The 55,848-nt window shown below is 60.0% G+C and carries 54 protein-coding genes and 1 tRNA gene (1 of these 55 only partly in view); 32 read left to right on the plus strand and 23 right to left on the minus strand.

The features are described 5' to 3' along the window. Positions 1 to 103: 103 nt before the first annotated feature. The 5 genes from HW554_RS08250 to HW554_RS08270 form a co-directional block, all read right to left on the minus strand. Positions 104 to 307 carry a hypothetical protein gene (locus HW554_RS08250; RefSeq protein ID WP_176908110.1) on the minus strand — a complete coding sequence of 68 codons (204 nt, stop codon included), beginning with the start codon at positions 305 to 307 and terminating at the stop codon, positions 104 to 106. A 147-nt stretch (positions 308 to 454) separates the two neighbouring features. After that, the gene (locus HW554_RS20635; RefSeq protein WP_246285158.1) at positions 455 to 1,309 is read right to left on the minus strand and encodes a DUF7666 domain-containing protein; all 855 of its coding nucleotides are present in this window, start codon (positions 1,307 to 1,309) and stop codon (positions 455 to 457) included. 214 nt (positions 1,310 to 1,523) lie between these two features. Next, positions 1,524 to 2,309 carry a phage antirepressor KilAC domain-containing protein gene (locus HW554_RS08260; RefSeq protein WP_176908111.1) on the minus strand — a complete coding sequence of 262 codons (786 nt, stop codon included), beginning with the start codon at positions 2,307 to 2,309 and terminating at the stop codon, positions 1,524 to 1,526. Beyond that, on the minus strand, positions 2,309 to 2,683 hold the full coding sequence (locus HW554_RS08265; RefSeq protein ID WP_176908112.1) for a hypothetical protein: 375 nt from the start codon (positions 2,681 to 2,683) through the stop codon (positions 2,309 to 2,311). Before HW554_RS08265 ends, HW554_RS08260 begins: the two co-directional genes overlap by 1 nt. 3 nt (positions 2,684 to 2,686) lie before the next feature. Next, the gene (locus HW554_RS08270) at positions 2,687 to 2,938 is read right to left on the minus strand and encodes a hypothetical protein (protein WP_176908113.1); all 252 of its coding nucleotides are present in this window, start codon (positions 2,936 to 2,938) and stop codon (positions 2,687 to 2,689) included. Positions 2,939 to 3,073: 135 nt separating this feature from the next. On the opposite strand from HW554_RS08270, the gene HW554_RS08275 reads away from it, so the two are divergent. The 4 genes from HW554_RS08275 (at position 3,074) to HW554_RS08290 (ending at position 6,688) form a co-directional block, all read left to right on the plus strand. Next, on the plus strand, positions 3,074 to 3,775 hold the full coding sequence (locus tag HW554_RS08275; protein WP_176908114.1) for a helix-turn-helix transcriptional regulator: 702 nt from the start codon (positions 3,074 to 3,076) through the stop codon (positions 3,773 to 3,775). Positions 3,776 to 3,906: 131 nt separating this feature from the next. Beyond that, positions 3,907 to 4,440, plus strand: coding sequence for a DUF4199 domain-containing protein (locus HW554_RS08280; RefSeq protein WP_176908115.1), 534 nt, complete (start codon positions 3,907 to 3,909; stop codon positions 4,438 to 4,440). Further along, the gene (locus tag HW554_RS08285) at positions 4,433 to 5,419 is read left to right on the plus strand and encodes a glycosyltransferase family 2 protein (RefSeq protein WP_176908116.1); all 987 of its coding nucleotides are present in this window, start codon (positions 4,433 to 4,435) and stop codon (positions 5,417 to 5,419) included. The genes HW554_RS08280 and HW554_RS08285 overlap by 8 nt, the downstream gene beginning before the upstream one ends. Positions 5,420 to 5,560: 141 nt before the next feature. After that, a complete protein-coding gene (locus HW554_RS08290; protein ID WP_176908117.1) occupies positions 5,561 to 6,688 on the plus strand; it encodes a glycosyltransferase in 1,128 nt (375 codons plus the stop codon). A gap of 29 nt (positions 6,689 to 6,717) precedes the next feature. Here the strand turns inward: HW554_RS08290 and HW554_RS08295 are convergent, their stop codons facing one another. Then, positions 6,718 to 7,893 carry a glycosyltransferase family 9 protein gene (locus HW554_RS08295; protein WP_176908118.1) on the minus strand — a complete coding sequence of 392 codons (1,176 nt, stop codon included), beginning with the start codon at positions 7,891 to 7,893 and terminating at the stop codon, positions 6,718 to 6,720. A gap of 105 nt (positions 7,894 to 7,998) precedes the next feature. Beyond that, positions 7,999 to 9,354 (minus strand): adenylosuccinate lyase, encoded by a 1,356-nt coding sequence (gene purB / locus HW554_RS08300; RefSeq protein ID WP_176908119.1) that lies wholly within the window; start codon positions 9,352 to 9,354, stop codon positions 7,999 to 8,001. Between the two features lie 281 nt (positions 9,355 to 9,635). Here purB and HW554_RS20960 point away from each other — a divergent pair, with 281 nt between their 5' ends. Next, the gene (locus tag HW554_RS20960) at positions 9,636 to 11,780 is read left to right on the plus strand and encodes a transglycosylase domain-containing protein (protein WP_176908120.1); all 2,145 of its coding nucleotides are present in this window, start codon (positions 9,636 to 9,638) and stop codon (positions 11,778 to 11,780) included. 582 nt (positions 11,781 to 12,362) lie between these two features. Here the strand turns inward: HW554_RS20960 and HW554_RS08310 are convergent. From HW554_RS08310 to hemG, 3 genes are all read right to left on the minus strand, one after another. After that, a complete protein-coding gene (locus HW554_RS08310) occupies positions 12,363 to 13,310 on the minus strand; it encodes a TerC family protein (RefSeq protein WP_176908121.1) in 948 nt (315 codons plus the stop codon). A 63-nt stretch (positions 13,311 to 13,373) separates the two neighbouring features. Then, complete coding sequence (locus tag HW554_RS08315; RefSeq protein ID WP_176908122.1) at positions 13,374 to 14,192, minus strand: polyprenol monophosphomannose synthase; 819 nt, start codon at positions 14,190 to 14,192, stop codon at positions 13,374 to 13,376. 290 nt (positions 14,193 to 14,482) lie between these two features. Next, positions 14,483 to 15,817 (minus strand): protoporphyrinogen oxidase, encoded by a 1,335-nt coding sequence (gene hemG, locus HW554_RS08320; protein WP_176908123.1) that lies wholly within the window; start codon positions 15,815 to 15,817, stop codon positions 14,483 to 14,485. 198 nt (positions 15,818 to 16,015) lie between these two features. Here hemG and HW554_RS08325 point away from each other — a divergent pair, with 198 nt between their 5' ends. Continuing rightward, on the plus strand, positions 16,016 to 16,546 hold the full coding sequence (locus tag HW554_RS08325) for a D-glycero-alpha-D-manno-heptose-1,7-bisphosphate 7-phosphatase (protein ID WP_176908124.1): 531 nt from the start codon (positions 16,016 to 16,018) through the stop codon (positions 16,544 to 16,546). A 413-nt stretch (positions 16,547 to 16,959) separates the two neighbouring features. Here the strand turns inward: HW554_RS08325 and HW554_RS08330 are convergent, their stop codons facing one another. Together HW554_RS08330 and HW554_RS08335 are read right to left on the minus strand one after the other, a co-directional pair. Next, positions 16,960 to 17,118 (minus strand): hypothetical protein, encoded by a 159-nt coding sequence (locus HW554_RS08330; RefSeq protein WP_176908125.1) that lies wholly within the window; start codon positions 17,116 to 17,118, stop codon positions 16,960 to 16,962. 189 nt (positions 17,119 to 17,307) lie between these two features. Continuing rightward, the gene (locus HW554_RS08335) at positions 17,308 to 18,711 is read right to left on the minus strand and encodes a type III PLP-dependent enzyme domain-containing protein (RefSeq protein WP_176908206.1); all 1,404 of its coding nucleotides are present in this window, start codon (positions 18,709 to 18,711) and stop codon (positions 17,308 to 17,310) included. 361 nt (positions 18,712 to 19,072) lie between these two features. Here HW554_RS08335 and HW554_RS08340 point away from each other — a divergent pair, with 361 nt between their 5' ends. From HW554_RS08340 to HW554_RS08370, 7 genes are all read left to right on the plus strand, one after another. Next, positions 19,073 to 20,047 carry an arginase gene (locus tag HW554_RS08340; protein ID WP_176908126.1) on the plus strand — a complete coding sequence of 325 codons (975 nt, stop codon included), beginning with the start codon at positions 19,073 to 19,075 and terminating at the stop codon, positions 20,045 to 20,047. A gap of 169 nt (positions 20,048 to 20,216) precedes the next feature. Continuing rightward, entirely contained in the window at positions 20,217 to 21,956 is a 1,740-nt protein-coding gene (gene kaiC / locus HW554_RS08345; RefSeq protein ID WP_176908127.1) for a circadian clock protein KaiC, read from the plus strand. Positions 21,957 to 22,037: 81 nt separating this feature from the next. Further along, positions 22,038 to 22,328, plus strand: coding sequence for a circadian clock KaiB family protein (locus tag HW554_RS08350; RefSeq protein ID WP_176908128.1), 291 nt, complete (start codon positions 22,038 to 22,040; stop codon positions 22,326 to 22,328). Between the two features lie 10 nt (positions 22,329 to 22,338). Next, on the plus strand, positions 22,339 to 22,695 hold the full coding sequence (locus HW554_RS08355; protein ID WP_176908129.1) for a circadian clock KaiB family protein: 357 nt from the start codon (positions 22,339 to 22,341) through the stop codon (positions 22,693 to 22,695). Between the two features lie 11 nt (positions 22,696 to 22,706). Continuing rightward, on the plus strand, positions 22,707 to 24,410 hold the full coding sequence (locus HW554_RS08360; protein WP_176908130.1) for a sensor histidine kinase: 1,704 nt from the start codon (positions 22,707 to 22,709) through the stop codon (positions 24,408 to 24,410). 190 nt (positions 24,411 to 24,600) lie between these two features. Then, positions 24,601 to 26,394 carry an arginine--tRNA ligase gene (gene argS / locus HW554_RS08365; RefSeq protein ID WP_176908131.1) on the plus strand — a complete coding sequence of 598 codons (1,794 nt, stop codon included), beginning with the start codon at positions 24,601 to 24,603 and terminating at the stop codon, positions 26,392 to 26,394. A 183-nt stretch (positions 26,395 to 26,577) separates the two neighbouring features. Next, positions 26,578 to 27,159 carry an LOG family protein gene (locus HW554_RS08370; RefSeq protein ID WP_176908132.1) on the plus strand — a complete coding sequence of 194 codons (582 nt, stop codon included), beginning with the start codon at positions 26,578 to 26,580 and terminating at the stop codon, positions 27,157 to 27,159. Between the two features lie 148 nt (positions 27,160 to 27,307). Here HW554_RS08370 and HW554_RS08375 read toward each other — a convergent pair whose 3' ends face one another. Next, positions 27,308 to 28,411 (minus strand): 3-oxoacyl-ACP synthase III family protein, encoded by a 1,104-nt coding sequence (locus HW554_RS08375; protein ID WP_176908133.1) that lies wholly within the window; start codon positions 28,409 to 28,411, stop codon positions 27,308 to 27,310. A gap of 178 nt (positions 28,412 to 28,589) precedes the next feature. Between HW554_RS08375 and HW554_RS08380 the strand changes: the two genes are divergently transcribed. The 5 genes from HW554_RS08380 (at position 28,590) to HW554_RS08400 (ending at position 32,704) form a co-directional block, all read left to right on the plus strand. Continuing rightward, positions 28,590 to 29,204, plus strand: coding sequence for a glutathione peroxidase (locus HW554_RS08380; RefSeq protein ID WP_176908134.1), 615 nt, complete (start codon positions 28,590 to 28,592; stop codon positions 29,202 to 29,204). A gap of 199 nt (positions 29,205 to 29,403) precedes the next feature. Then, positions 29,404 to 30,060 (plus strand): HAD family hydrolase, encoded by a 657-nt coding sequence (locus HW554_RS08385; RefSeq protein ID WP_176908135.1) that lies wholly within the window; start codon positions 29,404 to 29,406, stop codon positions 30,058 to 30,060. Between the two features lie 233 nt (positions 30,061 to 30,293). Beyond that, a complete protein-coding gene (locus HW554_RS08390) occupies positions 30,294 to 31,223 on the plus strand; it encodes a 1,4-dihydroxy-2-naphthoate polyprenyltransferase (protein ID WP_176908136.1) in 930 nt (309 codons plus the stop codon). Positions 31,224 to 31,262: 39 nt separating this feature from the next. Continuing rightward, entirely contained in the window at positions 31,263 to 31,622 is a 360-nt protein-coding gene (locus HW554_RS08395) for a single-stranded DNA-binding protein (RefSeq protein WP_176908137.1), read from the plus strand. Next, on the plus strand, positions 31,619 to 32,704 hold the full coding sequence (locus HW554_RS08400; RefSeq protein ID WP_176908138.1) for a tyrosine-type recombinase/integrase: 1,086 nt from the start codon (positions 31,619 to 31,621) through the stop codon (positions 32,702 to 32,704). The genes HW554_RS08395 and HW554_RS08400 overlap by 4 nt, the downstream gene beginning before the upstream one ends. Positions 32,705 to 32,799: 95 nt before the next feature. Here HW554_RS08400 and HW554_RS08405 read toward each other — a convergent pair whose 3' ends face one another. The 3 genes from HW554_RS08405 to pta form a co-directional block, all read right to left on the minus strand. Then, the gene (locus tag HW554_RS08405) at positions 32,800 to 33,522 is read right to left on the minus strand and encodes a hypothetical protein (RefSeq protein WP_218134651.1); all 723 of its coding nucleotides are present in this window, start codon (positions 33,520 to 33,522) and stop codon (positions 32,800 to 32,802) included. A gap of 124 nt (positions 33,523 to 33,646) precedes the next feature. After that, positions 33,647 to 34,570, minus strand: a complete 924-nt coding sequence (locus tag HW554_RS08410; RefSeq protein WP_176908139.1) for a DUF808 domain-containing protein — start codon at positions 34,568 to 34,570, stop codon at positions 33,647 to 33,649. Between the two features lie 229 nt (positions 34,571 to 34,799). Continuing rightward, positions 34,800 to 36,899, minus strand: a complete 2,100-nt coding sequence (pta, locus tag HW554_RS08415) for a phosphate acetyltransferase (protein WP_176908140.1) — start codon at positions 36,897 to 36,899, stop codon at positions 34,800 to 34,802. A 188-nt stretch (positions 36,900 to 37,087) separates the two neighbouring features. Between pta and crcB the strand changes: the two genes are divergently transcribed. Continuing rightward, positions 37,088 to 37,465, plus strand: coding sequence for a fluoride efflux transporter CrcB (gene crcB / locus HW554_RS08420; RefSeq protein WP_176908141.1), 378 nt, complete (start codon positions 37,088 to 37,090; stop codon positions 37,463 to 37,465). Between the two features lie 105 nt (positions 37,466 to 37,570). Here crcB and HW554_RS08425 read toward each other — a convergent pair. The 4 genes from HW554_RS08425 to HW554_RS08440 form a co-directional block, all read right to left on the minus strand. After that, positions 37,571 to 37,652 (minus strand) — tRNA-Leu (locus HW554_RS08425). 24 nt (positions 37,653 to 37,676) lie between these two features. Next, on the minus strand, positions 37,677 to 38,219 hold the full coding sequence (locus HW554_RS08430) for an iron-sulfur cluster co-chaperone HscB C-terminal domain-containing protein (protein ID WP_176908142.1): 543 nt from the start codon (positions 38,217 to 38,219) through the stop codon (positions 37,677 to 37,679). Positions 38,220 to 38,335: 116 nt separating this feature from the next. Then, positions 38,336 to 38,644 (minus strand): putative quinol monooxygenase, encoded by a 309-nt coding sequence (locus tag HW554_RS08435; RefSeq protein WP_176908143.1) that lies wholly within the window; start codon positions 38,642 to 38,644, stop codon positions 38,336 to 38,338. A gap of 124 nt (positions 38,645 to 38,768) precedes the next feature. Further along, positions 38,769 to 39,539 (minus strand): SAM hydrolase/SAM-dependent halogenase family protein, encoded by a 771-nt coding sequence (locus tag HW554_RS08440; RefSeq protein ID WP_176908144.1) that lies wholly within the window; start codon positions 39,537 to 39,539, stop codon positions 38,769 to 38,771. A gap of 186 nt (positions 39,540 to 39,725) precedes the next feature. Between HW554_RS08440 and HW554_RS08445 the strand changes: the two genes are divergently transcribed. The 13 genes from HW554_RS08445 (at position 39,726) to HW554_RS08505 (ending at position 53,523) form a co-directional block, all read left to right on the plus strand. Next, complete coding sequence (locus HW554_RS08445) at positions 39,726 to 40,742, plus strand: PhoH family protein (RefSeq protein WP_176908145.1); 1,017 nt, start codon at positions 39,726 to 39,728, stop codon at positions 40,740 to 40,742. 197 nt (positions 40,743 to 40,939) lie between these two features. Then, positions 40,940 to 41,371: a GNAT family N-acetyltransferase gene (locus HW554_RS08450; protein WP_176908146.1), complete on the plus strand. Its 432-nt coding sequence runs from the start codon at positions 40,940 to 40,942 to the stop codon at positions 41,369 to 41,371. A gap of 161 nt (positions 41,372 to 41,532) precedes the next feature. Beyond that, the gene (locus HW554_RS08455; protein ID WP_176908147.1) at positions 41,533 to 43,770 is read left to right on the plus strand and encodes a ComEC/Rec2 family competence protein; all 2,238 of its coding nucleotides are present in this window, start codon (positions 41,533 to 41,535) and stop codon (positions 43,768 to 43,770) included. 174 nt (positions 43,771 to 43,944) lie between these two features. Beyond that, the gene (locus HW554_RS08460) at positions 43,945 to 44,757 is read left to right on the plus strand and encodes an enoyl-CoA hydratase/isomerase family protein (RefSeq protein ID WP_176908148.1); all 813 of its coding nucleotides are present in this window, start codon (positions 43,945 to 43,947) and stop codon (positions 44,755 to 44,757) included. A 119-nt stretch (positions 44,758 to 44,876) separates the two neighbouring features. Continuing rightward, positions 44,877 to 45,365 (plus strand): sterol desaturase family protein, encoded by a 489-nt coding sequence (locus HW554_RS08465; RefSeq protein WP_176908149.1) that lies wholly within the window; start codon positions 44,877 to 44,879, stop codon positions 45,363 to 45,365. Positions 45,366 to 45,518: 153 nt separating this feature from the next. Next, positions 45,519 to 46,415: a MerR family transcriptional regulator gene (locus tag HW554_RS08470; RefSeq protein ID WP_176908150.1), complete on the plus strand. Its 897-nt coding sequence runs from the start codon at positions 45,519 to 45,521 to the stop codon at positions 46,413 to 46,415. A 261-nt stretch (positions 46,416 to 46,676) separates the two neighbouring features. After that, complete coding sequence (locus tag HW554_RS08475) at positions 46,677 to 47,192, plus strand: sigma-70 family RNA polymerase sigma factor (protein ID WP_019947844.1); 516 nt, start codon at positions 46,677 to 46,679, stop codon at positions 47,190 to 47,192. Positions 47,193 to 47,372: 180 nt separating this feature from the next. Next, the gene (locus tag HW554_RS08480; RefSeq protein WP_176908151.1) at positions 47,373 to 48,854 is read left to right on the plus strand and encodes a phytoene desaturase family protein; all 1,482 of its coding nucleotides are present in this window, start codon (positions 47,373 to 47,375) and stop codon (positions 48,852 to 48,854) included. A 116-nt stretch (positions 48,855 to 48,970) separates the two neighbouring features. Further along, positions 48,971 to 49,813, plus strand: coding sequence for a phytoene/squalene synthase family protein (locus HW554_RS08485; RefSeq protein WP_176908152.1), 843 nt, complete (start codon positions 48,971 to 48,973; stop codon positions 49,811 to 49,813). Between the two features lie 163 nt (positions 49,814 to 49,976). Further along, entirely contained in the window at positions 49,977 to 50,450 is a 474-nt protein-coding gene (locus HW554_RS08490) for a hypothetical protein (RefSeq protein ID WP_176908153.1), read from the plus strand. A gap of 126 nt (positions 50,451 to 50,576) precedes the next feature. Next, positions 50,577 to 51,785, plus strand: a complete 1,209-nt coding sequence (locus tag HW554_RS08495; protein ID WP_176908154.1) for a carboxypeptidase-like regulatory domain-containing protein — start codon at positions 50,577 to 50,579, stop codon at positions 51,783 to 51,785. A 100-nt stretch (positions 51,786 to 51,885) separates the two neighbouring features. After that, positions 51,886 to 52,734, plus strand: coding sequence for a 4-hydroxy-3-methylbut-2-enyl diphosphate reductase (locus HW554_RS08500; RefSeq protein ID WP_176908155.1), 849 nt, complete (start codon positions 51,886 to 51,888; stop codon positions 52,732 to 52,734). 93 nt (positions 52,735 to 52,827) lie between these two features. Further along, the gene (locus HW554_RS08505; RefSeq protein WP_176908208.1) at positions 52,828 to 53,523 is read left to right on the plus strand and encodes a fatty acid desaturase; all 696 of its coding nucleotides are present in this window, start codon (positions 52,828 to 52,830) and stop codon (positions 53,521 to 53,523) included. Positions 53,524 to 53,533: 10 nt separating this feature from the next. Here the strand turns inward: HW554_RS08505 and HW554_RS08510 are convergent, their stop codons facing one another. From HW554_RS08510 to HW554_RS08520, 3 genes are all read right to left on the minus strand, one after another. Then, positions 53,534 to 54,268 (minus strand): LytR/AlgR family response regulator transcription factor, encoded by a 735-nt coding sequence (locus HW554_RS08510; protein WP_176908156.1) that lies wholly within the window; start codon positions 54,266 to 54,268, stop codon positions 53,534 to 53,536. A gap of 346 nt (positions 54,269 to 54,614) precedes the next feature. Beyond that, on the minus strand, positions 54,615 to 54,983 hold the full coding sequence (locus tag HW554_RS08515) for a heavy-metal-associated domain-containing protein (protein WP_176908157.1): 369 nt from the start codon (positions 54,981 to 54,983) through the stop codon (positions 54,615 to 54,617). 70 nt (positions 54,984 to 55,053) lie between these two features. Further along, positions 55,054 to 55,848, minus strand: partial view of a TonB-dependent receptor gene (locus HW554_RS08520; RefSeq protein WP_176908158.1) — the end only. The gene runs 1,458 nt beyond the window's last position; 795 of the gene's 2,253 nt are visible here — the last part of the coding sequence; its start codon lies off the right edge, out of view; the stop codon is at positions 55,054 to 55,056.

Here is a 55,848-nt window from a genome sequence, read left to right on the forward strand (position 1 = left end):
CTGGAGAATCTTCGTATCTTCGTGTCTCATCTGTTGTTTCGTTAGTGCCGGCAGCCTCGTTCGAGCGGGGCTGCCGGCTTTTTTTGTGGGGGTGTGTGGGTTGTTAGGGGCGGGCGACATAGAGCTTGATTGCCTGCCGCCACTTTTTTATATCAGCTTCTAGGCTGTCCACTAGGTCATTAGTGATGATGTTGAAAGTGCGGGCCGTGGAAACCTCATCCAGCCATTCTTCGCATTTCATTACCTCATCTTTTATCCGGCGGTAGTGAGCCCGTTTGCAGTCAGCGTTTTCGAGCGGGTCAAGCATCAGACAGCAGAAGTAGTCTGTCAGGCAGCGGCCGGGGTTGAGCCCTTCGATTTCAGGCGGTGTCATCACTTCCGTTTCATTAGCCCCCGCAGCAGCGGCCGGGGCGGTGGGGGTAGCCCCGGCAGGCGTTGCCGGGGCGGGGGCGGATTAGGCTTCGATGAAGTTTCCGGCTTCATCGAGTTTGTAAGCGACGTTGGGCTTGATGCCGTTTTCGCTCACGTTGGCCATGTGAAACCTGTAGCGTTTACCGTTCCAGCGTTTGATGAAAATTGATCCATCCTCCCCGGCCGTTGCGGTGCCACGGTTCCCGGCCGTTGCGGTGCCAGCGTCCCCGGCCGTGGCGGTGCCAGCGTCCCCGGCCGTTGCGGTGCCATCCTCCCCGGCCGTTGCGGTGCCACGGTTCCCGGCCGTGGCGGTGCCAGCGTACCCGGCCGTGGCGGTGCCATCCTCCCCGGCCGTGGCGGTGCCACGGTACCCGGCCGTTGCGGTGCCAGCGTCCCCGGCCGTGGCGGTGCCAGCGTCCCCGGCCGTGGCGGTGCCAGCGTACCCGGCCGTGGCGGTGCCAGCGTACCCGGCCGTTGCGGTGCCACGGTACCCGGCCGTTGCGGTGCCACGGTCCCCGGCCGTGGCGGTGCCACCAATAATGGCGCGGCCCTGCCCTCCGTTAGCAGCCAAATAGGCCGTAGCCTCTAGCCGGTCACCACAGCAGACCACCTCGCCCTGGGGGTACTTCACCTTACCCTGTAGTTCCACGTAGGCGGCAACTTTCACCACGAGCCATTTGGAATCTTCGCGGATAGTGGCCACCGAGTGGTCGCCTTCGCCCCACAGCCAGCCATGCAGGCCGTTGCCGCATTCGGCGCTGTCTAGCCAATCGGGGGCGGCAACGGGCCCGGATACCGGCCAGATGAAACCATTATAGGCGCTCATGTCGGCGGCGCAGACGCGCAGCACCAGCACGGGCTTTTCGGGGGTGATGAGGTGGGTTTTCTTGGCTTTCATCGTATCTTGGTGGTAAGTGGTTTGTGATAGCCCGGTGTCCGTTCTGAGCGGAGCCGGGCTTTTTCGTTGCCCCCGCTACCGATGCGCCGCACTAGGCGGCCCCAGGGGCGGGGGTGGTGGGGGTGTTGTGTTAGTAGTGTTATAAAGGTAGTGTATTTGTTATCAAATGCAAGTGAATAAGATAACAAACACAACAAAAGAGGGCAAAAAAATATCAGGCCGCCTGTTTATATCTCTTTGTGAGCCACTGGAGCCCTTTTCCTGTTACGCGGGTAGTACCTACAATACGCTGCCCTTTCTCGCCGGCCTTGTAGTGCTGGGTCTGTACTTCGAATAGCCCGGCATCTACATGATGCTGATACGGCTCATTGTTGGCCTGCAACACCTTATCAGCGCGTAACATTCGAAACAGCTTGTTGCGGCCAATGCCGGGCAGTTTCAGGTGTTTGGCGGCGGCACCCATCGGCACCGAGTTGGCGGCAATAGCTACGGCGTCGGCAAATTCAATCTTCGGGCGGGCCCGCTCCAGCTGGGCAACGGCCTGGCTGGCTTGCGCGAGAGCCAGCTGCTTGCTTTCCTCGGCATCAGCCCAGGCGCGGGCCGAAGCAACAGGGTCGGAGAAGTCCGGCAGGCTGCCGCGTAGTAGATTCTTGACGGCCTTGCGGCAGTTGCGGTACACGTCGAACACTTCCCGGTTGGCCCGTACCACAAAGTATTCAAGGCAGGAGGTGGTGAGCGAGTAAACTTCTTCGGGCCGGCCGCCGGTAGGGTTTTCAGGAAGTTGCCGTAAAACCTCAAAGTCAACGCCTTCAACGAAGCTCTTTCGAAGCGCAGCCACGGCATCCGCCTTGCGGCCGTAGCCGATGCGCCACACGCTACTAAGGCGCACGGCAAATTCTTCCCCGCTATCCTCGGCAGCGAACACGGCTTCGAAGTAGTGGCGCAATTTCTCGGGGGCGGTTACGTCGCCGTTGGCTAGGGTAATCTGCAGAGCTTCCATTAAAATACGGGGTTTTCAGGGTGCTGAGAGAAATCAAAATGCTCCGGCTCGTACATGGAGCATTCAGTAGGCATTCGAACAAGGCCCGGCTCCAGTTTGCCGAGCATCCGGCGGCGCTCGACTACGTAGGTGTACATATCCTGCCCCGTCTTAGCGCACGTAAAATGCTGGTGGCCTGATTCGACAAGCGCCCCAGTGCGGCCCACACCCACAGCGTAGCGTTCCACGGCCAGAAACTGGCAGCCAAAGCAGCGGTGCTGATTACGCGGGTTATGGCGACAGAATAGTTCGTGGCGCTCGGCCGCGGCTTTTGTCAGGCGATACTTACTGCAGTGGTCACATCGGTAAATAGTGCGGTTGGGTATCGTTTTCATAGCCTACGCGCTGGCAGGTTGCAAATACGCGGCCCCGGCCCGACGCCCGCGCTCCTCGTTGCTGAGCCGCTCCAGCGCCTGCAGCACTTCCATATCCTGCACAATGCCCTTGCGGGCATTGCGGATGCGGGTAACAGCTTTGCCTGGCAGCGCCTGCAGCACCTGGTCCACGTAGCGGGCTGGCAGCACCAGGGCGGCGAGCCGGCCGTGGTAGGCCAGCTTCTCTTGCGGGGTGATTTTGGTTTTTCGTTCCATACTTTGTTAGTTTATTTGGTTTATTTGTTAACAAATGTACCTTTGTGCCCAACCCGGCATATGCTTTGTAGGGCCGGGAACACACCAAAGGTAACAAAGCAGGATAACAAACACAACTAATAAGATAACAAAAAGATGGCAAACACCGAATCAATAGGTGACCGATTGCGCCGGTTGCGGGATGCGGCCGGGCTTACGCAAGCGGAGCTGGCCGATGCGGCAGGAATTTCCCGCCCCTCCCTAAACGAAATAGAAACTGGCATCACGGCCCGGCCCCGCCGCGGCACGCTACTCAAGATTGCCGCGGCGTTGGGCGTGGCGGTGGAGACGCTGCAGGGCCGCCAGCTCGCAGCCGCGCCCAAGGGCCCCTTCCTGCCCGGCGGCGACGTCGGGCCGATGGGGGCCACGGTCGTTCCCCGCGGCGGGCTTGCCGCGGCGCTCGGGGCGGACTTTGGCGAGGATGACGGTACCCGCCGCGGCGCCCCGGCGCCCACTACGGCCCGCGAATTTATCGACGGGTTGATAAAAGAAGCAGACGGCTTGCGGGCGCAGTTGGCCCACTGCCAGAACGAGAGCAAGAAACTATCAGTCATCATTGCCGAGTTGCAGGAGTCGCAGCGCACCAGCTTGCAGCACATCAGCCTACTACTGGGAAAGCCGGTGGGTAGCCAATACGACTCCCTGGTACTTGAGCCGCTTCCCGAGCCCGCCCGGCCCGTTGTACGGGGCCTGTGGCGGGACAGCAACGCGCCCATTCCCGAGGCAATCAGCCGGCCCGCCTGCGTGGTACGCCAGCTGATTGCCGCGGATTTGGACGACCTTGCCGTGGCAGCGTAGTTACCAGATTGGTTACCCGGTCCTGACACTCCGTTGGGATGGACTCTTTATCAGGAGCTTACACTGAATATGTAAGCTTGCGGAAATAATATACCTTCCCGCATTCATTCACTCTCTTCCCCCTTTTGCTCATGGAAAACACCACTACTCCTGCTGTTACCCCCGTTTCTGTTGGTATTCGGTACGGCCTGCTGACGGGCATCGTAACCGTTATCTATTCCCTGATCCTGAAGGCGGCCGACCTAGAGCAAATGCCTGTCATGGGCCTGCTGACGTTTGCCATTTTGATTGCCGGAATTGTGTTAGCGCATAAATTCTACAAGAAGGCTTCCGGTGGCTTTATGAGCTACGGGCAAGGCTTGGGCATTGCAACTGTTACCGGTGCCGTTATAGGTGTACTGAGTGGCATCTTCAACTATATATATGTCAATTTTATTGACACAGAGTATGCGCAGCGGACAGTGGCTGCAGCCCGGGCGAAAATGGAAGCTGACGGTAAGCTCAGTGAAGAGCAGATTGACCAGGCGATGGAGTGGACGTCGAAAATGATGCCTACCGGACCTTTGAGCATCTTCTGGGCTATTCTGGCAACTGCTTTTTTTGCCTTCCTACTGGCCCTTGTTATTTCCGCCTTCACCAAAAACAAACGCCCTGAGTTTGAGTAAGCGCCTGCCGCAGCACTTTCCGGTGGAGCTGTCCATCGTTATTCCGCTGCTCAACGAAGCCGAGTCCCTGCCTGAGCTAACGCGCTGGATTCACCGCGTGTTGGCTCAGCACGGGCTTACCTACGAGGTCATTCTTATTGATGATGGCTCGACTGACGACTCCTGGGACGTGATTGAGGAACTGGCCACGGCCAACACGCACCTGCGGGGTATCCGTTTCAACCGCAACTACGGCAAGTCGGCGGCCCTCAACGTGGGCTTCAAGGAAACGACTGGCCGGGTGGTGTGCACCATGGATGCCGACCTGCAGGATTCGCCCGAGGAACTGCCCGAACTCTACCGCATGATTACCGAGGACGGCCTCGACCTGGTGAGCGGCTGGAAGAAAAAACGATTCGACCCTCTCAGCAAAACCATTCCTACCAAGCTGTTCAACGGCGTTACGCGCTGGATTTCGGGCATCAGTCTGCACGATTTCAACTGCGGGCTTAAAGCCTATGACAGCCGGGTGGTGAAAAGCATCGAGGTGTACGGTGAAATGCACCGCTACATTCCCGTTATTGCCAAATGGGCCGGTTTTCGGCGCATCGGCGAGAAGGTGGTGCAGCACCAGGAGCGCAAGTATGGTACCACCAAGTTCGGGCTGGAGCGGTTTGTCTACGGCTTCCTCGACCTGATGAGCATCACGTTTGTAAGCCGGTTCCGGCGGCGGCCGATGCACTTTTTCGGGGCAATGGGTTCGGTTTCCTTCCTGCTCGGTATGCTGATTGCGCTCGGGCTGATGATAGACAAAGTCTGGCACTCCTGGCAGAACGTGGCTACCCGCTCCGTGACCGATCAGCCCCTGTTCTTCCTGGCCTTGGTAGCCGTGATAGTAGGTGTGCAGCTCTTTCTGGCCGGTTTCCTAGCTGAAATGGTACAGCTCAACGGCGACAACCGGAACGACTATCTGGTAAAGGAGCGGCTGAATCTAAAGTAAAGACTACGAAGCATTGTCATCCTGAGCGAAGCGAAGGACCCGCGTAGAAGCTACTCTCTTTTGAAGTCAGCTTCTGCGCAGGTCCTTCGCTTCGCTCAGGATGACAACTGCTGTTATTCCATCACCTAGTTATCCAGCACCATGCGCGTCGTAATTATTGGGCCGGCGTATCCGTTGCGGGGAGGATTGGCGACGTATAACGAGCGGCTGGCCCACGCCTTCCGGGAGGCCGGCGACGAGGTGCGGCTCGTGACGTTTTCGCTGCAATACCCTGAGTTCCTGTTTCCAGGCCAGACCCAGTTCAGTACCGGCCCTGCGCCCGAGGGCCTGGATATTGAGGTCAGTCTGAACTCGGTGAACCCGCTTTCGTGGTGGAAAGTAGGGGAGAAGCTGCGCCGTGAAAAGCCCGATTTGGTGATTTTTCGGTTCTGGCTACCGTTTATGGGGCCGGCGCTGGGCACCGTGGCCCGCCTGGTGCGCCGCAATGGCCACACCCGCGTGGTAGCCATCACCGACAACGTGATTCCACACGAAAAGCGCCCCGGCGACCGGCCGCTGACGCGCTACTTCCTGAGTGCCTGCCACGGCTTCGTGACGATGAGCCGCGCCGTGCTGGCCGATTTGCGCCGCCTGCACTTCCGCCAGCCGGCCCTCTACCGCCCGCACCCGCTCTACGATAATTTCGGCCCCACCAAACCCAAAACCAACGCCTTAGCTGCCCTCCACCTCGACCCGGTGTTTGGCTACCTGCTGTTCTTTGGCTTTATCCGCGCCTACAAGGGCCTCGACATTTTGCTCGAAGCCTTCGCCGACGAGCGGCTGGCCAAATTGCCAGTGAAGCTGATAATTGCCGGCGAGTACTATGAGGAAGCCGCACCTTACGAGGCCCTCATCAAGCAGCATAACCTAGAAAACCGCCTCATCCGGGCCACCGACTTCATCCCCAACGAGCAGGTAGCCGACTACTTCTGCGCCGCCGATATGGTAGTGCAGCCCTACAAAAACGCCACCCAAAGCGGCGTTTCACAGATTGCCTACCACTTCGGCCGCCCCATGCTGGTAACCGATGTCGGCGGCCTGGCCGAGCTGATTCCGGACGGGGAAGTGGGCTACGTGGTGCCGCCCACGCCCCGCGCCATTGCCGACGCGCTGGTTGATTTCTACGCCCAGCAGCGGGAGGTAGAGTTTATGGCTGGGGTGGAGGCGAAGCGCAAGGATTTTTCGTGGGAGGTGATGGTGGAGGCGCTAAAGGAAGTAGCCTTGAATTAACTGTAAACTCTCAACTAGAAGCTGACAGTTTACATCGGCACACTCTCCAGCACGGCCTCGAACACCTTTTCGGCTGGTAAATCCTCCATGCAGCCCGGGCCTCCCAGCTTGCAGGTACCGCGGTAAAAGCAGACGCACTGCTTATCCGGCTGCACGATTTGGCCGCGGCCGTAGAGGTCGAATTCGTAGGGGTTGAAGATGTTGTTCATCAAAATGGTAGGCTTGCCGAGGGCGATGCTGATGTGCATGCCCATCGTTACCTGCGTCACGATACCGTGCATCTGGTGCATGAGGTTGATGAACTGGGGCAGCGGAAACGTACCGAGGTAGGCTGCGCCGGTAGCTTGGTTCAACTCACAGTTGCGGGCGTCTTCAGCCTCGCCGCCCAGCAGCACGGGCGCATAGCCGGCCGCTTGCAGCTTCGTGATTAGTGCGGTCCACTTTGCGGTGCTCCACAAGCGCGTCGTCCATCGGTCGCCGCAGCCGGTGTTCAGGCCGATGCGGGGGGAAGGGCCGGCGGGTAGCTGGCTCCAGTCGTAGCCTTTGTCATCGTGGGTGTCGAATACGTACTCCTCGCCCCGGAAATCGAAGCCGCAGAGCTCGAAAATCTCCTGTACGTAAGGCTTGGTGTTGGCCAGGCTGAGCTGGTCGAACACGCCGGTGAGATACTTGTGGCTGGCCAGCTCGTTCACCGGCCACGGCACGCCATCGGCGGGGCGTAGCGCGTAGCCGAACTTCTCGTGGGCGACAATGGTGTTCAATAGTGCGCAGGCTTCCTTTTCCTTGTCGAGGTTGATAACGACATCGAACTCGCGGGCCTGTAGCTGCAGGGCGCTGGCAAAATCGAACTTCAGGATTTCCTCAATCTCGTGCTGGGGCAGGATGGCGGGCGTGAGCGTGAGCCAAGTGATGAAGCAGCCGGGGCGCTCCTGCCGCAGCCGCCGCAGCAGCGGTGTCGTCCGGATTACGTCGCCGATGGCCCCGAGCTTGATGATCAGAATCCGGCTCGTAACGGGCGCGTACACCGGGCAATCGGCGCAGGTGTAGCCGTCGGTTTTGTTGGGCCGGCAAGGCAGGTCGCCCCGGAAATGGTGGCAGTCGGGATGTACGGTGATGCCGTTGAGTTGAGCCATTATCGTCTGGTGTTCCTGGGCGTAAATAGTGGTTTTCTGCAATTGCTGGCTGGCTTTATTGCAGCGGTACATAGCGGTAGGTGCGGCGGAGGTTGAAAGAATATCCGGCCGTTAGGTTAGGAAAACTAGTCAGCACACTGCGAACTTGCGCACTTGCGCGGGAAATGACACCCGGCGTTACATGCCCACGTAGTTCTGTGGCGTGATGGCGCGCAGCTCCTGCTTCACGGCGTCGCTCACATCCAAACCGTCCACGAACTCGCGGATGGTTTCCTGCGAAATAGCTTCGCCGGTGCGGGTGAGGGCTTTGAGGGCGTTGTAGGGGTCGGGGTAGGCTTCGCGGCGCAATATTGTTTGCAGCGCCTCGGCCACCACGGCCCAGTTGGCCTCCAGGTCGCGGTGCAGGGCGGCTTCGTCGAGGGCCAGTTTGCCCAGGCCGCGCTGCAAAGCCGCGAGGGCGATGAGCGTGTGGCCCAGCGGCACGCCCAGGTTGCGCAGCACCGTCGAGTCGGTGAGGTCGCGCTGGAGCCGCGAAATCGGGAGCTTGGCTGAGAGGTGTTCGAGCACGGCGTTGGCCAGGCCCAGGTTGCCCTCGGCGTTTTCAAAATCGATGGGGTTCACCTTGTGCGGCATGGCCGAGGAGCCCACCTCGCCGGCCTTCACCGTCTGGCGGAAGTAGCCCATGGCAATGTACTGCCACACGTCGCGGGCCAGGTCGATGAGAATGGTGTTGAGCCGTTTGAGGCCGTCGCAGAGGGCCGCCAGGTGGTCGTAGTGCTCAATCTGGGTGGTGGGGTGGCTGCGCTTGAGGCCCAGCCGGCCCTCCACAAACTGTTGGGCAAACTGGTGCCAGTCGAGGTTGGGGTAGGCTACGTGGTGGGCGTTGAAGTTGCCAGTAGCGCCGCCGAACTTGGCCCCAAACGGCACTTGGCCCAGCAGCTCCACCTGGGCATCGAGCCGGGCCACGAACACCTCGATTTCCTTACCCAGGCGGGTGGGCGAGGCCGGCTGGCCGTGGGTGCGCGCTAGCATGGGTACAGCGGCCCACTCCTGGGCGCGGGCGGCCAGCTGGTTGCGCACGGCGGCGTAGCCGGGCAGCAGCGTGTGCAGCAGCGCATGCTGCAGGCTCAGCGGAATAGCAGTGTTGTTAATATCCTGCGAGGTGAGGCCGAAATGGATAAACTCCACAAACTCGCCCAGCCCCAACGCCGAGAACCTGTCGCGCAAAAAGTACTCCACGGCCTTCACATCGTGGTTGGTTACGCGCTCATGGGCCTTCACGGCCTCGGCATCGGTGGCGGTGAAATCGGTGTAAATAGCCCGCAATGGCCCAAATGAAGCCGCATCTACGCCCGCCAGCTGCGGCAGCGGCAGCTCGGCCAGGGCAATAAAATACTCCACTTCCACCAGCACGCGGTACCGAATCAGGGCCAGCTCCGAAAAATAGGCTGTCAGCGGGGCCGTCTGGCGGTGGTAGCGGCCATCGAGGGGAGAAACGGCGGTAAGCGGCGTGAGGGTGGCGGTGTCAGGCATCAGCAAGGAGGGAAGGAGTGAGTTCGCAGGCAAATATACTGTCATCCGTAATCCGGCGTCCGCAACGCCAACAACTTGCATGGGGATGCCACCCGGTAAGCGTTTCCGGCGGGCCCTTCCCATAGCGGACGCCGGATTACTGATAACGGGAGTTTTCGTTCATTTACGCACTCAGGGCGCAGGGCTTTTTGCTACCTTTGCCGCATAAGCTACTTGGCCGGTGGCGGGTTCGGCCCGATGCTGGCTCGCCCGGCTCTGGCCTTTCGCTTTCTCCCCGATTCGTGCACATCACTCCCGTCATTAAGAAAAGAATTGGCATCGGCCTGGGCATCCTGGCGGTGCTGCTGCTGGCTGGTTTGGGCCTGTTTCTGGTTAAGCGCCAGCAGCTGCTCGAAGCAGCCCTGGTACGGGTGAAGGCCAAGGTCGAAGCTAAATTCCCGGTAACGCTCACGCTGGGTCCGGCCCGATTTACAGACCTGAATACGGTAGAGCTGCGCGGTATCAGTGTAGTGCCCACAGCTCCGCTCACCGATACGCTGCTACGCGCCCGCACCGTGCGCGCCTCGCTCAGCGTACGCAGCCTGTTTGCCGGCCGGCCCGTATTCAGCAACCTCGAAATTGATACGGTGCGCCTCACGGCCCGCCAGACCGCCAACGGAACAGATAACTACTCTTTCCTCTACAAGAAGAAAAAGGGCGCGCCCACTGTGGTCCGCGACACAACCAAGGGCACTAATTACGGCCTGTTGGCCAATCAACTCCTCGAAGCTACCTTCGATAACGTGCCCGACGAGGCCGATTTTCGCGAGTTTTTCATCACCTACGACGGCCCGCGCCACCGCGCCCGCCTCGTAATGCCGCGGCTGGCCATCAAGAGCGGTGAAATTTCGGGCGAGATGACAGCCCTGATTGACTCGGTGGAAAACCGGGTAGGCGTTACTGGTTCTATCGACGCCGGCAGCTACGAGGTGGATGCCCAGGTATTCGGCCTCGATAAGCGGCCGGTGGTGCTGCCTTTTGTGCAGCGTCGCTACGGCGCCCGGGTGCAGTTCGATACCATTCGCGTGAGCCTCTCCGACAAGACCTTCCGGCGCGATGAGCTGACGCTTACCGGCACGGCTTCGGCCGTCAATTTCATCGTTAATCACCCCAAACTGTCCGATCAGGATGTGCGCTTCCCACGCGGGGGCATCGATTTCGTGACCCGGCTGGGACAGGCGTCGTTTGCACTCGAGAAAGGCACGCGGGTGCTGCTCAACCGCATGGAGTTCTTTCCGGAGCTGAGCGTACGCCGCCGGCCGGTGCCCGAGCGGGTTATCGGCAAGAACATCAACGGCCTGACCAGCCGCAGCCAGGCACTGGCCGGCATGGTGGTGAACCTGGATGTAGAGTCATCTGAAACCAAGGCCAACGACTTTTTCGAGGCCCTGCCCGAGGGCATGTTTGAAACCCTGGAAGGCACCCGTGCCGAGGGCACGCTGCAGTACAAGCTGCACGCCGCCCTCGACATGAACCAGGTAGATAGCCTGGAGTTCGATTCGAGCCTGCGGGCTACTAAGTTTCGCATCACTCGCTTCGGCCGCGAAAACCTCAACAAGCTCAACGAATCGTTCCTCTACACGGCCTACAACGACAAGGGTGACTCGGTGAAAGTGTTTAAGGTAGGTCCCGAAAACCCCGAATTCACCCCTTACAACCAGGTTTCTGACTACCTGAAGTACGCCATCATGACGGCCGAAGACCCACGCTTCATGACTCACCGCGGGTTCATGGAGAAGGCCTTTGTGAAGTCGGCCATCCAGAACCTGAAGGAGCGGCGATTCGCCCGTGGCGGCAGCACCCTCTCGATGCAGCTGGTGAAAAACGTATTCCTGACCCGCAAGAAAACCATTGTGCGCAAGGTCGAGGAGGCGCTCATCGTCTGGATTATTGAGAACACCCGGCTGGCCAGCAAGCAACGGATGCTGGAAGTGTACCTGAACATCATCGAGTGGGGCCCGCGGATTTACGGCGTGCATGAAGCAGCCGATTTTTACTTCGACAAGTCGCCGGCCAACCTCAATCTGTCAGAAAGCCTGTATCTGGCCAGCATTATCCCGAGTCCGAAGCGCTTCCGGGCTGGCTTCAACCAGTACGGCGACCTGCGCGGTTCATCGCGCTATTTCCGCCGCCTGATTGCCCAACTCATGGCCCGGCGCGGCTACATTTCGGAAAGCGAGTCTGAAAGCGTCGGTGGCGTAAGCTTTAGCGGCAGTGGCCTGCGGGCCATGAACTTCAGCGCCCGCCCCGACACCACCCGCCTGTTTCTGGCCCCCGACTCGACCCGATTCGACGAACCCATCGACCTGCTTGACTTGCTCGGCACCGATGTGCCACCCAGCCAGGAGGTGCCAATCGCGCCTGCTGTTCCGCCGAAGCCGGAGTAGCAAGCAGGCGTTAATGTGCGTTTAATCCGGTGTGTAGTCCTGCCGCGGTTGAGCCCCAGCGGCACGCGCAGAAGTAGCCGTCTTTCAGCTAATTCAAGCCGGGGAGGTCGATGTAGGGGCGGGGCTTGTCCTCGCCCGCCGTCTGGCGATAATCGTTTAACGGCGGGCGGGGAAAAGCCCCGCCCCTACATCGACCACTGTTGAAAAGCATGTAAGCTGCGCTAAAAGCCCCAGTGGGTCGACACCAATCGTTGAACGATTGGTGTCGACCCACTGGGGCTTTTGATGTTCTTGTGTACGATGCTGCTACCGATATGTCGCGCCTTTAGGGCTGAAGCTGTTTAGGAAGTCAACTAGAACGTCATGCTGAGCTTGTCGAAGCATCTCTACTGCTTTGTAGTGGGGCGTTCAACGAGGCAGTAGAGATGCTTCGACAAGCTCAGCATGACGTTCATTTAAATAGCAGACACTTCCTAAACAGGTTCGCTGTATTCGGTTAAACCAATGGTCTCCAACCCGGGCTAATTGAATCGTTGATTGGCTACGGACACGCCTCCCCATTAGGGCTAAACCGGGGTACAGTTACTCGCCTGCCACCTCGCTTTTCTCTATGACAGGTTTCGGGAAAAGCAATGACAGAATTACCGACATGACTAGAATAAGCCCAACCGTGCCCAGCGACCAGCCCATCGAGATATGCAGGTCGAATCCTTCTGCGAGCAGCTTACCACCGATGAACACCAGGATAAGCGCCAGGCCATAGTGCAGGTAATGAAACAGGCGCATGAGGCCTTCGAGGGCGAAGTACAGCGCCCGTAGGCCAAGTAGCGCAAACACGTTGCTGGTGTACACAATGAACGTGTCGCGCGAGACGGCCAGAATAGCCGGGATGGAGTCGGCGGCGAAAATGACATCGGTGGTTTCCACCATCACTAAAACCACCAGCAGGGGCGTGGCGAACAGTACGCCGTCTTTGCGCACGAAAAAATTACCGCCGTGTAGCTGGCTGGTGATGGGCAAATGGCGACTCAGGAACTTGACTATCGGGTTGTTGTCGGGGTCTATTTCGGGCTCGGAGCCACTGGTAGCCATTTTGATGCCCGTGTACACGAGGAAGGCCCCGAGCACATACATAAGAAAATGGAACTTGGCCAGCAGCGCCGCACCCACCAGAATAAACATGCCGCGCAGCACCAGTGCCCCAATAATTCCCCAGAACAGGATTTTGTGCTGGTACTGCGCCGGTACCTTGAAATAGGTGAAAATCAGCAGGAATACGAACAGGTTGTCTACGCTCAGCGACTTTTCGATGAGGTAGCCCGTGAGAAACTCCAGGGCCGCAGCTTTACCCAACCACTGATAGACCAAGTAGTTGAAGCTCAGCGAAAGCGCAATCCAGAAAGCGCTCCAGCTCAGCGCCTCGCGCATGCTCACAACGTGGTCTTTGCGGTTGAAAACCAGCAGGTCGAGCAACAGCAGGGCCAGCACAACTACGTTGAAGCCGATCCAGAACAGAGGGGAAATTTCCATTAGCGGCAAGATACGCGGCCGCCGCCAAAAGGAAGGGCCGGGGTATAACGGTTAGGCCGTTTTCTAGTGCGTTTCCGAATCGGTAGGGCCGGCCGTGGCGGCTGTAAGCGGGCCGGTGCGGTGGGTAGTGTCGGTAGGCGAAGCCTCGGCAGTGCGGTCGAAGCGGCGAAACAGACTGCTGATTTTCATCTGCACCACGCCAAAAAAGGCTTCTTTGAAGATACCTTTACTCATTTTAGAAGTGCCCCGGGTGCGGTCGGTGAATACAATCGGCACCTCCTTGAGACGAAAGCCATACTTGTGGGCCAGCCACTTCATCTCAATCTGGAAAGCGTAGCCTACAAACCGGATTCGCTCGCGCATAATTACCCGTAGTACCGGGGCCGTGTAGCACTTAAAGCCGGCCGTAGCGTCCATAATGGGCATGCGCGTAATCAACCGCACATAGGCCGAGGCGAAGTACGACATCAATACCCGGTTCATGGGCCAGTTGACCACATTAACCCCCTCAATGTAGCGCGAGCCGATGGCCAGGTCGTAGCCCTGAGTGGCGCAGGCGTCGTAGAGGCGCATCAGGTCCTCGGGGTTGTGCGAGAAATCGGCGTCCATTTCGAACACGTACTGGTAGCCACGGGCCAGCGCCCAGCGGAAGCCGTGCAGGTAGGCCGTGCCCAGCCCCATTTTACCGCTGCGCTCTTCCAAAAACAGCCGATCCGGAAACTCCGCCATCATCTCGCGCACAATGGTAGCCGTACCGTCGGGCGAGCCATCGTCAATGATGAGCACGTCGAACGGCTGGGGCAGCGAGAAAACTTTACGGATAATCAATTCCGCGTTTTCCCGCTCGTTGTAAGTTGGTATCAGAACGAGGCCGTCAGTCATTGCCGTAAAGGTAAAATTTTGCGCGAGGAGCGGGGCCGCCAAATAGAAATACGGATTCCGACGGCGCAACTGCTGGGGCAAAAGCCGGTAGGCTGTCCGAAAGATGCGCCCGGTCAGCAGCGGGTTGCGTGTCGCAGGCCAAATAACCGCGCTGTGGCCTTCGGGTCCAGCGAATATAGAGTTTATGCGCTTATTGTCTTTTAGTCGATTTGGGGCCGAAAAATCCCGGTACTACGCCGCCGCGCCATCATTTCTGACCTTGTGCCGGGCTGCCGGGCTGCCCTGCCGGCCTACCGGGCCGCGGCCAGCGTGGCGGCCAGTTGGCGGGCGTGGCGCACGCAGTCGGGCACGCCGGCGCCCGCACGCCAGTTGGCCGTAGCGTACAGGCCCTGGGCCTGCAGGGCATCGGCGGCGGTGTGGGCGGGCACAATGCGGGCATCGAACTGCGGAATGGCGCGGGGCCAGAAGTAGCGGTGCTGCCAGACCGGCGCGGCGCCCGCTTTCAGGCCATAAAAGCGGCTGAGCTCGGTGTGCACGGCCGCCAACTGCTCGGCGGCCGGCTCCAGGGCCTGCGGCTCGTACTGGGTGCCGCCCACAAACGTGGTGAACAGCACCTGTCCGGCCGGGGCTCGGTTGGCAAACAATGAGCTGGTCCAGATGCTGCCGGCGGCGTAGGGCTGCTCGGCCTTGGGGTGCAGGGCCCCGAAACCATTGAGCGGGTGGCCCACATCGGCGCGCTGGTAGGCGGTATACACGGCGGCCATGGGCGGGTAGTACACGGCGGCCAGCGCGGCGGCCTGCTCCGGAAATTGCTCGGCTAGCAGCGGCGCGGCCGCGTAGGTGGGCAGGGCCAGCACCACGTGCTTGTACAGGCGCGGCGCGGGGCCTGCGGTGGTTTCCAGCTCCCAGCGGCCATCGTCGTCGTGGCGGTGCAGGCGGGTGGCGGCCTGCCCGAAATGGGCGCGGCGCAGCTTGGCTGCCAGCATGGCGGGCAGCGTCTGCAGGCCCCCGGCCAGCGACACCACGCGGCGGCGGCCCGCCTTGCTCTTGCCCTGCATCAGCCCGCGCAGCACCGAGCCGTGCTGCTGCTCCAGGGTGGCCAGCTGCGGGAAGGTTTTATGTAGCAGCAGCTGCGAAGGGTCGCCGGCATAGATGCCCGAAATGAAGGGGTTGAGCGCGTACTCGACTACTTCAGGGCCGAAACGGCGGGTGAAAAACGCGCTCAGCGTTTCGAGCTCATCGATGGGGGCCGGCTTCCGAAATAGCTCCCGCACAATGTTGTAGCGGCCTTTCAGGCTGAAAAACTTGCTGGTGAGCAGGCCTGGGGGCGTACCGGGCAGGGGCTGGTAGGCCCCGCCGCGCAGCACATAGCGGTTCTGGCTCACGGCGGCCGCATCCTCTATTTTATCGTTCAGTCCCAACTCGCTGAATAGGTCCGCCAACTCGTCGGAGAGCTGTAACGAGTTGGGCCCCACTTCGAGCAGGTAGCCACCGTGCTGTTCCGAGCAGATGGTGCCGCCCGGCCGCGCACTGGCCTCAAACAGGTCATAGTCAATACCCGCCCGCTGCAGCCCCCAGGCCAGTGTAAGGCCCGAAATACCCCCGCCGATAATTGCAATAGCCATTTTTGATGTGCTGATTTTTTGGTGTGCCGCTATACCGATACCCGGGCAAAGATACGGCCCTACTTGGCGGGGTGAACAACGAGCCCCCGCCAGCGTGGCCGCAGGAGCGGCTCGTTCGACCAGCACCAGCGCCTGTGGTGCGCCGCCGTTCGAGAAAACACGCCCCTATCTTTGCCCACGCATCAGCATAACAACCTCATGAACAAAGCCATTTTTCTTGACCGCGACGGAGTGCTTAATCGCGAAATCGGGACGTATGTGTGGGAGCCGAGCCGTTTTGAGGTGTTGCCGGGCGTGGCCGAGAGTCTGGCCCGGCTAAAGGCTGCGGGTTACCACCTGATTGTGGTAACCAACCAGGCCGGCATTGCCCGCGGCCTCTACACCGCGGCCGATGTGCAGGCCTGCCATGCCAAGCTGCAGCAGGCCGTGGGTGGCCTTATTGATGCCCTGTACTTCGCGCCCGGCCACCCCAGCGTGTCGGAGAGCCTGCGCCGCAAGCCCGATTCGCTGATGCTGGAGCAGGCGTTGGCGCGTTTCGGGCTCGATGCGGCCCGCTGCTGGCTGGTGGGCGACCGGCTCCGTGACATAGCGGCTGCCGAAAAAGTGGGCGTGCGCGGCCTGCTGGTGGGCTCCGACGAGCCGGCCGGCTACACCCCGCGCACCGCCGACCTGCCCACTGCCACCGATTTCATCCTGGCCGCCGACACAGCGCTGACAAACGGCCGGTAAGCCACTGTAACGCAACTGGCCGCCGGCTTTCTGCAGCCCCAGAATCCAGCGGCCGGGCGGGTAGTTGAGGCATTGGGAATTACGGCTGGCTGGTGCTGATGGATGTGCTGGCCAACATGGATGCTGCCGGAGTAGCCTGGTGCAAAGTGGGTGTGGTAGAGCTATAGGCAGGACACTGCGTGCGGCAGGAAACGGCTCCGAGGGACAGCAAAATCCCGAAAAACAGCAGCTTTTTCATGAGAAACAATCGGTGGGTGGTGAAGGGTGGGGTAGCATGCATAACGCCTGCTGCCTCCCAACGATTCGGCTGCCCCCAGATTGCCCTGCCTGCCGAAAGAACCGGCCCCGCCGCAATGCAAAACGCCCTCCCGGAACGGGAAGGCGTTTTGCATTGCGGCGGGGTGCAGTGGCGACTACTGACGGTCGGCGGCGGCAGCCGGACCCTGGGCCATTACGGGCGACGAGAGCCGGTTGGCATCCTTGATGCCGCTGTAAGCCGGGCAGTTGGCCTTTTTGTTGCAGGAACCGAGGCCGAGGCCGGCTACACAGGCAAGGAGTAGGATTTTTTTCATGCGTGAAAACAGAGGTAGGGGCACCGCCCAAAGAAGATATCGGCCATAAAGATAACCGTCTGAAACCCGCCTTGCAACTACCCGGCCAACGCTGTGGCCGTAGGCCTTGCGGAGGCCCAAAAAAAGCGGGAGCCCCGGCCTGGGACTCCCGCTTTTGGGCTGGGTAGGGGAGGGACAAGCCCCGCGCCGCTATACCTGATAGCCCAGAATCCGGAGCATCGACTCGCCGGTCTGCTCCTCGGCAAACACCCGGTCGGTGAGGTTGCCGTCAGCGTCGCGGTCAAGAATCACGATTTTGGGGGCCGGAATCAGGCAGTGCTTTACGCCGCCGTAGCCCGAGAGGCTTTCCTGGTAGGCGCCTGTGTGGAAGAAGCCCACATACAGCGGCTCAGCGTCGATGGCGGGCTTGCGCTCGGGCAGAAACACTTGGTAGATGTGCTTCTCGGAGTTGTAGTAGTCCTGCGAGTCGCAGGTGAGGCCGCCGAGCTGGATTTTCTTGTATTTCTTGTCCCAGCCGTTGATGGCCAGCATGATGAAACGCTGGTTCAGGGCCCAGGTGTCGGGCAGGTTGGTGATGAACGAGCCGTCAATCATGTACCAAAGCTCCTTGTCGTTCTGCAGCTTTTCGTCCAGAATCGAGTAGATGGTAGCGCCGGATTCGCCCACCGTGAAGATGCCGAACTCGGTGAACACGTCGGGCTCCGGCACGCCTTCGTCGGTGCAGATGCGCTTGATGGTGCGCAGTACCTCCTCAATCATGTACGGGTAGTCGTACTCCTTTTGAATGGACGTCTGAATGGGCAGGCCGCCGCCGATGTCGATGGTGGTGAGCGTGGGGCACACCTTGCGCATCTCGCAGTACTGGTGCACAAACCGGCTCAGCTCCGACCAGTAGTAGGAGGTGTCCTTGATGCCGGTGTTGATGAAGTAATGCAGCATCTTCAGCTCGAAGCGCGGATCGTCCTTGATTTTGCTTTCGTAGAGCGGCAGCGCATCGGCGTAGCGGATGCCCAGGCGCGAGGTGTAGAACTGGAAGCGCGGCTCCTCATCCGAAGCCAGGCGCATGCCCAGGCAGCACGATTCGCGCACGTTGTCGTGGTAGTAGTCCACCTCATTAGGCGAGTCGAGGATGGGCATGCAGTTGCCGAAGCCGTCGTTGATGAGGCGGGTAACTTCGCGCTTGTACTCCTCGGTTTTGAAGCCGTTGCAGATGATGTAGGTGTCCTTGGTTACCCGGCCCTTGGCGTACATGGCCCGGATGATGTTGGTATCAAACCACGACGAGGTTTCGATGTGGACGTTGTTTTTGAGAGCTTCCTCCACTACAAAGCTGAAGTGCGAGGCCTTGGTGCAGTAAGCGTAGGAGTACTTGCCGCGGTAGCCCGTTTGCTCGATGCCGCGCCGAAACCACTCCTGGGCCCGCTGAATCTGGGAGCTGATTTTGGGCAGGTAGGCCAGCCGCAGCGGCGTACCGTGCTTTTTTACCAGGGCCATCAAATCGATGCCTTCGAAGCGCAACTCATTATTCTCAACCTTGAACTCGTCGGTCGGGAAGTCGAACGTCTGGGAAATCAGGTCGTGGTACGTGTCCATGTAGGGCATTGGAGGTTTTTGGAGCTTAGGGCCTGGAGCTTAATGCTTAGGCAGGAAACAGACTATAGCAGAACAAAAGACGCGAAGCAAAGGGGAGCGGCAGCTGGAGAAAAAATTTTCTCCGGGCACAGAGCACAATCAACTAAGCCTTAAATTGCAGATGCAAAGATACCCCCTCGCGGGGGTTTTGGTTGTGCTTTGTTCGTTGGTTGCGCCGGAAGGACCGTGTGCGTCAAGCCTGGGCGGATTTTTGGTCCCCTCAATCGGCAAGCATTTGATAAGTATTGCTTGGTTGGTACTACATGGTACTACCTGCTCACTGCTTACTTAACCACCCTAACCTCTTTTCTGCCAATGTAATATGCGACGTATCAAGCTGCTGGAAGTTCGCTCCGAACTCGGGGCCGGAACCCGGGGGGCCAGTATGGGCATCGACGCCCTGAAGGTGGCCTGCCTCAACAAGGGCTCCGATTACTTCCGCCGGTTCAACTCGGTGCAGGTGCCCGACCTGAACCATGTGCTGTTCGAGAAAAATCACTTCCCCTTCGCCCGCCACATCGACTCCATTTACATGGTGCAGAAGGGCATTGCCAGCACCGTGGAGCAAACGCTGCGCCTGGGCGAGTTCCTGCTGGTGCTGGCCGGCGACCATAGCAACGCCTCGGCTACCATTGCCGGCATCAAGGCCGCCTACCCTCAGAAAACGCTCGGCGTCATCTGGGTTGATGCCCACGCCGACATCCACTCGCCCTACACCACGCCCTCGGGCAACATGCACGGCATGCCGCTGGCCCTGAGCCTGAACGACGACAACCGCGAGTGCCAGCGCAACCAGCCCGCCGCCGAGACCGAGTTCTTCTGGCAGCGCCTGCGCGATTTGGGCGAGCCCGGCCCCAAAGTGGCCCCCGAGCACCTCGTATATGTGGTAGTGCGCGACACCGAGGCCGAGGAAAACGCTATTATCGAGCGCCTGGGCATCAAAAACTACCAGCTCGATGAAGTGCGCGAGAAGGGCATCCGACAGGTGGCCCGCGAAATTTATGAGCGCCTGCGCTTCTGCGATATGGTGTACATCTCGTTCGATGTGGACTCGCTGGATTCGCGCTTCAGCAAAGGCACCGGCACGCCCGTTGAGGACGGCCTGAACGTGGAGGAGGCCATCGGACTGTGCCGCGTGCTGCTCGAAAACGACCGGGTGGTGTGCTTCGAGATGGTGGAAATCAACCCCACCCTCGACCAGGAAAACACCATGGCCAACAACGCTTTCGATATCCTTGAAGCCGCCACCGACGCCATCCAGACCCGCCTGCGCCTCGCCGAAGTAGTAAGCCGGTAGCTTTAACTGCGCGAAGGTCAGTGTCATGCTGAGCATGTGGCGAATGGAGCCACACGCTCAGCATGACGTTGTTTTAAACCAGTACTGCAGTAGACTGGCTACTCCGTCGCGTGGCCATCCGCTAACTATTTTACCGGCTTCCCCGTAATCTTGCGACAAACTTTGCCCTATGTCAAACCAACCGTTGCCGCGTATTACGCCGTTTTCTCAGTTGCCTAAGGCCCGCACCGGCATCGAGGGGCTCGATGAAATAACTGATGGCGGCCTGCCCCTGGGCCGGCCTACGCTGGTGTGCGGCAGCGCGGGCTGCGGTAAAACGCTGCTGGGCATCGAGTTTTTGGTGCGCGGCATCCTCGACTACGACGAGCCGGGCGTACTGATGGCCTTTGAAGAAACGGCGGCCGAGCTGTCGGCCAACGTAACCTCACTGGGCTTCGATCTGCCGCAGCTGGTGGCCGATAAAAAGCTGCGCATCGACCATGTGCACATCGACCGGGCCGAAATCGACGAAACCGGCGAGTACGACCTCGAAGGGCTGTTTATCCGGCTGGGTTACGCCATCGACACCATCGGGGCCAAGCGCGTGGTGCTCGACACCATCGAGTCGTTGTTTTCGGGCTTTAGTAACGAAGCCGTGTTGCGCTCGGAAATCCGCCGGCTGTTTCGCTGGCTGAAAGACAAAGGAGTGACCACCGTCATCACGGCCGAGCGGGGCGAAGGCACGCTTACGCGCCAGGGCCTGGAAGAGTACGTGTCGGACTGCGTAATTCTGCTCGATAACCGCGTAATCGACCAGATAACTACCCGGCGGCTGCGCATTGTAAAGTACCGCGGCAGTACCCACGGCACCAACGAGTACCCCTACATCATCACCGAAGATGGCCTTTCGGTGCTGCCCGTTACGTCGCTTAAGCTTGAGCACACGGTGTCCGACGAGGTGGTATCGACCGGGGTGCCCGATCTGGATAGTATGTTCCGGCGCGGCGGGCTTTATCAGGGCAGCAGCACCTTGGTTACGGGCACGGCGGGCACGGCCAAAACCACGCTGGCGTCGTCGTTTGCCCTCGAAGCCTGCCGTCGGGGCGAGCGGTGTCTGTTTTTCGTATTTGAAGAGTCGCCGGCCCAGCTGCTGCGCAACATGGCCACGGTGGGCCTCGAGTTGCAGCCGTTTGTAGAAAGCGGGCTGCTGCGCATTGAAGCCAGCCGCCCCACGCTCAACGGCCTGGAGCGCCACCTGGTCACGATTCATCGGATTATCGGGCAGTTCAAGCCCCAGACGGTCATCATCGACCCCATCAGCAACCTTGTCTCGGTGGGCAGCCATTCGGAAGTAAGCAGCATGCTCACGCGGCTCGTCGACTTTTTGAAGGTGCAGGGCATCAACGCGCTGTTTACAGCCCTTGTCAGCGGCAATCGGGCCCAGCAGGAAATAACGGACGAGGGCATTTCCTCGCTCGTTGATACCTGGATTCATGTGCGCGACCTGGAGGGCGTGGGCGAACGGAACCGCGGTATCAGCATCCTCAAGGCCCGGGGCATGGCTCACTCCAACCAGGTGCGCGAGTTTGAGGTAAGCGAGAAGGGTATCCGGCTGCTCGACGTACTGGTGGGCCCAACCGGCATCATCACCGGGGCTAGCCGCCTCGCCCAGCATATTCAGGAGCAGGCCCGGTATATTGCCGCCGAGCAGGAAGCCGAGCGCCGCGACCGGGACCTGGAGCGCAAGCGCCGGGTACTGGAAGCCACCATTGCCAACCTGCGCACCGAATTCGAGTCGGTGGAGGAGGAGCTGCGCCGGGTTAACTCGGAGGAGCAGCAGCGCCACGATTCGATGGCTGAGGAGCGCCGGCAGCTGGGCCATACTTTTTCGGCCCATCCGCCCGCTACTCCCAACGGTTCGGGCGCGTAGCTGTTAGCAGGTCAGGGACGATGACGTGGTGCCAGTAAGCAGCCTCAGGTTCCTACCCCTCAAAATCCAAAAAAGAAAACTATGAGCGAGGATACGTGGGAGTTGCGGTTGTACGTGGCCGGGCAGACGGTAAAGTCGATGACGGCGCTGGCAAACCTGAAAACCTATTGCGAAAAGCACCTGAAGGGGCGCTACCGCCTGGAAATCATCGACCTGCTGGAGCATCCGCAGCTGGCCGAGGGCGACCAGATTCTGGCCATACCGACGCTGGTACGCAAAGTGCCCGCGCCCATCCGCAAAGTCATCGGCGACCTGTCCAACCACGAGCGGGTGCTGGTCGGCCTCGATCTGCGGGCCCTCGACCCCTCCTAGGTCCGCCATTATGCAAGAATGGCCCCCCACCGATGCGCGCCCGCCCGATTATGTACTGGAACTCTATATAACCGGTGCCACGCCCAACTCGATGCGGGCCGTGCGCAACCTCAAAGACATCTGCGAGCAGTACCTGGCCGGGCGCTACGAGCTGACTATCATCGACATCTACCAACAGCCCGAGTTGGCCCAGACGGCCCGCATTGTTGCCGCGCCTACGCTCATTAAAGTACGCCCCGAGCCGCAACGCTGGCTGGTGGGCGACTTGTCGGACCTGCCGCGGGCGTTGCGCCTGCTGGGCCTGGGCCCCGGCTTCGGCCCCGATCCTGACCTTGACCCCGAATCCCAACCAGCTCAACCCAGCTAAGCTTCCAGGCAATGCGTGCCGATTCCGACCCTACCTCTCCAACGCCCGCCCAGCTGGCCCGCGAAAACGAAGAGTTGCGCCAGCAGCTCTCCGAAGCCGAGGAGCTGCTGATGGCCATCCGCACCGGCAGCATTGATGCGCTGGCCGTGCAGGGGCCCGGGGGGCCGCGCATTTTCACGCTCGAAGGTGCCGACCAGAGCTACCGTACCCTGATTGAGCAGATGAACGAAGGGGCGCTGCTGCTCTCGCCCGATGCCACCGTACTCTACTGCAACGCCTGTCTGGCGGGCCTGCTCGAAGCCCCGCTCGAAACGCTGATGGGCAACTCGTTCGACCAGTTTGTGCCCGATGATTTCCGGGTGTACTGGCAGGAGCTGGTGACAAACGGCTGGGACGGGAAAAGCAGGGGTGAAATGCCGCTGCTCACGGCCGGTGGCCGGCTGCGGCCCATGGCCCTGGCCCTGAACGTGCTGGGCTCGGCCGAAGCGCCGGTGCTGGCCGTTATTGCCACCGACGTATCGGCGCGCCGCGAAATCAGCGTTATCCGGGCGCGGGTGGCGGCCCAGAACGAGCTGCTGGGATTACAGCAGCAGGAGTTGCAGGCGAAGGCGAAGGAAGCCACCGAAACCAGCCGCATTCTGGAAGGTCTCCCCCACATTGCCTGGACGGCCGACCCACAGGGCGAGAGCACCTACCTCAATCGGCGCTGGTTTGCTTACACCGGCCAGGATCCACAGCATGTAACGCCCACCCTGATACTAGCACAGCTGCATCCCGACGACCTGGAGCAGGCAATGCGCAGCTGGAAGCAGGCGCTGGCGGGAGGCGAGGCCTTGGAGCTGGAATGCCGCATCCGCGACGCGGCCGGCAACTACCGCTGGATGCTGGGCCGGGCTCTTCCTTGGCGCGATGAGCAGGGTGAAATTGTGCGCTGGATTGGTACCTACACCGACATGCACGAGCAGAAGCTGGCCATGGCCCGCGTAGAGGAAACCCGGCAGGAGCTGCGCGCCAATAATCAGCAGCTCACCCGCATCAACGCCGACCTCGACAACTTCATTTACACCGCGTCCCACGACCTTCGCTCGCCCATTACCAACATTGAAGGCCTGCTGGAAACCCTGAACCAAGAGCTGCCCGCCAACCAGCGCCTGGGTGCCGTGGAGCCCGTACTACGCATGATGCAGGACTCGGTGGACCGCTTTAAGCGTACGATTGAGAACCTGACCGATATTTCGAAGCTGCAGAAGGACAGTGTCCTGCCCCGCACGCCGGTGGCGCTGGCCTCGCTTATTGAGGATGTGCGCCTGGACCTGCAGCCCCTGATTCAGACGGCGGCTGGCGAGCTGGAGGTAGATATTACGGAGTGCGCGACCATTGTGCTGGCCGAAAAAAACCTGCGCTCCATTGTCTATAACCTGCTCAGCAACGCCTTCAAGTATCACGACCCCGCCCGGCCCGCCCGCGTGCGGCTGCGCTGCTGCCCGGCCGAGCCGGGCTTTGTGGCCCTGCAGGTGCACGACAACGGCCTGGGCCTCGACCTGCGCGAAGACCGCCAATTGTTTACCATGTTCCAGCGCCTGCACGACCATGTGGAGGGCTCAGGCATCGGGCTATACATGGTGAAGAAAATTGCCGAAAACGCCGGCGGCCGCGTTGCCGTGGCAAGCGAGCTGGGCGAAGGGTCGGTTTTTACGGTGTACCTACCCGAATAAGACGCGGCGCGGCCGGCATTGGCCGGCTGGAAGGGGCACCGCAAAAAAACGGCAGCCATCCGGCCGCACTTTCTACCTTTGCACATAAGGAGAGCCCGACAGTTTCGGGGGTGGCGGCCGTTGCCGCGGCCGCACTGCGCTCCTTCGCTTCCCGCCGCTCGTGCCGCAGCGGCCCCTACGACTCTATCCTGTGCAGCAACTCGAACAAAGCCTCAAATCCGCCCTCAGCGCGGCCATTCAACACGTATTCGGGGCCGATGTGCCCGCCGCGCAGTTGCCTTTGCAGGTCACCCGCAAAGATTTCGCCGGCCAGTTTACGCTCGTTACCTTTCCGCTCACCAAAGCCCTGGGCAAAGGCCCCGAGCAAATCGGGCAGGCACTGGGCGAGTACCTGCTGGCCCACGAGCCACGCGTTTCCGGCTTCAACGTGGTAAAGGGCTTCCTCAACCTGGAAATAGCCGACAGCGAGTGGGTGCGCGTATTTGAGGCGCTGCGCCAGCGGCCGGCCGGCACGCCCGTAGCCACCGGTGGCCCGCAGCGCGTGGTAGTCGAGTACTCGTCGCCCAATACCAACAAGCCCCTGCACCTGGGCCACCTGCGCAACAACTTTCTGGGCTACTCGGTAGCCGAAATCCTGAAAGCCACCGGCGCGGAAGTCACCAAGGCCAACCTGGTGAATGACCGGGGCATTCATATCTGCAAGTCGATGCTGGCCTACCAGCATTACGGCCAGGGCGAAACCCCGCAGAGCGCCGGCATCAAGGGCGACCACCTGGCGGGCAAGTACTACGTGCTCTTCGAGAAGCACTACCGCGAGCAGGTGCGCCAGCTCGAAAACGAAGGTGTGGCCCCCGATGTAGCCAAAAAGAAGGCCCCGCTCATGCTCGAAGCCCAGGACATGCTCCGGGCCTGGGAAGCCAATGATGAGGCCGTGGTAAGCCTCTGGAAGCAGATGAACGGCTGGGTCTACGAGGGCTTCGATTCGACCTACAAAAACATCGGCGTCGATTTCGACAAGTTCTACTACGAGTCGCAAACCTACCTGCTGGGCAAGGAGCGGGTGGAGGAAGGCCTGCAGAAAGGCGTCTTCTTCAAAAAAGACGACGGCTCGGTGTGGGTGGACCTCAAGGAGGAAGGCCTCGACGAGAAGCTACTGCTCCGCGCCGACGGCACCAGCGTCTACATCACCCAGGATCTGGGTACGGCCGAACTCAAGTTCGAGCATTTCGGCTACGACCTGAGCGTATACGTCATTGCTGACGAGCAGAACTACCACATGCAGGTGCTGCGGGCGGTGCTCCAGAAGCTGGGCAAGCCCTACGCCGACGCCATCCACCACCTTAGCTACGGCATGGTAGACCTGCCCTCGGGCAAGATGAAAAGCCGCGAAGGCACCGTAGTCGACGCCGACGAGCTGGTGCGTGAAGTGGTAGCCGCCGCCGAAGCTGCCACCCTCGAAAAGGGCAAAACCGAGGGCCTGAGCGAAGACGAGTTGACCCGGCTCTACCACATGCTGGGTCTGGGCGCCCTCAAATACTACCTGCTGAAGGTGGACCCCAAGAAGCGCATGCTCTTCAATCCCGAAGAGTCGGTGAAGCTCGAAGGTGACACCGGCCCGTTCATCCAGTACAGCCACGCCCGTATTTCCAGCATCCTGCGTAAGGCGGCCGAGCGCGGCGTTGGGCCCGATGGGGAGCTGACGGGTATCGAGGAGCTGCAAGGCACCGAGCGGGACCTGATTCAGGAGCTGGCGCGCTACGATGCCGTGGTGGCCGAAGCTGCCCGCGTGCAGTCGCCCGCTTTGGTGGCCCAGTTCGCCTACGACGTGGCCCGCGCCTACAACCGCTTCTTCGCCGAAGTGCCCATTATTGCCGAAGCCGACGAGCAAAAGCGCGCCTTCCGCGTGGCCCTCTCGGCCCAAACCGGCCGGGCCCTCAAAACCAGCATGGGACTGCTCGGCATCGAGGTGCCCGAGCGGATGTAATTGTCAGAAAGCTGTTTAGAAAGTCAAAAGGACGTCATGCTGAGCTTGTCGAAGCATCTCTACCGCTTCGCTGAGCGACTGTAACGAAACGGTAGAGATGCTTCGACAAGCTCAGCATGACGTTCTGATTGATTCCAGGTACTTCCTAAACAGCTTCAACTTCTCAAACTTACCAGCTGCCTTATGAAAAGCGTTGCCGTGTACTGTGGCTCGGCCACCGGAACCAACCCCGCCTACCAGCGGCAGGCCGAGGAAATGGGCCGTCTGCTGGCCGAACGCGACCTGACGCTGGTGTACGGCGGCGGCCGCGTGGGCCTGATGGGCGTAGTGGCCGACAGCGTGCTGGCTCACGGGGGCAAAGTGGTGGGCGTGATTCCCGACTTCATGATGGGCAAGGAAATCGAGCACCGGGGCCTCACGGAGCTACATATTGTGGCCAGCATGCACGAGCGGAAGCTGCTGATGGCCGAGCGCGCCGAGGGCTTTGTGGCCATGCCCGGCGGCTACGGCACGCTCGAAGAGTTGTTCGAGGTGCTCACCTGGGGCCAGCTGGGTCTGCATCCCAAACCCATCGGGGTGCTGAACGTGGAAGGCTACTACGACCATCTGCTGCGCGCCCTCGACCATATGGCCAACGAGGGCCTGCTGCGCCGCGAAAACCGCCAGCAACTCCTGAGCCACCCCAGCCCCGCCGCCCTGCTCGATGCCCTGGCCGCCTACGTGCCCATTCCCGTTGAGAAGTGGCTGCGGCCGGGTGAGGAATAGGCGGCGGCGGATGAGTTAAGGAGTCTGGGTATCATCTGTCATCCTGACGAAGGAAGGACCTTATCTTGTAAAAACGGCCGTAGCAACGACTCGTTTTTACAAGATAAGGTCCTTCCTTCGTCAGGATGACAGATGATACCCAGACTCCCTAAGCCGGCACCCGGTATACCACGGCGTTGCAGTTCATGCCGGCCCCGACGGAGGCGAAAACCAGCACTTCGCCGGGCGTAATGGCGTAGCCTTCAAGCTGGCCTTTGATCAGCAGATCGAGCAGCGTAGGAATGGTGGCCACCGAAGAATTGCCGAGCCAGGAGATGGTCATGGGCATGATGTCGGCGGGGGCGGGGGTGTCGCCGGCCAGGGCATAGAGGCGCTTGAGGATGGCCTCGTCCATTTTGCCGTTGGCCTGATGAATGATCAGACGGCTCATATCGGCTACTTGCAGGCCCGCCTTCTCCAGGCAGTCTTTGATGGCCTGGGGCACGGTTTTGAGGGCGTACTCGTAGAGCTTGCGACCCTCCATCTGTAGAAATAGCTCGGTGCCGGTGTAGGCCGGGTTGCGCGAGGTGGCCATGCGCAGCAGCAGCGCCGCCTGGGCCGTGTCGGAGCGTGAGCTGTGGGCCAGGATGCCTTCTGGCAGACCCGCAGCCGCGTCGGCGGTTTCGCGGGCCTCAAACAGTACTGCGCCGGCCCCGTCGGAGTAAATCATGCTGTCGCGGTCGTGCGGGTCGCACACGCGCGAAAGCGTTTCGGCCCCGATAACGAGCACCCGCTTGGCGTCGCCGGAGCGCAGGTAGTAATCGGCCTGAATAACGCCCTGCAGCCAGCCCGGACAGCCAAAGGGCAGGTCGTAGGCCACGCAGTGCGGGTTTTGGATGCCGAGCTTGTGCTTGACGCGGGCGGCCAGGCTGGGCACGAAATCGGAGCGCCGGTTATCGGCGGTGATGTCGCCGAAATTGTGGGCAACCAGAATATAGTCGAGCTGCTCGGGGTCGGTGGTGGGGCAGGAGGCAAATAGGTCCTGGGCGGCCAGCAGGGCCAGGTCGGAGGCCACTTGGTGGTCTTCGGCGTAGCGCCGCTCGCGGATGTCGGTAATCTGGGCAAAGCGCTCCACGATTTCGGCGCCCGGCTTGTCGAGCCGCTGGCCGTTGCCATCGAAAAAAGCACTGTCGAAAAAAGCATCATTGCTAACGATGCGGGCCGGGATGCAGGACCCTGTTCCGGTAATGACTGAGTGCAAAGCCTTACGCATGAGCAGGTTGGGGTGAAGAAACTGGTGTGCTATTCAACGAAAGTAAGTGCTTTTTAGCTAGGGTTGAGCTCTGATGTTCAAAATTCCGGCTTTTACTATGGCTGGTGCCGTCGGCCACCCTCACCCGAACATTCGGGGTATCGGGTGGGTTGTCAGCCGCAAACTTCGCACTTCCCGTATGAAAACGCTACACCTGCCGGGCTTACTACTCGTTGCCACGCTGGGCACGGGCGGCTGCACTTCGGCCCCCGGCACTTCTCCCGTTACTGCCACTACCCCTGTTACCCCCACTGCCATGTCCGAATCAACCGCCACCGCCACTTCCGTTTACGATTTCACGCTCAACGACATCAACGGCCAGCCCGTGCCGCTGAGCCGCTACCGGGGCAAAAAACTGCTGCTTGTGAATACGGCCTCCGAGTGTGGCTACACGCCACAGTACCAGGAGCTGGAGCAGCTCAGCCGCCAGCACGCCGACCAGGTAACCGTACTGGGCTTCCCGGCCAACAACTTCGGCGGCCAGGAGCCCGGCTCCGACGCCCAGATTGCCTCTTTTTGCGAGAAGAACTTCGGCGTTACGTTCCCGCTGTTCAGCAAGGTTTCGGTGGCTGGTTCCGACGCCGCTCCGCTGTTTCAGTACCTCGGCAGCAAGGCCCAAAACGGCGTAACCGACGAAAAGCCGAACTGGAATTTCTGCAAGTATCTGATTGACGAAACCGGCCACGTGGTGGCGTTCTTCCCCTCGAAAGTGAAGCCGATGGGCGAGGAGCTGCTGTCGGCCATCGGGAAGTAGAGGTATCAGAACGCTGTAGGGGCGGGGCTTGTCCCCGCCCGCCATACGTGCTGTTAAACGAAAGCGTTGAAGCGGCGTGAACGGCGGGCGGGGGCAAGCCCCGCCCCTACAGCGTTCTGCTTGCCTGGGTTTGTGCCACGCTACGCCTAATACCAGTTCTGGTACCTTCGCGGCAGTTCTACCAGCTTTCCTGCACCCGATGCAAACCGTTATTTTCGACATGGACGGCGTGCTCGTCGATACCGAGCCCGTGCACCGCTACGCCTACTTCCGGCACTTCGAGGAGCTGGGCCTGGCCGTGACGGATGCCGAGTATGCCACGTTCACCGGCCGCTCGACCAAGAACGTGTACCAGCACCTCAAGGACCAGCACGGGCTGGCGCAGGAGGTGCAGCAGTTGGTGCTGGCCAAGCGGGCGCACTTCAACCGCGCCTTCGACGAAAAGCCTGACTTCGACCTGCTGCCCGGCGTGCGCGTCCTCATCGAAGACCTGCACCGACACGGCCTGGAAATGCTGCTGGCCTCCTCGGCTTCGCACTCCACCATCAACCGGGTGATGCAGCGGTTTGCGCTGGCCCCGTATTTCAGCCACCTCATCAGTGGCGAAGATTTCCCCCGCTCCAAGCCCGACCCGGCCATTTTCGAGCATGCCGCCGCCGTGGCCCGCTCGCCTGGGGCCGAGTGCGTGGTTATCGAGGATTCAACTAATGGCGTGGCCGCCGCCAAGGCCGCGGGCCTCTACTGCATCGGCTACAACAGCATCCACTCGCCCAGCCAGGATTTACGGCAGGCCGATTTGGTGGTGGCCGATTTCGGGGAGCTGAGCACGGCCCGGATTGCCGCGCTGGCGTTGTAGGGTGTAGTTTTGGGGGGGGGACAGGGGAAATAGAACGTGTCATGCTGAGCGCAGCGGAGCGCAGTCGAAGCACCTCTACCGCCATGCAAACCCTGTAGTCTGAATGGCGCTGCAACGAAGCGGTAGAGATGCTGCGCTGCGCTCAGCATGACACGTTATTGCTGCCTCCACAACCCGTAACTCCACCGCTCCCTTACCTCACCTCCTTACCTCTATCACCCCAAAAATACCCTATGACCTTTTCCGCTAAAGCCTGGGTTTCGGCGTTTCGGCCGCGTACGTTGCCGCTGGCGCTGGCCAGCATTATGGCCGGGGGCTTTCTGGCGGCCAGCCACGGACAGTTCAGGCTCGAAGTGGTGGTGCTGGCGGCCCTTACCACCGTGCTACTCCAGATACTGAGCAACCTGGCCAACGACTACGGCGACTCGCAGAACGGGGCCGACAGCGTGCACCGCGAGGGGCCGCTGCGGGCCGTGCAGAGCGGCGCCATTACGCCGGCCCAGATGCGCAAGGGCATGGGTTTGTTCGGGGCGCTGTCGTTGGGGAGCGGGGTGCTGCTGCTGTGGGTAGCGCTGGGGGCGGCCGGGGTCTGGGTGTTTCTGGCGTTTCTGGTGCTGGGGCTGTTGGCCATCTGGGCGGCCGTGAACTACACGGCGGGCAGCAAGCCCTACGGCTACGCCGGGCTGGGCGACTTATCGGTATTCGTGTTTTTTGGGCTGGTGGGCGTGTGCGGCACCTACTTCCTGCAGGCCTACAGCCAGGTGCCTACTATTGCGCAGGCCCTGCCCTGGCCGGTGCTGCTGCCGGCGGCGGCGCTGGGCTGCTTCGCGACGGCCGTGCTCAACGTGAATAACATCCGCGATATCCGCTCCGACGCGCTGGCCGGCAAAATCACGATTCCGGTGCGGTTGGGGCCGGTGCGGGCCCGCCGCTACCACTGGCTGCTGCTGGCGCTGGGCTTTGCGGCGGCCGTGCTTTACGTGGCCTTTACTTACCACTCGCCCTGGCAGTGGCTGTTTTTATTGAGCGCCCCGCTGCTGCTGCGCAACGCCCGCGCCGTGTGGCAGCGCCAGGATTCCCGGCAGCTCGACCCGCTGCTCAAGCAAATGGCCCTCACCACGCTCGTTTTTACGCTGCTGTTCGGGCTGGGGCAGGTGTTGTAGGGGTAGGTGTAAGGCCGGACAAATGTGTATCTTGGCTGCATGCGCGGCCTTAATAAAGTCACCCTTATCGGCAACCTGGGCAAAGACCCCGACGTGAGTGTGCTGGAGGGCAACGTGGCCGTGGCAAAATTCTCGCTGGCCACCTCCGAAACCTGGCGCGACAAAGCCGGCCAGCCCCACACCACCACCGACTGGCACAGCGTGGTGCTGTGGCGCGGCTTGGCCGAACTGGCCCAGGCCTACCTGCGCAAGGGCAGCCTCGTGTACCTCGAAGGCAAGCTCAAAACCCGCCATTACGACGATGCTGCCGGAGTTCGCCATTACGTAACCGAAATTATAGGTGAGCAGCTGTTGCTGCTGGATAAGAAGACCGGCGCCCTACCGCCTCCGGCCGTATGAAGGCCGCCGTTTCGTTGCGCCTGACCGACGACCGTACCGGGTTCCAGGTGTTCTTTCCGTACTCCGATACCACCGTGCGCATGGCCTTACTGGCAGCCGGCGTGCACTATGCGGCGGCCGAACGGGGCTACCTATTGCCCGCCACGCCCGAAGCTGTGGCCCCGTTGCGGCAGGCGTGCCAGCAACTGGGCGTGCCGCTGCACGTGCCCGTGGTGCCTGCCCTGGCCGTGGCCCCGCCGCCGCCCACACCGCATGAGGTGCTGCTGGGGCGCTATTGCCAGCTGATTGTGCTGAAACGTTACAGCTCGCAAACACTGAAAAGCTACCGGGGCGCGTTTCAGCAGTTTTTGGGCTACTGCCACCCACGGCTACCGCTCGACCTGAACAAGCAGGATGTGTTGAACTACCTGAGTGAGCGGGTGGCGGCGGGCATTTCCGAGGCGTACCAGAACCTGCTCATCAACGCCATTAAGTTTTACTACGAGCAGCTGGAGGGCCAACCACGCCAGTATTACGACCTGCCGCGCCCCAAGCGCCCACTGCAAAATCCTAAAGTGCTGGCCCAAACGGAAGTACAAGACCTGTTGCGAGGCACCGAAAACCTGAAACACCGTGCCATGCTCATGCTGGCCTACGGCCTGGGCCTGCGCCTGAACGAGGTGCTGGCCCTCACGCCTGCCGACATCAATGCCCAGCGCATGGCCCTATACGTGCGCGGCGGAAAGGGTAAAAAAGACCGCGACCTGCCACTTCCCGAAAAGCTGCTGCTGCTGTTACGCGAACAGTTCCGGCAGTTTCGTCCCGTTACGTATTTGTTCGAAGGCCAGAGACCCGGCGAAGCCTACAGCCCCCGCAGCCTGCAGTTGGTGATAAAGCAGGCGGCGGCCCGCGTCGGTATCTTGCGCCCTATCACGCTGCACATGCTCCGCCACAGCTACGCTACGCATCTGCTGGAAGCCGGTACCGATATCCGCATCATCCAGGACCTGCTCGGTCATAGCAGTATCAAAACGACCGAAATATATACGCATGTTGCCCAACACAGTCGCCCACCCTCGCCCCTCGATAGCCTCGACTTGTAAACCTTCGCTTACCGGTCCAATTCAGTACGGTAAACGAAGGTTACTTGCGTACTGAGGTAGGGTTAGCGAAACTCACACCTTCGCTAACCCTAATGTTAGGTGCAAGCTGTGAGAACTACCGACCATTGTTCAGCCATAGCTTTTGCAATTCCACTAAAAGTTTTACTACTTTGTTTTTGTGTTATGTTTCTATAAGTTGCTTTTTGTCCTCTTTTTGCACCTCCAGTATTGGAGGGTAAATAAGGAACGTAATTTTCTTTTATATCAGTAGGTTTTAATTTAGGTAAGTTTTTTAGCCACAAATGAGTTCTTTTTGAATATTCGTGTCCATACTCATAAGGCTGTATTACTTGCGTTTCTTTTGGCAATCCTACTACTTTTAAAGGCAAAGGATTTTCTACTGCTATAAATTCAATATTAGCATTTAAGCAATTCATAAAAAACTGTTTTGCATCCATTGCTAATTTCAATCTTTCAGTACAAATATTCCCGGCTGTTGGAAACATCCATCTTGCACCAGCTCTACTCATAAAAGTACAAGGTGGATGGAATATTCCTAATTTTGGTTTTATTAATTCAATAGCATCAAAAACACTCATTTGTAAATGCCATTCAGGATGTCCACCGCTACATTGTTGCAAGTCGCAACTGTAAGCCTCTATTCCTAACTGCCTAAATGCTTTTGTAACTTCTTGACTTTCTTTGCAACCAACGATAACCCGAAAGCCTGCACCTAACACTGCATTGGCAATATTGGGGCTTCCGTGCTTAATTTGAGCTTTTGTGCTTTCTAATATCATTTGTAATAATTTGAACATTTGTACTTTCTAATCCCCAACATCGCCAATGCTTTTACGTTAGCCTAAGAATTAGATAAAAGCGGCCGCTACTTCTGATGAAGCAGCGGCCGCTTTTTGTTTCTGCCCAAAGTATTCCTGTGCCTTACTGCTTGCCCGGCACCACTTTCTTTACCAACCGCACTACCTGGTCAATCAGAAAACCTAGCGCAAGCCCACCGATACCACTGACCACTACTTTGGCCAGCCACGCCACTACCGGCACCGAGGCCAGCGCCATTTCCAGCTCGTGGAGCAGGTGGGCCGTGTAAGGAATGCCGTGGGCAATGATTTCAGCCCCCACCCACAGCATGGCGGCGGTGCCCACGTAGCTCAGGATACTCAGGAAGTTAGGCATGAATTTCACGATGCCGCGGCCAAATTTCTGAACGCCGGGGCTACCTTCCTTCTGCGCCAGGTGCAGGCCAATATCATCGGCCTTCACAATCAGGCCCACAAAGCCGTACACGGCCACGGTTATAAACACGGCTACGGCCAGCATCACAACAATCTGGTTCACCAGCGGCGAGTCGACTACCTGGCTGTAGGCAATGGCCATAATTTCGGCCGACAGGATGATATCGGTGCGCACGGCCCCGGCAACCCGTTCTTTCTCCAGCTCCTCCGGCGTAATGGTCTGCATCTGCTCACTGTCCGGCTGCACCTCGGGGTGCTGGCTGAACATCGAGTGCACCTTTTCGTAGCCTTCGTAGCACAGGTACGCGCCGCCCAGCATCAGAATAGGCGTGATGGCCCAGGGCGCAAAATACCCCAGCACCAACGCTGCCGGCGTGAGGATGAGCAGCTTGTTGAATAGTGATTTTTTGGCAATCTGGAAGATGATGGACAGCTCGCGGGAGGGATCCAGGCCTACCACGTATTTGGGCGTCACGGCCGTATCATCAATCACGATGCCCGACACCTTACCGGTCGTTTTAGCCACCTGCGCCGGCACATCGTCCAGGCTGGCTGCACTGACTTTCACCAAAGCCGCCACATCATCTAGTAAAGCAAAAAGTCCGGAGGCCATAAAGTGAGTTGAGTGATTGGGGTATGAAGATCATTTAGAAAGTCAAAAGAACGTCATGCCGAGCGAAGTCGAAGCATCTCTACCGCTTCGTTGCAGTTGTTCGACGAAGCGGTAGAGATGCTTCGACTTCGCTCGGCATGACGTTCTGCTTGATTTTAAGTGCTTTCTGAACAGCTTCACTGGAGTAATACGGAGACGCGTCTTTGCGTCTTCCTGTTGAATAGTGCCCTTACGCTTCCTGCGCCTGAATGGCCGTCAGCAGCACCGTGTTGTAGATATCGTCCACGGTGCAGCCGCGGCTCAAATCATTCACGGGCTTGTTGAGGCCCTGCAGCATGGGGCCGATGGCCAGGGCCCCGGTTTCGCGCTGCACGGCTTTATACGTGTTGTTGCCGGTGTTCAGGTCGGGGAAGATGAGCACGCTGGCCTGGCCCGCTACCGGCGAGCCGGGCAGCTTCTGCTGGCCTACCGCCAGGTCTACGGCCGCGTCGTACTGGATGGGGCCTTCCACGAGCAAATCGGGGCGCAGCTGCCGTACCAGGGCCGTAGCCTCGCGCACCTTGTCCACGTCGGTGCCCTCGCCTGAGGTGCCCGAGGAGTAGGAGAGCATGGCAATGCGCGGCTCGATGCCAAAGCGCCGGCTGCTTTCGGCCGACGATATGGCAATTTCGGCCAGCTGGGCGGCGGTGGGGTTGGGGTTCACGGCGCAGTCGCCGAACACCGCCACGCGGTCGGGCAGGCACATAAAGAACACCGACGACACCACCGACACACCCGGCTTGGTTTTGATGAACTGCAGCGCCGGCCGGATGGTGTGCTGGGTGGTATGTGCCGCCCCCGACACCATGCCGTCGGCCAGGCCCTTGTACACCAGCATCGAGCCGAAATACGACACGTCCGTCATCAGGTCGCGGGCCATTTCCAGGTTCACGCCCTTGCTCTGGCGCAGCTCGTGCAGCGTCTGGGCGAATTCGGGGGCCAGCTCGGAGGTTTGGGGGTTGATGAGCTGCACCCGCGCCGGGTCGAGCGGGCGGCCCAGGCGGCGGGCGGCGGCCAGTATCTGGTCGGGCTCGCCGAGGATGATGAGTTCCACCACGTCCTGCTCCAGCAGGCGGGCCGCCGCCAGCAATACCCGGTCATCGGTGCCCTCGGGCAGTACAATGCGCTTGCGCTGGGCCCGCGCGCCCTGCAGCAGCTGGTACTGAAACATGTGGGGCGTGAGGCCGCGGGGCGCAAACGTGCTCAGCTCCTGCAGCAGCCGGGCAGTATCGAAATGGCGCTCGAAGGTTTGGATGGCGAGCCGGATTTTGCTTTCCTGCCCCGGCCCGATGCGCGACTGAATGCGGCCCACGCGGGTGGTGGCCTCGAACGTGCCCGGCTCGACCAGCACGATAGGCACCACCTCGGGCAGGCCCTCAATCAGGCGCAGCACCGACTCCTCGGGCCGGTAGCCGCCCGAAAGCACCAGCCCGGCCACTCGCGGATAGTTGGCCGAACTGTTGGCCTGCAGGGCCGTGAGCATAATATCGGCCCGGTCGCCGGGCGTGATGATGAGCACGTTTTCCTGCAGGCGCAGCAGAAAGTTGGGCACCTGCATGGCCCCGTTGATGAAGTGGTCGACGGGGTTGGCCAGCAACTCGTGCCCGAACAGCAACTCCCCACCCAGCTGCTCCTGAATCTCGCGCATTGTGGGGCTGCGCAGCGCCTGGCTTTCCGGAATAACGGCCAGCAGCGTGTCGGGCGAAAGTTGGGCCGCCAGCCGGGCCTGCACCTCGGCCAGCTGCTCGGGTGGCACCCGGTTGAGCACCAGGGCCAGCACCCGCACATCCTCGTTCTCGGCGTCGCGCCTAATGGAAAGAGCTGCATCCACGAGCTGGTCGGCAGTTTTGCCCAGGCCCGATATGAGCAGCATCACCGGAATGCTGAGCGTGTGGGCCACTTTCCAGTTCAAATCGAGCTCCAGCGCCAGGCCGGTGCCCACGAAATCGGTGCCCTCGACTACCACGAAATCGTGCGCCTCCTCAATCTGTTTGTAGCGGTGGATGATGGTGTCGAGCAGCTGGCCGGTGCGGCCGCTTTCGAGCAGGCGCAGGGCCTGCTGGCCGGTGTAGGCGTAGGTATCGGCATAGGGCTGGGGCAGCTGGAAGTGCCGGAGCACCGTGTCGATGTGGGCGTCGGGCTGGTCGGGGCTGCCATCGGCCGGGGTGATGATGGGCTTGAAGTAGCCCACCTTCTGGGCCTGGCCCAGCAGCAGGTTCACCAGCCCCAGCGTCAGCACCGATTTGCCGCTGTAAGGCTCGGCGGTGGCAATATAAACGGCTTTGCTCATGAGTCAGGAGGTTTTCGCGCGGAGATTCGCGGAGAAAGAGAACTGCAAACGCTCCGCACCGGCAAAAATACGCACTACCCGCCCGCCGGCCCGGTTTGCCGGTTGGCGGCCATTCTTTACCTTGCCGCCGGTAGGGCTCCGGCCGCCAGCGCGGCGGTTACCCGGGGCAGCCCACGTAAGGTACTGGTATGAATAGTTCGGTGTGGTTTATTGGCCTGGGAGGCTTTATCGGGTCGGTGAGCCGCTACTGGGTGCAGCAGTATTTCCTGCGGCTGATGCCGGGCGCCTTTCCGCTCGGCACGTTCGTGGTAAACGTGCTGGGCTGCCTGCTGATTGGCCTGCTGTTGGGCGCTTTCGAGCGGCACACCGCCGTGCCCGCGCCCTGGCGGCTGTTTCTGACGACGGGCTTCTGCGGGGGCTTTACCACCTTCTCTACTTTCGCCTACGAAAGCGTGGCGCTGGGCCGCACCGGCGAGTTGCTGCTGCTGGCCCTATATGCGGCCGGGAGCCTGCTGCTGGGCATGCTGGCGGCTTTCATAGGCGTCTGGGCGGCCCGGTTTATCTAGCTCCGGCTATGCTGCGCTAAACGCAAAAAAGCCTCAAAAACTGCATCTGCGAACAGGTGTACAGTTTTTGAGGCTTGATTTGGGGAAGCTTCTAGAGCTTCCGAGTACCCGGAGCCGGAATCGAACCGGCATATCTCTCGATATCGGTGTTTGAGACCGACGCGTCTACCAGTTCCGCCATCCGGGCGTCTATTCCGTTCCGACAGGTAGCTTAGGAACGGGCTGCAAACTTAGAAAGAGATTCGCGAATGCGCAATAGGTAGCGCTTTTTGAGGTAGTAGGTTCGCACCTGCTGCAATGCCTGGGTACGGGAATCACCGGGTAGTCCTTCGTAGCCGATCAGCACCGGCTCGATGCCAGCATCGAGCGTATCGCTCAATGTGTTAACTTCCGTTTCGACATTGTTTACGATGGCTGGATCGGGCTCAAACTCCAGCTCCATCAGCTGCTCATTCAGGTCCATTACTTCCATTAAAAAATCGGGCGGCAGGGCCTGCTTGCCTTCTTCCAGCAGGCCGTGGCGGCCCAGAATGTAGGCCATACGCTGGTCGGGGTGGCTGAGCGTACGGTAAGCATCGGTATTAAGCGTAGCCAAATGCAGAATTTCCTCCTGCCTCTCCGCGCTGGCCGTGCCGTGGAAATCGGGGTGATACTCCCGGCTCAGGGCGTAGTATTTGCGCTTGAGCGCCGCCTCATCGGGCCGGAACGTTTCGGGCAGCTCGTAGAAATCGAAGTAGTTGGGCGTTTCGGGCATGGGGTCGGGGAGAGAGGGGGCGGGCTGCCGGTGAGGCCGGAGGCGACTTAAGCTGTCGGGTTCAACCTGCAGCCGGCCCGATAGGTTACGGTGCCCGGCCGAAAAGGGACGCCGGGTTAAGCTTTGGCCGGGGCGGGCAGTACGGCCGGCTGTACCGAAAAAGCCAGCGGTGGGGCCGCAAACAGGGGCTTGGTAGCCGGCCAGACCTGCCCGAACAGGGCTGAGCGCCGGTACGCATTCAGCGCCTCAACCGACTCCCAATGACTGTGCGTGCAGTACACCCGTGGGTCGTCGGCGTCCTGCCACAGCTCTAGGTGGCGGCAGCCCGGCATTTGCCGGATTTGCTCTTCTGAGTCCTGAAAAATGCGCAGGAAGGCAGGTACGTGTTCGGGGGCGAAAGTGAGGCGAACAATCCGGATCAGCATCGGCTCAACAAATGAAGGGGGAGGTGTGTACTGGGCGCGACTGTCATAGTGGCCGATGCGTATTAACATAATGTAAACACGAGAGGTGTTTTCCTGCTTGGTGGGCTGCTAAGCCGTATTTTCTTCAGCCCAGGTAGCGCACATCCACCTGCGAGTCGAAGTGAAGGCCCAAGAGTTCGGAGGCATTACCCTGGTTGATACCGATGCAGAGTCGGTCTTGGCTGTTGAATATGCACACGGCCTCGCCTGGGTCGGCGGCCTGAAAGTGGGGCGCAACGGAGCGCACAGTTTCGCGGGCGAAGTGGATGGTGAAGGGCCGGTCGCGGCCGATAACTTCGAGGGCCGAGCGGGAAATATCGGTTATCAGGTTGCCATAGTGGTCGATGTGTACCACGTGGCCCGTGATGCGGTTGTCCTGTAAGCGCAGCTGGCGGTTGAGCAACTCGTAGGGCTCGGCCAGTTCGGGGCCGAGGTCGGCCAGCGGCCGACCCTGGGCCAGGTGCACGGCGGCGGGCACCAGCAGGTCGCGGGTGGGGGAGGCGGTAGGCTGCTGGCCAGGGTTGAGGCGCACGAGCTGTTCGGGTGCGCCGTCGCAGAGTAGGGGCAGTAGGCCATTGTCGGCAGCCACAAAGTAGTGCCCCTGGAAGCGGGCGGCCAGCCAGGCGGCGTGGGGGGCGCCTAAATCGTTTACGCCCACCAAATGCACGGTGCCGACCGGGAAATCGGCGTACACGGCCCCCAGCACATGCACGGCGTGGGCAATGTTGAAGGGCTCGATGCCGTGGGTGAGGTCGAGCACCGGCAACTCGGGGGCCAGCTGCAGAATTCGCGCCTTCACAGCGGCCACGTAATGGTCGCGGTAGCCGAAATCTGACAGAAACGTAATCAAACCCATGACCGGAAATTGGGAGTTATTCGTACTATTGCTTTGTCCCCCGTGGGGGTGGCAAAAGTAGCCCTTTTGCCCGGAATCAGGTCGGGCAACGATAACCCGGGTTTTGCTGTTGTAAGCAGCAGAAGCCTGCATCCGTCGGGCGCTCAGCCCCTTATTTTTCTCTTCCCGCTTTTAAAATCTTCTAGTTTGGTCGAAAAAGTCATCACGTTGGAAAATGTGTCCCTGGTAGAGTTCCTGGGACCCGACAACCAGAATATCCGCCAGCTTGCGGCGGCCTTCCCGGGCAGCAAAATTGTATCCCGAGGCAACGAAATTAAGATTCAGGGCCAGCCGGCCGTCATCAGCCGCATCAACGAAATCCTGTCGGCACTAATCGAGCATTACCACGAGTACGGCACCATCACCGATAAAACTGTAAACCAGTACCTGTCCTCGGCCAATGAGGAAGTGGAGGAGGCCCGCATGGCGGCCGCGCCCGACGTGATTCTGTTCGGTGCCAAGGGCGGCGTTATAAAGGCCCGCACCGCCAACCAGCAGCGGTTGGTGGAGGCCGTAATAAAGAACGACTTGGTGTTTGCGCTCGGGCCGGCTGGTACGGGCAAAACATACATTTCGGTAGCCTTGGCCGTGCGCGCGCTCAAGAACAAGGAGGTCAAGAAGATCATCATCTCGCGCCCCGTAGTGGAGGCCGGCGAAAGCCTGGGCTTTCTGCCTGGTGATATGAAGGAGAAAGTTGATCCCTACCTGCGGCCCATTTATGATGCGCTGGAGGATATGCTGCCGCCCGAGAAGTTCAAGTTCTACATGGAGAACAAGACCATCGAAATTGCGCCATTGGCCTACATGCGCGGCCGCACGCTCAACCACGCTTTTGTGCTGCTCGATGAAGCCCAGAACACCACGCCTTCGCAGTTGAAGATGTTTCTGACCCGCATGGGCCCCCACGCCAAGGTAATGGTGAATGGCGACCGGAGTCAGATTGACCTGCCTACCAAGCAGAAGTCCGGCCTCAACCAAGCCCTCGATATTCTGCGCGACGTGCCCGGCATCGGCTTCATAGAAATGACAGCCGACGACGTGGTGCGCCACCGTTTGGTAAAGGAAATCGTGCTGGCCTACGACCAGTTCGATACCGAGCAGGAGCAGGAACGCGCCGACCAGGCCAACCGCCCCGTGCGCCCCGCCCAACGCCGCAGCGAGTAGTTACTTCAGCTGTTAGCCATTAGCTGACAGCTGTTAGCTTGACTGCCTTTCAGGTTGAGCATGTCGCGCATCGAGCGAGAACGAAGGACCTATATAGAAGCCCGTATCTGATGATGGCTTCTTATATAGGTCCTTCCTGCGTCAGGATGACAACGGCGCGTTTACTTTTGACTTTTACCTTCTTGACTTCGATTCTTATGCAAGTCCGCCGCATTACCACCGACGCCGACCTGGAAGCGGCGCTGGCCATCCGCCATACCGTGTTCGTGCTGGGCCAGAACGTGCCCGCCGACCTGGAGCACGACGCCCACGACCGCACCGATGCCACCCACTATCTGGCCCTCACGGCCGCCGGCCAGCCCTGCGGTGCTGCCCGCTGGCGTCTTACCGAAGCCGGCGTGAAGCTGGAGCGTTTCGCGGTGCTGGCCGAGTACCGCAACCAGCAAGCCGGAGCAGCTCTGCTCGCCGCCGTGCTGCATGACGTGCAAGCGGCTCATCCGGCTGCTTTTGTGTACCTGAATGCCCAACTGCCCGCCGTGCGCTTCTACGAACGCCACGGCTTCACGAAAGCGGGTAATCTGTTCGAGGAAGCTGGTATCGGGCATTACAAAATGAGCTGGCAGGGATAGAAGGCCGGCATTACCCCACCGCTTTTTCATCGTGGCAGGACACCGGTAGTCTTTGCGGTTTCAACTATTTTCTACACCTTGATTACCCGCTGCCTGCCCTAGCCAAACCGCCCGGTCGAAAGCTGTCAGCTATCAGCTAAACGCCAGCAGCCTAAAAGCTTATGCAAGTCAAATGGGCCCCGAATGCCTTCGTGCGCCTTGTGCTGCCGCTGATGGCCGGCATCCTGACGTATTTGTACTATGGCGCAATGCTGCCCGACCTCTGGCCGCTGCTGCTGGGGTTGGGGGCGCTGTTTGCCGGCGTGCAGTGGTGGGCGGCGCGGCAGACAATGCCCGGCCCAACTGACGCCGCCGGGCTGCTGGCCGTGCTGGCCCTGTATGTGGCCGGCCTCACGCTCACGCAGCAGGCCACCGAGAGCCGGGCGAGCAACCACCTGTACCGCTTTGGCGGCGAAGTTGAATTTTATCGGGCCGTGGTGGACGATTATACCGTGCGACGGCCCGCTACCTACGCCACTACCGTGCGGGTTTCGGCGGTGCGGGTGGCGGGGCAGTGGCGGCCGGCGGTGGGCGGCATTCGCGTTTCCGTGCCGCGCACCGATTCGCTGCCGGCCCCGCAGTACGGCGACCTTTGGCTGGTACGCGGCGCGCCCGCCCCGAGCAAGGCCCCGCTCAACCCTGGCGAGTTCGACTACCGCCGCTACCTGCAGTACCACCAGGTGTACCACCAGCAGTTCATCCACCCCGACCAGTACCAGCGCATTGGCATAGCGCCCCCGAGTGTGCTGCGGGCCGTGGCCATGCGGGCGGCCCGAGTAGTGGAGGGCGTTTTCAAGCAGTACGTGCATGCCAAGCGCGAATACGCGCTGGCTTCGGCGCTGGTGCTGGGCCTCAAAGACGACGTGGACCAGCAGACCAAGGAGGCGTACGCCAACACCGGCACCACCCACATTATGGCCGTTTCGGGCCTGCAGGTGGGGCTGCTGTTCGGGGCAGTAAGCTGGCTGCTGGGGCTGCTGCCGGGCCGCCGGGGGCCGCTGATGCGGCTGGCCACGGCGCTGGCCGGACTGGGCGTTATCTGGAGCTACGCCTTCCTGACGGGCCTCTCGGCCTCGGTGCTGCGGGCGACTGTTATGTTTTCGTTCCTGATCGTGGCCCGCGCTTTTGGCCGGCAGACGTCGATGTACAACCTGCTGGCCGTGGCCGCCTTTTTCCTGCTCTGCTACGATCCGTATCTGCTATGTGACGTGGGCTTTCAGCTCTCATTTCTGGCCGTGTTGAGCATTGTGTATTTGCAGCCGCGTATTGCTTCCTGGCTGCACCCGAGGGCCTACTTCCTGGCCCGGCAGCGGCCCTGGCAGTCGTCGGCAGTGCAGCGGCTCTGGAAATGGACAGGGATTGTGCTTGATTGGCTGTGGAAGGCTACGGCGCTGTCGTTGGCGGCTCAGGTGGCCACGTTTCCGCTGGGGTTGTTCTATTTCCACCAGTTCCCGCTCAGCTTCCTGCTTTCCAACCTCGTGGCCGTGCCCATATCCAGCCTGGCCGTGTACGTGGGCCTGGCGCTGCTGGCGCTTAAAGGCGTCGGTTGGGTACTGGGGCTGATTTCGGCTTCCGCCGCATGTGGCTTCGACTACCTGATTAAAGGCTTGGCTTGGGTGTTTGAAAACATGATCTGGCTGTTCAACGAGTATATCTTCCTCATTGGCCGCTCATTGCCCGGGGCGCTGGTATCGGGCATCCACATCACGGCTCCGCAGGCGTGGCTGGTATTCGGGGTGATATTGGCGCTGCTGGCCTTCTTGGCCCTTAAACGGTTGCAATGGCTGGCGCTGGGCTGCACGTTTATGGGCGTGTTTGCCGGCAGCCGCGTGTGGGCCGCCCGCCGCCTGGCCCCCAACGAGCAGTTGGTGGTGTACAGCATTCCGCGCCGCTCGGTAGTTGGCTTCTGGCAGGGTGCGGCCGCCGATATTGTGCCCCTCGACTCGCTGCCGCTCACCGAAACCGAGCGCACCTACCGCATCGTACCGGGCAGCATTCGGCGTAATGCCCGGCGCGTAAGCTACTGGCCCGGCTGGCGGGGCAGCCCTGTGCCGGCTGTGGTAGCCGAGCCGGGTTTGGTACTGGCCGGCTGGCGGGGCCGACAGCTGGCTTTCATCAGTGGGCGGCTTAGCGGCAGCACTCAGCCGCTGCCGGGGCTGGCGGCCGTGGTATTGCGCCGCAATGCCCGCGTGCGGCCCGCTGAAGTAGCCGCTTTGTTCGGCACGGCTCCGCGAATTGTTTTCGATTCGAGCTGCAAAAGCTGGTACGTGGCCCGCCAGGATTCACTGTTCCGCGCTGCCGGTTTCCGCACCCACGATGTAACGCTGGCGGGGGCCTTTGTAGTGGGAGGCCAGCCGTAGGGGCCCCAAAATACTGCCCGGCAGTAGCCGGGTTTCGCACGTAGTTCGTATTATAGTAGCATCAATTTTGCTAGGTTTGAATTTTCGACCTTCTTTTGGCGCCGCCCGGCCCCTCGCTGCTTGCACCCATCGGCCCTTCTGCTGCGCCCCATCTTTGCCCCACCCATTCCGACTATGGAAGACATGCCCACTCAGGAACTAGAAGAACTGCGCTATATCCGCTACGACGTTCAGGAATCCATTGGCTACATCACCCTCAATCGTCCCGACAAGCGCAACGCGCTCAACGCCAACGTAGTTACCGAGCTCAAGCAGGCTTTTGCCTACGCCGAGGAAGATGAAGCCTGCAAAGTAATTGTACTGCGGGCCGAGGGCGACGTATTCTGCGCCGGGGCCGATTTGGGCTACATTCAGGAGCTGCAGAGTTTCGGTTACAACGAGAACCTGGCCGACTCAACCCACCTCATGCAGCTGTTTCATCAGATTTACACCCTCAACAAGGTGGTAATCGGGCAGGTGCACGGCCACGCGCTGGCTGGCGGCTGCGGGCTGGCCACCATCTGCGACTTCGCCTTTACCGTACCGGAAGCGAAATTCGGCTATACCGAAGTGAAAATCGGGTTCCTGCCGGCCATCGTTAGCATTTTTCTGCTACGTAAAATCGGCGAAACCCGCACCAAGCAGCTGCTGCTCACCGGCGACGTAATTCCGGCCGATAAGGCCCTGGAGTATGGACTGGTGAACTTTGTGGTGCCCCGCGCCGAGCTGGCCGACAACGTGTACCGCTTCGCCCGCCGCCTGTGCGTCGAAAACTCGGCCCAGAGCATGGAAAGCACCAAAGAAATGATGGCCCGCCTGCCCGAAATGCCCCTCGAAGACAGCCTGCGCTACGCCGCCCGCATGAACGCCGACGCCCGTAGCTCCGACGACTGCCGCCGCGGCATTGCCGCCTTCCTAAACAAGGAAAAGCTGACCTGGGATAATTAGCAAGTGTGGCGATACTAAAGGAGTCCGTGCTGCTACGCATCGTCGAGGCAGAGCGGATTTTTTTGTTTCCACTACATCACCTGCTAAACCTTCTCTCTTTTTCGCTGGTTAGGGCTACTATGACAACGCTGGGTGCTGTAGCCGTTACGACGGCTACTTTTTTGGGGATGGAGTTCGTGGCCTGGTTCATGCACCGGTTTGTGCTGCATGGGCCGCTGTGGTTCCTGCACCGCTCACACCACGTGCGCCATCCGCACCGCTTCGAACGGAACGACTTCTTCTTCCTTTTTTATGGCTCGCTTTCGATGCTGCTCATCATGTCCGGTGCCGAAAGCCACGATTTTCGGTTTTGGATGGGCGTGGGCATAGCCAGTTACGGTACGCTGTACTTTTTCGTACATGATGTGCTGATTCATGGCCGGCTGCGCTTCTGGCGCAAGTCGCGCAGTACATATCTGCGGGCCCTGAACATGGCCCATAAGATGCACCACAAAACCACCGGCCGCGACGGCAGCGAAGAGTTTGGTCTGCTGTGGGTGTCGCCCCGGTATTTCCGGCTGGCGCTGCGCCGGCCTGCGCCTACCCGGGTGCTGAAATCATCCAGGTAGGCTGGCTGAGCGCAGCTTAGTACCTGCAAAGCCCCGAAAGTGCGTTTTGGGGCTTTGTGGGGCGTGTTTTTCCAAACAAAAGCTACCTGCTAATCCTCGTTTCTACACCGCCCTCCGCAACTTGGGTTAGTCAGCCGCTATCGGCTTAAAAAAATGGGTTACTTCTCCATCTCCGACTTAGAGCAGCTTTCGGGCGTTAAGGCGCACACCATTCGGGTGTGGGAGCAGCGCTATGGCATTCTGCATCCCGCCCGCACTGCCACCAACATCCGCACCTATTGCGAGGATGATTTGCGCCGGCTGTTGAACGTAGCCACGCTTTGCGACCGGGGCTACCGTATTTCCAAGGTAGCCAGCCTAAGCGAAGAGGAGCTTTCGACGGCTGTGCTGGCCGGCAACGACGCGGCGCATAACTATTGCCAGCGTGTAAATGGGCTGCTGGCTGCCATGCTGGCCATGGACGAGTGCCAGCTGGTACACCTGCTCGATCAGGCTATTCAGCAATTGGGCCTCGAAGAAGCTATTCTGCGGGTTGCATACCCGTTCCTGCAGCGCATCGGAATTATGTGGCAGGCCGGCACCGTGAATCCGGCGCAGGAGCATTTGATCACCAATTTGCTACGCCAGAAAATGCTGGCCGGCACCGATGCCCTGCCGCCGGTGTCGCCGGCTTCGGCCCGGCGCTGGGTGCTGTTTCTGCCCGAGCGCGAAATGCACGAGCTGGCCCTGCTGTTTATGAACTACGTGTTGCGGGCCCGCCGACACCATGTGCTGTATCTGGGCCAGAACCTGCCCGCTGCCGAGCTAGAAGCCGTGTGTGCCAGCTACCAGCCCCACGCCGTGCTGACGGTAATGACTGCCGTGCCCGAGCGCGACGAGGTGGGTTACTTCGTGCAGCAACTGCGCACCTATTGCCCCGGCACGGAGCTTTACCTCTATGGTCCGCTGGCCCAGCTGGATTTTCCGCTGCCGCCTGAAACTACCCGCCTGACCCTAATTACCGACTTTATAGCCTTGGCGGACACTATCGCGGTAACGGCTGAGGTGTAGTGCCCCAAACCGGTATGGCAGCCCCGCCGTACCTCAGTTGGCCAATGATGCCGGCAGCATATGGCCGGGAAAGCACAAGCTGGTACCAGCCTAAAACGGGCTTCAGCACCCGATCCAATATTTTACGATGGCAAAAATGGCTCTGGCAGCGCCTGAAGCCTGATGCCGATTGGTTGTGCGAAATAAATTGAGCTGCTCTCGTACTTTTTGGCGGGCCCTGCGTATATTTGTTTAACATTTGGCCACCAAAAGCTAAACAGCATGACCTCTCTTGAATTCACTGACCAGGTACAGAAGATTTCTTACTCGCTGAAGCCGGTGGCGATGAACCTGACCCGCGACGCCGACGACGCTAAAGACCTCGTGCAGGAAACCCTGCTCAAGGCGATGCTCAATAAGGATAAGTTTAAAACGGGTACCAATCTGAAGGCGTGGTTGTACACCATCATGCGCAACACCTTCATCAACAACTACAACAAAATAACCAAGCGTAATAGCAACATCGACAGCACAGAGTACTTTCAGTACTTTAATACCGATGAAAACTACATTACCCACAACGGAGCTAGCTCAGATTTCGTAGTAACGGACATCAACGCGGCTATTGCCGGCCTATCGGCCGACTACCGGACGCCGTTCATGATGTACTATATCGGTTACAAGTATCTGGAAATTGCAGAAAAGCTGCAGATTCCGATTGGAACCGTGAAAAACCGAATCCACATCGCCCGCAAGGAGCTTAAGCAGGCGCTGAAGACATATGCCCCCGGCGTGTAGGGAATAGGGAGAGAGTACAGACCCGCCCCGGGCGTATCACGGGCCGCGGACTACGCAACCAGCTTTGGCTAGCGTAGTTTGCGGCCCGTTGTCTTGTCAGGAAACCAAACTTCCGGGCCGTCTGACGGTATCTTAGCATAAATAGGCTGGCGAAACCAGCAAAATCCCATATTTGCGTCTGTGAGCAAACACATCATAGTTATCGGGGCCGGCTTTGCAGGCCTGTCGGCGGCTACCTCTCTGGCCCAGCAGGGCTGCCGCGTTACGTTGCTGGAGAAAAACGAGGGCCCTGGTGGCCGGGCCCGGCAGTTTCAGGCCGAAGGGTTCACCTTCGATATGGGCCCGAGCTGGTACTGGATGCCCGATATTTTCGAGCAGTACTTCGCCAAATTCGGCCGCAAGGTGAGCGACTACTACGATTTGGTGCGGCTCGATCCTTCGTACCAGGTGATTTTCAAAGGTCCCGAGGCGGTGGATATTCCGGCGGCCATGAGCGAGCTGCGGGCGTTGTTCGAACGGTTTGAGCCCGGCAGCGGTGCCCGGCTCGATGAGTTTCTGCGGCAGGCGGCCTACAAATACCAGGTGGGCATTGGCAAGTTTGTGCATATGCCCGGCCGCTCGCTACTGGAGTTTGCCGACCCGCGCCTGCTGGTGGACGCCGTGCGCCTCGACCTGTTGCAAAGCATGCACAAGCACGTGCGCAAGTTTTTCAAAGACCCGCGCCTGTTGGAGCTGGTGGAATTCCCGATTCTGTTTCTGGGCGCTACCTCCGAAAACACGCCGGCCCTGTACTCGCTTATGAACTACGCCGACCTGGCGATGGGCACCTGGTACCCAATGGGCGGCATGCACAAAATTGTGGAGGGTATGGTGGCCCTGGCCCGCGAGCAGGGCGTAGAAATAGAGTACAACGCGCCCGTGGAGCAGATTGTGGTGGAAAACGGCCGTACTACCGGCGTGCAGACGGCCGCCGGCTTCCGGCCCGCCGATGCCGTGGTAGCCGGCGCCGACTACCACCACGCCGAGCAACACCTGCTGGCCCCCGAGTGGCGCACCTACTCGGAGCAGTATTGGGACAAGCGCACGATGGCCCCGTCGTCGTTGCTGTTTTACGTGGGCGTGAACAAGCGCCTACCCAACCTGCGCCACCACAACCTGTTTTTCGACCAGGACTTCGGCCTGCACGCCGAGGAAATCTATGAGAACCCGAAGTGGCCCACCCGCCCGCTGTTCTACGTGTCGGCCCCCTCGCAGACTGACCCCTCGGTAGCCCCTGAAGGCAGCGAGAATATTTTCCTGCTGGTGCCGGTAGCTCCCAACCTGCCCGACCCCGAGGCCACGCGCGAGCATTACTACAACTTCATTATGGAGCGGCTGGAGCGGCATTGCGGCACCAGCATCCGCGACGCGGTGGTGTACAAGCGCAGCTACGCCCACCAGAATTTCATCGACGATTACCACAGCTACAAGGGTAATGCCTACGGTCTGGCCAACACCCTGCGCCAGACGGCCATCCTCAAGCCAAGCCTCAAAAGCAAAAAAGTCAGCAACCTCTACTTCACCGGCCAGCTCACTGTGCCCGGCCCTGGGGTGCCGCCCTCGCTCATCTCGGGCCAAGTGGTAGCAGGGGAGGTGCTGAAGGAATTAGGCGTTAAGAAGTAGCTGGTTTAAGCGCCTGCCAGAAAATTTGAAATATGGATTGAGGATGCTGAATGAGCCGTTTTGCTAAGCGAGCGACATTCGAAATTCGAAATTCAAAACGCATAACTCGAATACATTTGGACCACGTTGCCCTTTTCACTGAAACCAGCCGGGCGTGCAGCAAGCTGATTACCCAGCGCTACAGCACGTCTTTCACGCTTGGCATCCGCACGCTCGATAAGCGGTTTCACCTGCCGGTGTATTCGGTGTATGGCTTCGTGCGCTGGGCCGACGAAATCGTGGACACCTTCCACGAGCACGACAAGGCCGCGCTGTTTGCCGATTTTGAGCGCCAGACCTATGAGGCCCTCGACAAGCGCATCAGCCTGAACCCGGTCCTGCACGCTTTCCAGGATGTTGTACACCAGTATGGTATCGACCGGGAGTTTATTGCGGCCTTCCTCTATAGTATGGAGATGGACCTCGATGACCGTAGCTACGACCAGTCGCTGTACAGCAAATACATCTATGGCTCGGCCGAGGTAGTAGGGCTTATGTGCCTGCGTATCTTCTGCGAAGGCAATGAGGCAGAGTTCGAGCGGCTGCGTGAGCCGGCCCGGCGGTTGGGTTCGGCCTTCCAGAAAATCAACTTTCTGCGCGACATCCGCTCCGACTACGAAGAGCGGGGACGGGTATATTTTCCGGGGGTGCAGTACGAACAGTTCACCGATGCGGTGAAGCGCGACATTGAGGACGATATCCGGGCCGATTTTGAGGCCGGTTACGCGGGCATCGTGCAGTTGCCGCAGGCGGCCCGGCTGGGGGTTTACCTGGCGTATGTATACTATCTGAAGCTGTTTGACAAAATCCGGCGGCTGCCGGCGGCCCACATTCAGCAGCAGCGGGTGCGGGTACCTACCAACACCAAGCTGCTGCTGCTGATGGGCTCGTGGCTACGTTACCGGATGGCTAAAATATAGGCCTGCAGATGCCGGATTGCGCTGAATTTCGCTATTTGGCGTCATAATTGAAGCAAGGCGGCTGTAACCGCGGCACACCAGGCCGCCGGCCTGCCGCCGTTTCCTGCCCTCTGCCGTGCCTAAGTTTCTGATTTTAACCATCCTTCTGATTTTCTCTACGCTCGTGTCAACCGAAGCCAACCCCTACGCCCTGCCCAAGCTCCGCCAGCAGTACCAGCAGGCAGCCGCCAGCAAAGAAGCCGGCGAGAAGTTTCATAAGCTGATGAGCGCCTACACCCGGCAGGATGCCGTGGTGCTGGCGTACAAGGCGGCCGCCGAGGCCATCCGTGCCCGCGACGCCTCCATGCTCAGCAAACTGACGTATGTCCAGCAGGCCAGCAAGCAGTTCGAGCAGGCAGTGCAGCTCGATTCGGCTAACCCCGAAGTGCGGTTTCTGCGCCTGAGCGTGGAAAGCAACCTGCCTTCCTTCTTGGGCTTGAGCCAGCACGTAGACGAAGACCGGCAGTTTTTGCTTAAAACGCTGCTCAACCATCCCAACTCGGGCCTCGATGCTGAATCGTTCGGTCTGGTGCGCAATTTTCTGGTAGAGCGGGGCCACGTGTCGGACGCCGATGCCCAGAAGCTGGCCCGGTTATAGAAGCGCTTATTTAATATAAGGCCCTTGGGTGGCAGATGGGTGCTCCGTTTCGCCGGGTTTCCCGGTCTGTTCGCGGCCCATGGCTCTACTATCTGCCTTTCGGGCTCCTTCCTTCTTATTTTGCCTATGAAATCTTCGCTTTTACTCCTGCTAGTTTTTCTGTTCGGTAGTCACCTGGCTCAGGCACAGGCAATTCTGCTAAAAGGCCGCGTGCTTGATGAGAAAAACCAACCCGTACCCTATGCGGGGGTGGGGGTAGTAGGGGCCGAAGTGGGTACGGCCACCAACGAAGCCGGCGAGTTTCTGCTGCGGGTTCCGCGGCTGCCCCAGCAGCTTACAGTAAACAGCCTGGGCTTCGAGCCCGCTACGCTCAACGTCAGTGCGGCAACGGTGGCCACGGCGCTGGAAATCCGTCTTAAAAGCAGCTCGGTTTCCTTGCCCGAAGTGCGGGTGCGCAACCCCGGGCAGGTGGCGGCCGAGCTGGTGCAGCGCGCCAGCGCCAAGCTGGCCCGGCACCAGCGCAAGGCCATGTACGGGCAGGCTTTCTACCGCCAGAAACAGCGCCACAATGGCCGCTACACCGAGTTCATGGATGCCTTCTATGATGTGCGCTTCACGGCGGAAGGCGTGAGCGGCTGGCAGCTGACGCAGGCCCGTTACGGGCAGGTGAAGGAGGAAACGGGCGTGGATATGATGAATTTTTCGGCCGCCCTGCGCCTGATTCCGGTGTTTGATCCCAACCCCAGCCCACGCAAGGTAGCCGTGCCGTTGGGCCCACGTGCTACTGAGCAGTTCGTGTTTCAGCTGCGCGAGGTACTACGTGATGAGACGGGCGAAGTGGCCGTTATCGATTTCCGGCCCCGGCCCGAACTGGGCCAGTCGGCCCTGACCGGCACACTCTACCTCGATATGGAAACAGCCACCCTGCGCCGCATGGAGAGCCGGGTACCCATTGCCGACCTCATGTCGCTGCAGTTTGGCGAAGGAACCAGCCTCGACTCGCAGAATATGCGCCTGACGGCCGATTTTGCACCGTATCAGGACTCGCTCAGCCAGTTGCGGGCCGTGCGGGCCGAGCAGCGCATTGTGCTGAGCTACAATGGCCGCCCCGACACCACCACGCTCAGCGGCAACCTGTTTTTCTATCGTTACGCCAAGGGTGCCAATACCAAAGGTTACAAGAACACCGGCGTAAACTACAACGACCTGCGGCAGGCTCAAAAAGGTCCTTATGAACCCGAGTTCTGGCGCAACCGCGAAGTACTGCGTGCTTCTCCGGCCGAAGAACGGGTTATCCGCGACATGGAGGAGCAAAAGGCGTTCGGTACATTTTAACCGAACTGCTTGCACGAGGCGGGCGTGGGCTTTTTGCGAAATCCAGCTTATCTTCCGCAAGCCGTAACCTTCCGGGCCGCTTCCAGGTTACTGCTTCGCTATGCCGCACCACTTAAGCGTTCGAATCGACCCCAACTCCGGCTTTTGCTTTGGCGTTATCTATGCCATTCAGATGGCCGAAGACCTGCTCGATGAGCAGGGCTACCTGTATTGCCTGGGCGATATTGTGCACAACGATGAAGAAGTGGAGCGCCTTGAACGTCGGGGCCTGCGCATCATCGACTACGAGCAGCTGGCTGGCCTGCGCCGCGAGGCTGTACTTATCCGGGCACACGGCGAGCCACCCAGCACCTACCAGATGGCTATGGAGAACGAGCTGACGCTCGTGGATGCCTCGTGTCCGGTGGTACTTAAACTGCAGAACCGCATTAAAACCAGCTACGACAAGCAGGACCAGATCTTTATATACGGCAAGCACGGGCACGCCGAGGTGCGTGGCCTGCTGGGCCAGACCAGCGGAAATGCCGTGGTGTTCGAAAGTCTGGAAGAGTTGCTGGGCCACGAGCTGCCGCCCAGCCTCACGCTCTACAGCCAGACCACTAAGAGCACCGACTCGTTTTACCGCATCAAAAACGAGCTGACTGAGCGCGGCTATGAGGTAAATGCCAACGACACCATCTGCCGGCAGGTAAGCAACCGCGACAAGGATCTGCGCCGCTTTGCCGCTCAATACGACCAAGTAGTATTCGTATCGGGGACCAAAAGCTCCAACGGCAAGGTGCTGTACCAAGTCTGCAAGGATACCAACCCAGCCACGCACTTCATCTCCAAGCTCGACGACCTCGATTACGGCTGGTTTATGCCGGGCCAGAGTGTGGGCATCTGCGGGGCTACCAGCACCCCCATGTGGCAGATGGAGCAGATTCGCGACGCGCTGCTGGCGCTGTAAGTCGCTGAACGAGTACGTAAGCCAATGAGTGAACTTAGCTATCCTGTTGCTGAAAACACGACTGCCGCATTGCCGCCGGCCCGGCCAGGCCGGGTGCGGCCGGCGCCATTAGAAGGGCGGGGCGTAGTGGCGGCGGGACTGGTGCTGGTCTGTTGGGGCGGGCTGCTTACGTTTTTGCTGGCTTTCTTCCAGCCCGACTGGCGCACGCCCTGGCCTTACTTGCTGGCGCTGCTGCAAACCCATCTGTATACTGGCCTTTTTATTACGGCCCACGATGCCATGCACGGAGTGGTAAGCTCCAACAAGCGCCTCAACAATACCATTGGCACGCTGGCCGCCGGGCTTTTCGCGTTCAACTGGTTTCCGGGCATGCTGGCCAAACACCACGCCCACCACCGCCACGTAGCCACCGAGCACGACCCCGACTTCCACAACGGCCGCCACCCGGGCTTCCTGCCCTGGTTTGTGCGCTTTGCCTGGAACTACGTAACCGTGTGGCAGGTGCTGCTGATGGCGGCCACCTACAATGTGCTCAAGCTGTTCTTCCCGCAGGCTAATGTTATTGCCTTCTGGATGCTGCCGGCCGTGTTGGGTACTTTTCAACTGTTTTATTTCGGTACCTACCTGCCGCACCGGGGCGAGCATGAAGCCGACAATGCGCACAAATCGCGCAGCCAGTTTCGCCACCATGCTTGGGCCTTTATAAGCTGCTACTTCTTCGGCTACCACTACGAGCACCACGACCAGCCCTACCTGCCTTGGTGGCGGCTATGGAAGGCAAAGGGGTAGTTCGGGCTGCCTAATTCCGCCTGATGAGCGTGGTATTGACAATCTGCTCGGTTACCCGCTCGCGGTAGGTCTGGCCCAGCGGCAGGGCGTGGCCGGCCACTTTCACCTCCAAAGAGCTCATGGAGTCGATGCGGGCAGCGTTGACGAGGTAGGAGCGGTGGGTGCGCACGAACAGGCCGGCCGGTAGTTGGTGCTCCAGGTTTTTGAGGTTTACCAGCGTCAGGTGCGAGCGGCCGTCGGCGGTGTTGATTTTGGTGAAGTCCTTCAACGCTTCAATGAAGAGCACCTCACGGTAGTGCAGACGCACAAACCGGGCATCGGTACGGATAAAGAACGAGCCCCAGTCGGGGGCCGCATCGGGCGGCAGGTCTGCCGAATGGGTTTGCACTCGCAGCAGGCTTGCCACTTTGTTTACGGCCCTTAAAAACCGTTCGAGCGAAATAGGCTTGAGTAGAAAGTCGATGACATCCAGGTTGAAGCCTTCCATCGCGTACTGCGGATGTGCCGTCATCAGCACAACCAACGGTGGATGGTGCAGCGACTTAACGAGGTCGATGCCGCTGAGGTGAGGCATGGTAACATCGGAGAACAGCACCTGTACCGGATTTTCCAGCAAATATTGGTGAGCTTCCAGCGGGTCGGTGAAGGCTGCTTTTACCTCCAGCACGTTGGTCATGGTTGCGTAGGCCTGAAGCAGTTCCAGCACCAACCGGTCATCGTCGAGGAGCAGGCAGGATATCTTCATAAAGAATAAGCGGGAAAGCAGTTTGGGTACCGACGTAAGCCGCCCTGTAGGTGGAGTAGTAGTCGGTAATATAGGTTGATTAAACCAGACTATTTTTATAAACGCGCTGAAATTTATCTGTTCGTCGGATATATAGCCCCGTTGGCATACTATTTAATCTGGTTGCTATACTATTCGAAGCCCAGATACATAGGCCATTACATCTATGCAGGAGGGCCGGCGGTAAGCAACAACCCAGTTTGGGTATGCTACTTGCCGCCGGCCCTTCTGTACTATCGGCCCTGAGCCATAAGCTGCCACATGGCGGCAATGCTCAGCCAATTACCAACTGGCTTGGCCAGGTGATTTAGTGAACGTCGTTGGTTTTCTTGCAGCACTCCGGCAGGCGCTCATAGGCCTTATCATCAGCCAGCTGACCGTTGGCATCGTAGCCGGTTTTCTGCACGGCCGAGGTAAGCGCGGCGGCGTTGGTTTTATCAGGACGGAAAGTGACGGTCAGCATCTGGCTGGGCACGTCGAGCGTGGCCTGCTGGACGCCTTTTTCGTAGGCCATGGCCTTTTCAAGGCGGGCTTTGCACATGTCGCACACGGCCGAAGTTTTGAGCTGCAGTGTTGCGGTGGCCGGACCTTTGGCCTTGCTCTTGGTGGTTTGGGCAAAAGCGCCGCTCGAAATCAAGAGCAGGCACGACAGCAGGAAAGAAGGGAAGAATTTCATAGTAGCAAAACAGTTTTACAAGTGAGAAAAGTGCGTTTTCAGATTAAAAAAGGCTGCTAGCCTGGAGCAGCTAGGGTAGCGTGAAGCGCATGCCCAGATAGCTCATGCGCCCGTACACGGGGCCCCATACCATGGCCGCATCGAAAGTCGGGCCAAAAGGCGCGGCGGCTCCCTGAATAGGGTTGCGCTGGCGGTAATTGGTCAGGTTCTCGACGCCGGCATATACTTCCCAACGCTTGAAAGCGCGCGTGATTTGCGTGTTTAGCAGGGCGTAGCGGGGGCTGAAAACCGGGCCCTCCGGCTCGGCGGTACCGGGCTCGGAGGCCAGCGGGCGTTGGCCGTAGCCCTGCACCGTCAGGTCGGCACGCCACTTGTCGAAGGCCGTGGCGTAGGCCAGGTTGAGGAACAGGCGGTGGCGGGGTACCAGCACCCGCGGCAGCAGCTGGCCATTGTAATCGGTCTGCACATCGAGGTACTTGTAGGCCGCTTTGGCCTCCAGGCCCTTCACGGGTTCCACCTGCACTTCGGCCAAAAAGCTGCGCGAGTAGCTGCGCCCGCCCGGTGCCAGGTTGCCAATCAGCAGCCGGTCGGGGGCGGTGTAGGAGTCAACCACCACTTGGTTCTGAAACTCGGTGTGGTAGTAATCGGCCACCAGCGTGCCCTGCCGGCCGAAGGCGTTGAAGTACTGAGTGGCCGAGCCGCCCACGCTCCAGGCCTTTTCGGGCTGCAGATCGGGGCTGATAACGAACTCGCGAGAGCTAACGAACATGCCCGAATTCTCGGCCAGTGGGTTGGCCACCCGCAGGCCCTTGCCGGCCGCAAAGCGGAGCACCGTATTCTTGGCCGGGTCGTACTTCACGTTCAG

The organism is Hymenobacter lapidiphilus (genome assembly GCF_013377885.1).
In the GTDB taxonomy this organism is placed as follows: domain Bacteria; phylum Bacteroidota; class Bacteroidia; order Cytophagales; family Hymenobacteraceae; genus Hymenobacter; species Hymenobacter lapidiphilus.

What these genes read in the sequence shown, in the direction of transcription:
- HW554_RS08250 (WP_176908110.1), bottom strand. Translation starts at nt 307, where the DNA reads ATGCTTGACCCGCTCGAAAACGCTGACTGCAAACGGGCTCACTACCGC.
- HW554_RS20635 (WP_246285158.1), bottom strand. Translation starts at nt 1,309, where the DNA reads ATGAAAGCCAAGAAAACCCACCTCATCACCCCCGAAAAGCCCGTGCTG.
- HW554_RS08260 (WP_176908111.1), bottom strand. Translation starts at nt 2,309, where the DNA reads ATGGAAGCTCTGCAGATTACCCTAGCCAACGGCGACGTAACCGCCCCC.
- HW554_RS08265 (WP_176908112.1), bottom strand. Translation starts at nt 2,683, where the DNA reads ATGAAAACGATACCCAACCGCACTATTTACCGATGTGACCACTGCAGT.
- HW554_RS08270 (WP_176908113.1), bottom strand. Translation starts at nt 2,938, where the DNA reads ATGGAACGAAAAACCAAAATCACCCCGCAAGAGAAGCTGGCCTACCAC.
- HW554_RS08275 (WP_176908114.1), top strand. Translation starts at nt 3,074, where the DNA reads ATGGCAAACACCGAATCAATAGGTGACCGATTGCGCCGGTTGCGGGAT.
- HW554_RS08280 (WP_176908115.1), top strand. Translation starts at nt 3,907, where the DNA reads ATGGAAAACACCACTACTCCTGCTGTTACCCCCGTTTCTGTTGGTATT.
- HW554_RS08290 (WP_176908117.1), top strand. Translation starts at nt 5,561, where the DNA reads ATGCGCGTCGTAATTATTGGGCCGGCGTATCCGTTGCGGGGAGGATTG.
- HW554_RS08295 (WP_176908118.1), bottom strand. Translation starts at nt 7,893, where the DNA reads ATGTACCGCTGCAATAAAGCCAGCCAGCAATTGCAGAAAACCACTATT.
- purB (WP_176908119.1), bottom strand. Translation starts at nt 9,354, where the DNA reads ATGCCTGACACCGCCACCCTCACGCCGCTTACCGCCGTTTCTCCCCTC.
- HW554_RS08310 (WP_176908121.1), bottom strand. Translation starts at nt 13,310, where the DNA reads ATGGAAATTTCCCCTCTGTTCTGGATCGGCTTCAACGTAGTTGTGCTG.
- HW554_RS08315 (WP_176908122.1), bottom strand. Translation starts at nt 14,192, where the DNA reads ATGACTGACGGCCTCGTTCTGATACCAACTTACAACGAGCGGGAAAAC.
- hemG (WP_176908123.1), bottom strand. Translation starts at nt 15,817, where the DNA reads ATGGCTATTGCAATTATCGGCGGGGGTATTTCGGGCCTTACACTGGCC.
- HW554_RS08325 (WP_176908124.1), top strand. Translation starts at nt 16,016, where the DNA reads ATGAACAAAGCCATTTTTCTTGACCGCGACGGAGTGCTTAATCGCGAA.
- HW554_RS08330 (WP_176908125.1), bottom strand. Translation starts at nt 17,118, where the DNA reads ATGAAAAAAATCCTACTCCTTGCCTGTGTAGCCGGCCTCGGCCTCGGT.
- HW554_RS08335 (WP_176908206.1), bottom strand. Translation starts at nt 18,711, where the DNA reads ATGGACACGTACCACGACCTGATTTCCCAGACGTTCGACTTCCCGACC.
- HW554_RS08340 (WP_176908126.1), top strand. Translation starts at nt 19,073, where the DNA reads ATGCGACGTATCAAGCTGCTGGAAGTTCGCTCCGAACTCGGGGCCGGA.
- kaiC (WP_176908127.1), top strand. Translation starts at nt 20,217, where the DNA reads ATGTCAAACCAACCGTTGCCGCGTATTACGCCGTTTTCTCAGTTGCCT.
- HW554_RS08350 (WP_176908128.1), top strand. Translation starts at nt 22,038, where the DNA reads ATGAGCGAGGATACGTGGGAGTTGCGGTTGTACGTGGCCGGGCAGACG.
- HW554_RS08355 (WP_176908129.1), top strand. Translation starts at nt 22,339, where the DNA reads ATGCAAGAATGGCCCCCCACCGATGCGCGCCCGCCCGATTATGTACTG.
- HW554_RS08360 (WP_176908130.1), top strand. Translation starts at nt 22,707, where the DNA reads ATGCGTGCCGATTCCGACCCTACCTCTCCAACGCCCGCCCAGCTGGCC.
- HW554_RS08370 (WP_176908132.1), top strand. Translation starts at nt 26,578, where the DNA reads ATGAAAAGCGTTGCCGTGTACTGTGGCTCGGCCACCGGAACCAACCCC.
- HW554_RS08375 (WP_176908133.1), bottom strand. Translation starts at nt 28,411, where the DNA reads ATGCGTAAGGCTTTGCACTCAGTCATTACCGGAACAGGGTCCTGCATC.
- HW554_RS08380 (WP_176908134.1), top strand. Translation starts at nt 28,590, where the DNA reads ATGAAAACGCTACACCTGCCGGGCTTACTACTCGTTGCCACGCTGGGC.
- HW554_RS08385 (WP_176908135.1), top strand. Translation starts at nt 29,404, where the DNA reads ATGCAAACCGTTATTTTCGACATGGACGGCGTGCTCGTCGATACCGAG.
- HW554_RS08390 (WP_176908136.1), top strand. Translation starts at nt 30,294, where the DNA reads ATGACCTTTTCCGCTAAAGCCTGGGTTTCGGCGTTTCGGCCGCGTACG.
- HW554_RS08395 (WP_176908137.1), top strand. Translation starts at nt 31,263, where the DNA reads ATGCGCGGCCTTAATAAAGTCACCCTTATCGGCAACCTGGGCAAAGAC.
- HW554_RS08400 (WP_176908138.1), top strand. Translation starts at nt 31,619, where the DNA reads ATGAAGGCCGCCGTTTCGTTGCGCCTGACCGACGACCGTACCGGGTTC.
- HW554_RS08405 (WP_218134651.1), bottom strand. Translation starts at nt 33,522, where the DNA reads ATGTTCAAATTATTACAAATGATATTAGAAAGCACAAAAGCTCAAATT.
- HW554_RS08410 (WP_176908139.1), bottom strand. Translation starts at nt 34,570, where the DNA reads ATGGCCTCCGGACTTTTTGCTTTACTAGATGATGTGGCGGCTTTGGTG.
- pta (WP_176908140.1), bottom strand. Translation starts at nt 36,899, where the DNA reads ATGAGCAAAGCCGTTTATATTGCCACCGCCGAGCCTTACAGCGGCAAA.
- crcB (WP_176908141.1), top strand. Translation starts at nt 37,088, where the DNA reads ATGAATAGTTCGGTGTGGTTTATTGGCCTGGGAGGCTTTATCGGGTCG.
- HW554_RS08430 (WP_176908142.1), bottom strand. Translation starts at nt 38,219, where the DNA reads ATGCCCGAAACGCCCAACTACTTCGATTTCTACGAGCTGCCCGAAACG.
- HW554_RS08435 (WP_176908143.1), bottom strand. Translation starts at nt 38,644, where the DNA reads ATGCTGATCCGGATTGTTCGCCTCACTTTCGCCCCCGAACACGTACCT.
- HW554_RS08440 (WP_176908144.1), bottom strand. Translation starts at nt 39,539, where the DNA reads ATGGGTTTGATTACGTTTCTGTCAGATTTCGGCTACCGCGACCATTAC.
- HW554_RS08450 (WP_176908146.1), top strand. Translation starts at nt 40,940, where the DNA reads ATGCAAGTCCGCCGCATTACCACCGACGCCGACCTGGAAGCGGCGCTG.
- HW554_RS08455 (WP_176908147.1), top strand. Translation starts at nt 41,533, where the DNA reads ATGCAAGTCAAATGGGCCCCGAATGCCTTCGTGCGCCTTGTGCTGCCG.
- HW554_RS08460 (WP_176908148.1), top strand. Translation starts at nt 43,945, where the DNA reads ATGGAAGACATGCCCACTCAGGAACTAGAAGAACTGCGCTATATCCGC.
- HW554_RS08465 (WP_176908149.1), top strand. Translation starts at nt 44,877, where the DNA reads ATGACAACGCTGGGTGCTGTAGCCGTTACGACGGCTACTTTTTTGGGG.
- HW554_RS08470 (WP_176908150.1), top strand. Translation starts at nt 45,519, where the DNA reads ATGGGTTACTTCTCCATCTCCGACTTAGAGCAGCTTTCGGGCGTTAAG.
- HW554_RS08475 (WP_019947844.1), top strand. Translation starts at nt 46,677, where the DNA reads ATGACCTCTCTTGAATTCACTGACCAGGTACAGAAGATTTCTTACTCG.
- HW554_RS08495 (WP_176908154.1), top strand. Translation starts at nt 50,577, where the DNA reads ATGAAATCTTCGCTTTTACTCCTGCTAGTTTTTCTGTTCGGTAGTCAC.
- HW554_RS08500 (WP_176908155.1), top strand. Translation starts at nt 51,886, where the DNA reads ATGCCGCACCACTTAAGCGTTCGAATCGACCCCAACTCCGGCTTTTGC.
- HW554_RS08510 (WP_176908156.1), bottom strand. Translation starts at nt 54,268, where the DNA reads ATGAAGATATCCTGCCTGCTCCTCGACGATGACCGGTTGGTGCTGGAA.
- HW554_RS08515 (WP_176908157.1), bottom strand. Translation starts at nt 54,983, where the DNA reads ATGAAATTCTTCCCTTCTTTCCTGCTGTCGTGCCTGCTCTTGATTTCG.